Origin of the sequence: Fusicatenibacter saccharivorans (assembly GCF_015557635.1) — a bacterium.
GTDB classification, from domain to species: Bacteria; Bacillota; Clostridia; order Lachnospirales; family Lachnospiraceae; genus Fusicatenibacter; species Fusicatenibacter saccharivorans.
In genome coordinates this window covers 1-57,671 of record NZ_JADNOP010000019.1, presented here as the reverse complement: position 1 = coordinate 57,671, position 57,671 = coordinate 1, and the positions used below count along the sequence as shown (strand labels likewise).

The window sequence follows — 57,671 nt, the reverse complement described above, 5'->3', positions numbered from 1 at the left end:
AGGAGAATGCAATGAAGAGCAGGAATATCAAAACAAGACTTGCAGCCTTTGGGCTTGCACTGCTCATGGGTCTTAGTCCGCTTGGGAACTTAGCGGATGTCCATGCGGCAGAAAGTGAAATTTCACAGAATGCTGTGACAGAAAAAGAAAGTAAGACAGAATCGGAGCATCCGGTGTCGGAAATTTCTGAGCAGACAGTGACTGCAGAGGATATCACCAAAGATGTTTCCGACAAGGAATTTATGGCAGAGACCTGCATGGAAGGGATTCAGTATGATCCAGAAAAAGAGGATGTGACTTTGGAACATATTGAAGCAGAGGATGGCAGTGCGTATCATCCAGACCAGGCAGGGACTTATGTTGCAACCTACTGGGTTGTGCCCAAAGATGCGCGTGCCAGCTATTCAGTTACTCGTAAGATTATCCTGACGGATACGGAAGGACAGGCCCATGCAGAAGAAAACGGTGGGCAGAAACAGAAAGAGGATACGAAATCCGAAGAAGATTCGGAGACGCCTGTGCAGGAGATCCCGGATGTGGAAGTAACGGTATCCGGGGAAGATGCAGATGCACAGGCAGCAAGGGAACTGGAAGAAAAGATTGAGGATGGGGAAGTGATGATGTTTTCCGGTGCAGAAAATACCTTTACTGCAAGAGAAACGGTACATCTGGAAAAAGGAGAGACCATTTACTATCCAAGTTATATTGGAAATTATCTGACCTGCTGGTTTACGGTGAATGGAAAGATTGCCTATTGTCTGGAATCCCATCGTTCTTCACCGCCAAGTGGAGACTATGTGGCACAGGTGCTGGACAGCAATAAGAACCTGCAGAAAGTGCTGTATTATGGCTATGGCGGTGCGGGGGATATTACAGGCAGCTATCTTTCAGGGAAAAGCGCAGAAGAGAAATATGTGTATACCCACATCGCAGCCAGCTATGCTTACGCAGGTGAGGCAGGATTTACGGGATGCAAGTATGAGGATCTGGTAAAAGCAGGGGTGATTGCCTATATTGATCATCTGTTTGCTATGGAAGAACCGCCGAAAGGGGAGATTTCTCTTTCTAAAACATCCGTAAAAGCAGTCCGTGACGGAAATGTGCAGAAAACACCGGATATCACATTGTCCGGGGATCATCGAAATTATATTTCTGTCAATGTGCCAAAAGACATCACCATTTATAACAAGACAAAGGGAACTTCCGCAGAGAATGGTGCGTTAAAGATTTATGGCGGGGATACGTTTTATCTGACTGCACCGATGCTTTATACCGGAACCTATTCCTCCGGAGAACTGCATGGCTCTGTGGGAGAGACTTGGAGAACGCTGGTGTTATCCACAGGAAACAGCAATCAGGACATTGGAGTCTTTGAATCGGAGAAAGCCAATCCGGTAAGTTTTACCGTAGACTGGATGGAAATGACAAGGATTGAACTTCTCAAAAAAGATGCAGATACCAAGAACCCATTGGATGGTGCAGTCTATGGCATTTATACAGACAGCAAGTGTGAGCATCTGTTGATGGAAATGCCAGCCACCGGGGAAGAGGGAAAGGCAGTCAGTGATTACTTTGAAGCTGCCATTAAAACCGTATATGTGAAGGAAATTAAGGCTCCAGACAGCTATGCGCAGAGTGATGTGATTCATAAGGTGGATGTGGAAGCCGGAAAGACGGTTACGATCACTGCAACCGATGAGAGGGTAAAAGGCGCTGTCCATATCAAAAAGATTGATAAGGAGACACAGGACTTTCTTCCACAGGGAGACAGTTCCCTTGCAGGAGCCGTGTATGGTCTGTATGCCAGAGAGGATATTGTCCACCCGGATGGAAAGACGGGGATTCTGTTCAAAAAAGACAGCCTCATCGCGCAGGGGGTAATCAAGGAAGATGGCACCTTAGATTTTTCTGAACTGTATCTGGGAAAAATGTATGTGAAAGAGCTCACTCCGCCAGAAGGCTATACGGTGGATACGACAGAATATGACGTGAACCTTACCTACGAAGGTCAGGAAGTGGCAGAGGTAACCAGAGATCTGACTGTACAAGAGCAGGTGAAAAAGCAGGCGTTCCAGCTCATCAAGATCAGTGAAGATGGAGACCAGACAGAGACAGACCTTGTGGAAGGGGCAGGATTTAAAGTGTATTTAGTCAGCAACCTGTCTAAAGTAAAGAGCGGGGAATTACAGCCATCCAATGGGGAGCAGTTTACTGCGGAAGATTTCCGTGGCTATGATTTCAGTAAAGAAGAGGTGGCAGTGACCTACGTGGATGGCAAGGCAGTTCCGGTACCGGAACTGATTACCGATAAAAAGGGATATGCCCTCAGCCCGGAACTTCCGTATGGTCTTTATGTGGTAGAAGAAAGTACGGTGCCGGAGAATTTGAAAGCCATTGCTCCGTTTTTAGTAAAGGTAGATGAGGACAGCAGAGAGCCGATGGTGTGGCGTGTGTTCGATGACCGTCCATTTGAATTTTTATTAAAGATTGTAAAAAAAGATGCACAGACAGGCAATCCGGTTTTAAAAGCAGGCGCTTCCTATAAAATCTTTGATATGGAAAAAGAGGAATATGTAGAGCAGACCGTATTCTATCCGAAGAAAGAGACCATCAGTGTTTTCAAGACTAATGAGGAAGGCTATCTGGTAACACCGGAAGAACTGAAATGTTCTACCTATCGGATTGAAGAAGTGAAAGCACCAGAAGGATTTGTAAGACAGGGGTATGAAATGTCCTTATATGAAGGGGAAACTGTGATTTCTCCATTGGAAGTGACTGGAAAAGGAACTTACAAAGAGAATTCCAAAGAAGGAATTGTGATCACCGTTTCCTCGGATACTGCTCATCAAATCGATCCGGATACCGGAGCAGTCATCGTGGAAGTCGAGCAGCCAAATGATGAACAGGTGGGAAGCCTGACATTAACGAAAACTGGAGAACAGCCAGTAGAAGTGAAGGGAGATTCCCTGCTTGCAAAGGCAAAGAGACTGGCAGGAAAGATCAAAGATGCAGTGACCGGAGAGGATACCGATACCGGTGTGTTCCATGACTTTGTATATGAAGAATCCGGCGTGGAAGGGGCAACTTTTGAATTGTATGCCAAGGATACCATTTACTCTCCAGATGGTGCGAAAAATGAACAGGGCAATCCGGTCATCCGCTATGAAAAAGATGATTTAGTAGCAACCCTGGTCACAGATAAAGAAGGAAAAGCAGTAGTGAACAATCTTCCACTGGGTTCTTATTATCTGAAAGAAACGGTGGCAGGCGACCATTTCGTATTGAACCCGGAACAGAAGGAATTTACCCTGACTGCAAAGGATGATACGCAGGCTGTCGTTTATGAAGGCGTTGCCTATAAAAATGAAAGACAGAAGATTTCCATTTCTGTAGAGAAAAAAGATGCAGTCACAGAAGAAAAACTGGAAGGCGTGATTTTCGGATTGTACGCAAAAGAAGATATTCTGTCTCAGCAGGGTGAGGTTCTTGTAGAAAAAGATACGCTTTTGGAGAAGAAAGCAACGGATGAAAACGGTCAACTTACCTTTGATAGCGACCTATATCATGGAAAATATTATGTAAAAGAGGAAGTGAGAAAACCGGGATATCTTCCAAATGAAGAAATCTGGGAGGTGGATGCCTCTTACACAGATCAGAACCTTGCAGAAATCAAGCTGACAAAAGAAGTGGAAAACCAGCCGACTGAGAGCCAATTTACGAAAACCGATGCAACAACCGGGGAAGAACTGGAAGGTGCGAAGCTTCAGATCATCGATAAAGAGGGCAACATCGTAGAAGAGTGGATCAGTACAAAAGAACCGCACATAGTCTATGGACTGCCAGAAGGAACGTATATCCTTCACGAAGAACTGCCGCCTTATGCAGAGGGCTATGTATCTGCAGAAGATATCGAGTTTGAAGTAAAAGAAGATGGCAGTGTGACCAAGGTAGAGATGAAGGATGATTATTCCAAAGTAGAAATTTCCAAGACGGATATTACCACAGGCGAAGAACTGAAAGGTGCCAAGCTGCAGATCTTAAATAAAGAGGGTGAGATTCTGGAAGAGTGGGTAACGGATGGAAAGCCTCATCTGGTAGAGAAGCTCCCGGTAGGAGAAGAATTGATCCTGCGTGAAATCACAGCCCCGGAAGGGTATGAGATTGCAGAAGATGTGAAGTTTACATTGGAAGATACCATGGAGGTTCAGAAGGTGGAAATGAAGGATGCAAGGACACCGGAAACTCCGGGTGTGCCGCAGACTGGAGACAACCGCTGGAAACCAATCCTCCTGTTTGCTCCTCTGGGAGCATCAGCAATCGGACTTATAGCAACTCTGATTTATAAGAAGAAACATGGGAAAATAGAAAAAACAGATGAAGCGAAAAAAGAAGAGTAGTCTGTGGATGTTGCAGGTGATGTTGTGTGTCATCTGCATAATGAGTGTAGCGTTGCTTTGTTATGACTTTGTTATCATCCCCCGGCAGAACCGGGAACTGGTGGAGGACTTAAAATCCCACTTCCCGGAGGAATTTCCTCCGGGTGGGGGTTCTCCAACACAAAAAGAGGAACAGGCTGGAAGAAAACCGGAAGTGTCTGCCGTTGACCTCCGCTCCCTCCAGAGTCAGTATCCGGATGTTCGGGGTTGGCTTACGATCCCAGAGAGTGGCATCGATTATCCGGTACTGCAGAGCAGCCCGGAAGAACCGGAGTATTATCTGCGGAGGGATTACCAGGGAAACTACGACATCAATGGAAGTTTGTTCCTCCAGGCAGACTGTATTCTGGGAGAATCGGGGAATCTGACCATCTACGGTCACAACATGAACAGCGGGGCAATGTTCGGGAATCTGGATCAGTACTCCTCCTATGAGTATTGGAAAGCACATCCCAGGGTGTTCTTTCAGACACCGGAAGGAATGGAGGAGTACCGGATAGCGGCAGTTTTGAAAGCCGATGTGTCCATGTTCGACTTTCAGAGGACATCTTTTCAGAGTCCACAGGAATTGGAGGCTTATGTACAGCAGGCAAAAGAGGTAGCATTGTTTGAAACAGGGGTAGATGGCATAGGTTGTGAGGAAACTCTGACGCTGGTGACCTGCTCTTATGAGTGGAAGCAAGCCCGGAATATTCTTGTGGCAGTAAAAGCGGGGTCTTAAAGGGGAAAAATGTTCAAAGACGGGAACTTTCTTCCGGTCTCTGGGTATCTCCAGTACTCTTCGAAGTCAGTAGTGTCAGGAAGTGTTCAAAAGTACCCCAAAAGTGCAGAATGTGAGACAAGTTGCAGGTAAGAAGCGGCACTACGGAACAAAAAGTGTTCGAAGTTAAGGGATGTGCAACGGATCGTGGCGGCTTGTGTAGTCTTGTAGTGTTGGGAAAGTGTTCGAAGATGGGCGCTTTTCCAGCTCTTTGGTGGCTTTTTGGAACTGAAGTTGCCTGGAAGTGTTTGAAAGCACCCGAAAAGTGCAGAATGTGAGACAAGGTTGCATGAAAAAGACAGTACTATCATAGAAAAAAGTGTTCGAGGATGTAGGATGAACAACGAAATGTGGCGTGATGTAGTGTCAGAAAGTGTTTAAAGACTGGGACTTTTGCAGCTATCTGGATGTATCTGCCATCTATCTGGAATGTGTTTTTTAAGCGAAAATCTGAGAGTATAATGAAAATGTAAAATCGGATATAAAACTTAGAAAATGTGAGAAATAGTGCTTGAATTGTAACGACAAAAGCGTTACAATATAAGAAACAAGGAGGTGTGATCATGGAAAAAACAGCAACATTAAACTTAAGAGTAAACCCAACTGTCAAAGAGCGGGCAGAAAAAGTATTGTCTCAGTTAGGTGTTCCTATGTCAACAGCGATTGATATGTATTTGAATCAAATTTCTCTTACAGGTGGAATTCCATTTTCTGTTTCTTTACCAAAAGCACCAGTATCGATTCATGCAGATGCCATGACAACAGAAGAAATCCATCAGAAATTGGAAAAAGGTTACAATGATATAGCTGCAGGAAGAGTGCAAAATGCAGCAGAAGCGTTCGCAAAATTCAGGGAGAATCATTGATATGAAACACTATACGGTTGAGATTACAAATGAAGCATTGGCTGATATGGAGCAGTTATATAATCACATCGCTTATGTTCTTCAGGCACCAGAAAATGCGATGGATCAATACAACCGGATTGCAGACGCTATTTTAACATTGGATACTATGGCTGAGAGAATCCGTATTATGGAATCAGAGCCGGAACGAAGCAAAGAGATGAGAAGATTGTTGGTAGACAATTATTCGGTCTTTTTTGTAATCCAGGGAGATAAAGTGATTGTAACAGATGTATTATATAGTGCATCAGATATTGAAAGCCGATTAAAAGGTTAGATGATAAAATCAAAAGAAAATATGAAACGTCAGGCAGGATATGTTCCCGTAAAAAGGAAGGTATCCTGCCTTTTTTGCATGAAAGAGAGGAAATTCATATGAGAAAATTTTATACAGCAGAAGCAGTAACAGAAGGACACCCGGACAAATTGTGTGACCAGATTGCAGATGCTATCCTGGATGTATGTCTGAAACAGGATGAACAGTCCAGGGTAGCATGTGAGGTGCTTGCTACGAAAGGAACGATCATTGTGGCAGGGGAAATCACCAGCACCTATGAACCGGATGTGTTTGCAGTCGTGCGAAAGGTACTATCTGATGTGGGTTATTCCAGTGAAGGGATTGCAATGGACACTTTTGTCCATCGACAGAGTCCCGATATTGCAGGGGCAGTCGATACTTCAAAAGAACGAAGGGAAGGAGTGTCTGACAATCAGATAGACTGGTTCCAGGGAGCAGGGGATCAGGGTGTGATGATCGGCTATGCCTGTGATGAAACGAAGCAGCTCATGCCTATGCCTGTGGTGCTGGCCAATCGGATTGTCAGGGAATTATCTGCCTGTAGACAAAGCTCTTATATTCAGGGAATCTTACCAGATGGGAAAGCCCAGGTGACGGTAGAGTATGAAAACGGAAAGCCTGTTCGACTGGACAGTGTGGTAGTGTCCTGTCAGCATACGGAGGACAAGAATCTGAAGAAACTGGAAGCAGAGATCCGAAAAAAGGTGCTTCTTCCGGCACTTCGTCTCCTTCCGCCAGATGAAGATACAAAAATTTTTATCAATCCATCAGGTCGTTTTGTCTGCGGAGGCATGGATGCGGATACAGGACTGACCGGAAGGAAGCTAATGGTAGATAGTTATGGCAGCATGGTTCCCCATGGAGGTGGAGCATTTTCCGGGAAGGATTGTTCAAAAGTAGATCGTTCGGCAACTTATATGGCCAGATATATCGCTAAGAACATTGTGGCTGCCGGGCTTGCCAGCAAGTGTCAGGTGTCTTTGGCTTATGCAATCGGAGTAGCACAGCCGGTCATGGTGCAGGTGGATACGTTTGGTACGGGGAAGGTGTGTGCCGATGACTGTCTGGAGCTGGCAATCCCGCTGGTGTTTGGGATGACTCCGAAGCAGATTGTGGATAGCCTGCGCCTTACCCGTCCGATTTTCCGACAGACAGCAGCTTTCGGGCATTTCGGAAGAAAAGAGTTTCCGTGGGAGCGCACCGATAAGGTCGAGGCTCTTCGCAATGCGGTAATCTGATGGCTTGGGTTACCGAAGAAGAATATCAGGCAGCCAAGCAGGTGAGAGCTTATGAATATCTGCAGACATACCAGCCGGGGAGATTGAAGAAAACAAGGACAAGAAACGAATGGCAGCTTCAGGACCATGACAGTTTTAAGATCAACGAGATCACAAGTAAATGGCATTGGAAATCCAGGGATATCGGTGGAATGTCTGCCCTTCGGTTTTTGATGCAGGTAGATGGCATGGGATATACGGAAGCCGTAAAAATCCTGTGTGAGCAGACGCCTGTGTATGTTCCCAGAGCAGAACCAGCGCCCAGGAAGAAGCTCTTTTCCCTGCCCCTGCCCAATGACAGCTTTTACCGGGTGCGGAGATATTTGAACCAAAGGGGAATTCGGGATGATGTTCTGGATTACTGTGTGCAGCTGGGAATCCTGTATGAGAGTGCCCCGTACCATAACGCTGTTTTTGTTGGACTGGATGAGCAAGGGCAGGCAAAGTATGCGTTTCTGCGTGGGATTTATGACAGCCGGGGAAAGAATTTTAAAATGGAACAGGAAGGAAGCGACAAACAGTATAGCTTTTGTGTTCCGCCTTTGAGGAAAAGCAGTCGGGTGGCAGTATATGAAGCCTGTATTGACGCCCTTGCCCATATGACGCTGGAAGATGGACGAACCGATAAGTACCGTCTGTCTCTAGGGGGCATTGCAGCACCAAAAGAAGGAGCGGAACGAGCAACGAAGAAGATGAAACGTCCAGATGCATTGGAACATTTCCTAAAAGAGCATCCGGAGGTGACAGAAATTGAGATCTGCACCGATAACGATTTTGCCGGGCGATGGGCGTGTGCGCAGTTAAAAGAGCAGTATGGAGAAAAATATACCGTAGTTTGTAACTTACCACAGATGGAAGGTGCAGACTATGGAGACCTGGCAAAACAGGCAGGGGAAAAACAGAAGAAACAGCAAAAGGAACGAGGGAGGTGAGGCAAATGGAAGATACGATCAAAATAGAATTATTGACACCGCTGACAGGAACCTTTCTTCCAAATGAGATGGAACAAGATTGGGAAGAAGAGGATTACAATGACTTTGAAGAAGAGCAGGTATTTTTTGAAGGAGATGATTTAACGGAGTATGCTTCTGTGATTCAGGAAAAGATTGCAGAATACAACCGTGTCGGACATGACGATGATAGGACCGATAATCTGATGGATTATTTTGACGGAAGTGCTGCCATTAAAGAAAAAGTAGTGTCTGCAGTTCCATCGGTGAAAGAATCGGATGGTGTGTTATATGGCTGTACAACTTTAGAATTGAAAGAGTATCTGGAGGCGGAAGAATTATCGGAACTGTGTGAATATCTCACCGGACAATATAGTGATGGATGGGGAGAAGGCTTTGAACAGCAGGAGATTCCGGTAGAGGGTGGTGAACTGTGTATACACTTTTGGCGCCCCATAGATTTTGAATTTCAACAGGCAAAATCAGAAGTCTCAAAAGAAAAGTCGGAGAAACAAGAAAATCCGGTAAATGTTCCGAAACGCCTGAAAATGCAGCTTTTGGGAATGGATGGAAATGTGTTTGCGATTATGGCCAGGGCAAGTAAACTGCTTCAGGAAAATGGGCAGGGACAAGAGGCAAAAGAAATGATTGCACGTGTCCAGAAATCAGAGAACTATTATCAGGCACTTCATATCATCAGTGAATATGTGGAAACAGAACTGAGTGCATCTTCTCAGAATGATACCAAGCCCCCAAAGAAACGTGGGAAGGAAGAATGCCGATGAAGTTATCTTTTGTCACATCAAAGGAGATGTGGGAAGAAAAAATAGCAGAAACAGATTGAAAAGAGAATAAACAGCCAGAACACTGACAAGGGAGGTCTTATGGAAAAAAGATTGCAATTATGGAGTCCTGTGTGGGGATGGCTTGCCACAAAAGAAGGGGAATCTGTAGATTTGAAGGGACAGGATCTTGTTCTTTATGAAACTGCCATCCAAGAGGCACTGGAGCAGGAAAAATTGTATTACAGAAAAAAGTCGGCACCATTCAATCTGATGGATTACTATGATGCGGATGATTCTGTAAAGGAGAAAGTGCAGAACCTCGATATCCAGGTGAAAAAAGAACAAGATGGTTTGTATGTTTGTGCCAGCCTTGCATTAATAGAGCCTCTTACACAGCAGGAACTGGAAGCGATCCAGAACTTTCTCAGCAGGCAGTACGAAGGGGGAATTTTTGATACCTCACGTATTCGTACCTATTCCGTAGAGGAAGGAGAAGTCGTTTTTGATTTTTCAGTAGATACAAAAGAAAAGTTCTCTCAAAAAGAAGTCCAATGCGAAACGCAGAAGAAATATGAAATCACTTCCATAGCCCATCCACAATTTCCATGGCTGCATAGAATCCGAGCATTGGTAGACGTAAATGAAGCGGTTCCCAAAGGAACCTTGGGTGGCTTTGTAGAATATGAGCAAAATCTTTCCCAGGAAGGATCATGCTGGATTTATGACCAGGCTATCTGCTGTGAACGTGCGGTAGTGGAAAGGAGTGCAGGACTGTTCCAAGAAGCGATTGCCAAGGGTGATGCCCTTCTTACGGGAACTGCAGTGATGTATCAAACGAGTATTGCAGAGGAATCCTGCCGTATTCTAGCTGGAGAGGTTTGGAATATGGCACACATTCGAGGATTTGCCAAGATTACTGCGGCAAAGGAAACAGGAGATGCACCTTTGATTCTCGGAAATAGCTTGGTTTTTGGAAATGTATGCGGGAAAGTATTGGTGAGAGGAAATGTTCTGCCAAGCCGGAGTGTGGAGAATCAGACACAGGAGCTGTTAGTTTTCAGGGGAGGTGATTCAATTCATAAAGTGAATGAAAGCAAGAAAAAAACAAAAAGTAAAAAACAGCCGGAGCGCTGATAAGAAAGGATGATGCCTATGGAAAATACCCTGCAGTTAGGGAACTTATTGAAAGAAGGAACATACCCGGAGGAATATACCGGAGGGAAAAACTGGACAATTTTACATGGAGATACGCTGAAACTTGTGAAAGCATTTCAGCCGGGGATCTTTGATGCAGTGATTACCGATCCGCCTTATGCGTCTGGGGGAACAAAACAGAATGAGCGAAACCGCACGACTAATCAGAAATACAGCAGTATGAAGGCAGAGAATGCACTGCCGGATTTTGATGGGGATAACAAGGATCAGCGTTCCTGGACCCATTGGATGGCAGAGTGGCTCTACGATGCGCGGAAAGCCTGTAAAGTTGGTGCGCCAATCTGCCTGTTTATTGACTGGAGACAATATCCCTCTATTACCGATGCACTCCAGTGGGCAGGCTGGATCTGGAGAGGAACTGCGGTTTGGGATAAGGGAAACTCTCGTCCGCAGAAAGGACGTTTTCGCCAGCAGGCTGAGTATATTGTGTGGGGCAGTAATGGCCCGATGCCAATCAACCGCCCGGTTTCCTGTCTTCCCGGTGTGTTCCGTTATGGAAATCCCCAGAACCGTATTCATGTGACAGAGAAACCGTTGCAGCTGATGAAAGATGTCATTCAGATTTGTGAGCCGGGTGGTAGAATCTTAGATCCCTTTGCCGGAGCAGGAACAACCATCCTTGCGGCGGTGGAAGAAGGCTATGAGACAGTAGGCATTGAAGTGACCGATGCTTATTATAAGCTGGGCAGTGACCGTGTAAAGTTTGCATTGGAAGCAAAGGAAAAAGAAGAGAGCGAGAAATAGCAAGGGCATCCACATGGATGTCCAACTCTGTTTCAGAAGAAGAAAAGTGCATCCACCTGGATGCAGGAAAGGGGTGAGGCGATGGAACAGGCGATGGCCTATGTGTGTTGTCCGGCAGAAGAAAGCAGAGTGAAGGTGCAGCGATATTGCCGGAAGATTTATGAGTTGGGATATGTTCCCATTTGTCCGAGGTTTGGATTTCTTCCTTTTCTGGATGAAGGGGAAGCTGAGGATTTGCAGGCATACAACCGGATGTCCCACTTGATCTTAAAGCGGTGTCGGATGGTGGTGGTCTGTGGAAAAGAAGTCACCGGAACGATGAACACAGATATTAGTACCGCAGACCGATTGCATATCATTTGTACCACATTAGATGGATTGATCAAGATCAAAGAAAAGGAAGCATAATCGATTCTGCATGGGGGAGTCGATGGAAATCGGTGGAACTGGTTTTGCAAGCATAGCGTTTGGATATCCAAACGCACTTTGGGGAGAACCCCCAATCCCCCGGCAGTCGAGAAAGGAGAAAAGAAACATGTTTTTTGCAGGAATGGCTCTTGGAGCAATGGCAGGTGCAGCCTTTGGCATTGGAGTGATGTGCTGTGTGGTTGCCGGAAAGAGAGAAGATCAGCAGATGGAGCAGATGCGGATACGCAGAAAGAAACAGGGAGAACTGAAAACAATCCATTTCCGAGATATGGAAGGGTTGGAGCGGTTCTCCCTTTTGGATGGGGAAAGTCTTTGCATGATAGCAGAGGACGGAACGAAAGAGATTGGGATCTGCCGCTTTGTGGACGAAAGGCAGGTAGATGTGAATGGGCAGGTCTGGGAAATCGGGGAATTCCTTTGGCAGATGGAACGCAGAGGGATTCAGGTGTATCCCTTAGAGACAGCAGAAAAGAAGAAAAGGTAGGTGGTTGAATGAGAAAACGAAACCATGTAGTTCCTGTCCGTCTGAATGCGAAAGAACTTCGGCATCTGGACGGGCAGGTAGCAAAGAGTGGGTTAAACAGGGAGGAATTCTTACGTTCCCTGATTTTAGGCGCACAGCTGCAGACAAAGCCCTGTGAGCATCATGCAGAGCTTCTTCGAAAGATTGCGGGGCTTTGCAATAATGCCAACCAGCTTGCCCATGTCGCCAATGGCACAGGAATGGCAGGGGAAGCCAGCATACAGGAAATGCTCCGGATTTCCAAAGAGACCTGGCGTCTGGTGAAAGAGGAATGGTAGATGGCATATACCAGCGTCCTCCCCGTCCACCGCCTGGACCGTTCCATTGATTATGTGAAAGACCGGGCAAAGACCACCAAGAGTGCCGGCTCCTTGGAAGAAGCCATTGATTATGCGTTGAACCGGGAAAAGACGGAACAGACCATTTTTGAAGATGCCATGGGGTGTACCTGTGAAAATGCTTACGTGGACATGGTAAAGACCAAAGAGCGTTTCCATAAGAAAGACGGGGTGCAGGGATATCATCTGGTACAGAGTTTTGCAGAAGGGGAGGTATCCCCGGAACTGGCACATCTTATTGGACAGGAACTGGCAGAGCAGTTATTGAAAGGACAGTATGAGGTGGTGATCACGACCCATCTGAATACCAGTCATTACCATAACCATCTGGTATGGAATTCAGTGAGCATGGTGGACGGAAAGAAATACCACAGCAATGCCAGAAGTTATTTTACCGAGGTACGTCAGATTTCCGACCAATTATGCAGAAAATATGGTCTCTCGGTGATCCAGACGAATCAGGGAAAAGCCATGCATTATGCCCAGTGGAAAGCAGAAGCGGAAGGGAAGCCTACTTGGAGGACAGCCATCCGCCTGGATATCCGGGAGGCCATTGGTGTGAGTTTTTCCTGGAGTCAGTTTGTCAAAGAAATGGAGAAGCGGGGTTATACGTGGAAGCTGAACCGGAAGTATCCCTCCTTAAAGACACCGGGAATGGAGCGGTATATCCGCCTGCGTTCCTTGGGAAAAGGATATGGAGAAGCAGAAATCCGGGAGAAGATTCTGCGCCCAAAGATCCGGCAGGTGTATGGAAACACGCAGATGCAATCTCCGAGACGGAAACTCACCGGACTTCAGAGACTGTATTATTCTTATTTATATCAGATGGGGGTATTTCCAAAGAAGCCCAAGCGGATTCCCTATGCAGTACGTTCCGATATCCGGAGGCTGGACCAAAGGATCTGCCAAATGGAATTTCTACAAAAGGAAGGGATCACAACCAGGGAAGAACTGGCAGCATACCGGAAGCCCTTGGAAGAACAGGTACTTTCTTTGATGAAAGAGCGCAGGGAATTATACCGGAAAGCACCAGGCGGTATGCGCATTCAGGCAATCAATGGGGAATTAAAAGAACTTCGAAAGAAGATCCGCTTAAGTCAGAAGATTGAAAAACAGTCCTTGGAAATGGAAGAGCGGTTAAGGCAGGCAAAGGCACAGGAACAGGAAGTGTCAGGGAAACAGCGAAGAGAGGCAGAACGGAATCGGTAAGGAGGTGAGAGCGTATGAATTATGGCGGTGATGCGGCGGATCAGATTGTCCGGTATTCCATGGAAGGCATGGAACATACCTTACGAATCAGTGGGAGCATTGCAAAAAATCTGGCGGTGCTGATCGTAGCGGTGATGAAGGACCAGAAAAAGACCCGGGGAAAGACCAACCTGCTTCGGATGTTAAAGGAACAGCGGGCAATGAAGTTTTTCACCATTCCTCATGACAGGCTGCGGGAGTTTGCCGGGGAAGCCAAATCCAGGGGGCTGTTGTATGTGGTCATCCGGGATAAAAAGAATCCCAAGTCTGCAGAGATCATGGTGTTTGCCGATGATGCAGCGAAGGTGAACCGGGTGCTGGATAAGATGAATCTGGACTTTGTCAAATCCGAAGCCGGAGAAGCGGTGGTGGAGCAAGCACCGGTGCGGGAAGCAGAGCGTGTGATCGATGCAGAGTTTACCGAGAAAACCGAAGGAAAGGAGGAGCTTCCGGTAAAGACCGAAAAGGTGGTACTGCCGGAAGGAACCATTGAATTTGAATTAGACGAAGAAGAGCATCTGTTTGATGTGGGGGAAGTTACTCCTACAGGGGAAAATTTTACTCAGGCGGAGAAGGCAGGGAATCTGTCCGGACCTTCCTCGCACAACAGCGCTTCTTTTTCCGGGCAGGAAACTAGCTGGAAAGGGCGCAAGCCTTCTGTCCGGCAGGAACTAAAGAAGATTGAAACCGAGCAGAGACAGCGCAGGCAGGCACAGAAGAGCCGGAGAAAACCGAGAAACCAGCAGCGAAAAAAGACAAAAGTGAAAGGCAGGTAAGGCGATATGGATTTAAAGAATATGATCCCAGGTGGAGCGGGGGAAGAACAGGCTCCAGAACAGCGGCTGTCAAAAGAAGAGTATGCAGCCATGAAAAAACAGCAGAGGGAAGAAGTGTGGGCAGAGGTTGATGTCCAGGCGCAGGCAGTGTTCCAAAATGGGGAGTCCTTAAAAGGATTTCTGGATTTTATGGCACAGTGCAACACCCAGAAAACACCCAACCTTTTGTTGATCTACGGACAGAATCCGCAGGCAACGGTGGTAAAATCCTATGATTACTGGAAAAAAGAACACCGTTCTCCAAAAGCCGGGGTGCATGGTTACACCTATATGGTCAGCACCGAATATGAAAAAGACGGCGAGCGGAGGACAGGCTATACCATCAGTAAGGGCTTTGACATCAGCCAGATGAGTGGGAAACCGCTGGAGGAACGTCCACAGCGTTCCATGGAAGAGTTGATCCATGCAGTGTTAAAAGATCAGCCAGTGCAGATGCAGATCGCAGACAATCTGCCGGAGGGCATCCAGGCACAGTATATCCCAAAACAGCGCACGGTTTATGTGCAAAACGGAATGGAGGAGAATACAACATTCCATGCAGTGAACCGGGAACTGGCGTGTGCAGCATTAGACCAGCATGATGGAAATTATGTGAGAAAGAAAGTGAATGCACAGGCATACTGCGCCGCCTATGTGATCGGCAAGCGGTATGGAGCAGACGTGTCCGGTTTTCAATTTGGGAAAATCGCAGAGATGCAGGCAAACGGGCAGAAAGATCCCCAGGAACTGCGTGGCTTTTTAAATGATGTGCGTCAGGCAGCCTATACCATCCGCAACCATATGGAACGGAACTTCGGGGAACAGGAGCAGACCTTTTCAAAGGATGATTTTTCCTTTGAGGAACCGCCAAAGCAGACACCGAAGAAGGAGAAAAAAGAGAAACAGCCGGAGCGGTAAGTTCTTGAAAAAGTTCCGCTGTTGGGATAGCTATTGTAAGGTTCTTGTGGTATGTTGGGTGTAACAAAGGAGGTGCCCAAGATGGCAGATTACTATTTGAAAACAGACAATATCATGAAAAATATGTTTACGGTGGCATTAAAAGACGAACTGGCAGCCCAAAGTCAGATGGGAAAGGTTCGTCCGGCTACAGAAGCCATGCTGCAGAAAGTCCGGGACTATGAACTTTCTGAGAAAAGGCTTCCCATCACCACAGAGGAACAGCGGGAACTTCGCAATGCCCTCAACCGGCTGCGGGACAAGTATCTGGCCATGGGCAGGTACAGTGATGGCATTGACAGCGTGATCTTAAAGGTCATGAAACCAAACACCAGCAGGCACTTCTTCTGGTAGCAGAAGGGAGGGATGTCTATGAGGATATATGATCAAAAACAAGTGAAACAATTACGAATGCGGTATCCCAAAGGAACAAGGCTCTGCCTGGATTTTATGGATGAGCCGGGGATGTCGCCGGGATTACAAGGAACAGTGGAGTTTATTGACGATGCCGGACAGATACACATGCACTGGGAGAACGGGAGAAGCCTTGCCTTGATCCCCGGAGAGGATTCTTTTCATAGGATAGACGGACCAGCAAACGAAGTGCCGAAGCGTGAAAAAGCGAAGAAGGAGCGAAGCCCGCAGAGGTAGCATGGAAACGTGCGGATCTTTGGGTATGGCTGCTGTTTCTGCCAGTTGTCTGGTGGGCGGGAGCTATCACTGCCTGTGCCATAAAACCAGATACCAATCTGTTACAGATCTTACAAGTGCTGACCGAAAAACTGGATCAGCCCTTTTCTATTTCTTATACACCGTACACACTGCGGTGTGTGTTCACATTCACAATCGCCTATGCGTTAGGCATCGGTATTTATTACTCCCAAAAGAGAAATTATCGAAGAGGGGTGGAGCATGGCTCTGCCAAATGGGGCGATGCAGCTTCCATCTGCAAGCGTTACCGGGACAAGCGGTACACCCAGAATCTCATTTTAACCCAAAACTTCCGCATGGGATTGGACTGCTATAAGCATAAACGAAATTTGAATGTCCTTGTGGTGGGCGGTTCCGGTGCAGGAAAAAGCCGGGCATATGCTGTAGTCAATATCATGCAGTGTAACTGTTCCATGGTGATCACCGATCCCAAAGGAGAGCTTCTGCGGAAAACCGGAGGCCTACTGGAGCGGGAAGGATATGAAGTGCGGGTGTTTGATCTCATCAATCCGGAAACGTCCTTTTGTTATAATCCCTTTGCTTATGTGCGGGATGACAAGGATGTGCTAAAACTCATCAACAACCTGATCCGCAATACCACCCCGAAGGGAGCGCAGAGTTCGGATCCGTTTTGGGAGAAAAGTGAGACTGCCTTGCTGCAGGCGCTTATGCTGTATCTGTTACATGAAGCGCCGCCGGAAGAACAGAACTTCTCCATGATTATGGAAATGTTAGGCTCTGCCCAGGTGAAAGAGGACGATGAGGAATACCAGTCACCCTTGGATATTTTGTTTGAACGACTGGAGATGCGCAATCCGGAAAGTATTGCAGTCAAGCAGTATGCCATTTACAAACAGGCGGCTGGAAAAACTGCTAAGTCCATCCTGATTTCCGTAGGTGTCCGTCTGGCAGCGTTCAACTTAAAACAGATCGCCAATTTAACCTGCACCGATGAACTGGATCTTTACAGCATCGGGGAGAAAAAGGTGGCGCTGTTTTGCTGTATCCCGGATGCAGATACCAGTCTCAACTATCTGGTGGGTATGATCTACAGTAACCTGTTCCAGACCCTTTACTATGTGGCAGACCGGAAATACCATGGGAAACTGCCCATTCCGGTACACTGCATCATGGATGAGTGGCCCAACGTGGCATTGCCCGATGACTTTGATAAGTTGCTGGCAACCATGCGGTCGCGCGCAATTTCCTGCAGTATCATCATCCAGAACATTGCCCAGATGAAAGCCTTGTTTAAGGACAGCTGGGAAAGTCTGATAGGAAATTGCGATGAATTTTTATACTTGGGCGGCAATGAAAAAGAGGGGCATAAATATGTCTCAGAACTACTGGGAAAAGAAACACTGGATACCAATACCTATGGGCAGACCAAAGGAAGAAGCGGAAGTTATTCTGTGAATTTCCAACAGTCTGGAAGGGAACTTCTCACCCCGGATGAAGTGCGGCTTTTGGATAACCGGAAAGCGGTGCTGCTGGTGCGTGGGGAGCGTCCTATTTTGGATGAGAAATACGATCTGCACAAGCATGTGAATGTGAAATATACGGAGGATGGCGGTGCGCCTCCCTATGATTATGCGAAAGCACCGCTGTCTCATGAAGATGTAACCATTGATACCAGGAGACTGGATGATTATGAACTGCTCTCAGCTGAGGAAATCCTCGGAGGGGAGCAGTCTTTTTGATTGGAGGAATGCCATTGAAGAAAACAAATGAAATGCCAAAGAATCAAACAGGAAACCATACCACAGTACCGAAAGTTATGGGAAAAGGACCTAAATATCCCTTTGCCTTTTATGTGGCTCTGGTGTTGTCCATGACCGTAGGGGCAGCTCCGGTGCTTGCCGCCGGAGATCCGTTGGCGGTCATCAATAACCTGTCCACCTTTATCTTTTCCCTGATCCGGGCCATTGGTCTGATCTTATTGGGATTTGGTGTGGTGCAGGTGGGATTGAGCTTAAAAAGTCACGATCCCAGCCAGAGAGCCAATGGATTTTTGACTCTGGCAGGAGGCGTCATCATCACCTTTGCAAAAGAGATCCTGGACCTGATCGTTGGGTAGCAGGAAGAAATGGAAAGGGGTAGGGAGAGACTCTTCCTGCCCCGGCAAAGGAGGTGAAGCTGTTTGAGTGATAACTGGATCGTGCAGAACCTAAACTCTGCACTGAACACCTGGAATGAGAAACTGTCAGAAATCTGGACACTGCTTACCCAAAGCCCGGAATCTTTTAAGGGCGGGGATATTTGGAGCGTCATCACCGGGATTAACGGAGCGCTGACAGCCATTGGATATGGGTTGTTGGTCTTGTTTTTTGCTGCCGGGATTGTCAAGACCTGTGGCAGTTTTACGGACATGAAGAAGCCGGAGCATGCCCTGAAAGCCTTTATCCGCTTTGCCCTGGCGCAAGGCGCCATCATGTATGGCATGGAACTGATGACAGCGCTGTTTTCCATTGTTCAGGGGATTGTGTCTACCATCATGGCACAGTCAGGCATGACCAATGGTGGCGTGACAGAACTTCCAGCAGAGATCGTGGAGAAGATTGAAGCGGTGGGCATGCTGGAATCCATTCCTCTGTGGATTGTGACCTTGCTGGGAAGCCTTTTGATTACAGTGCTGTCCTTCATTATGATCCTTACGGTATATGGAAGGATGTTTAAGCTGTATATGTACACTGCCATTGCACCCATTCCCATTTCCACCTTTGCGGGTGAACCCTCCCAGTCGGTGGGAAAAAACTTTATCAAGTCTTATGCGGGAGTGTGTCTGGAAGGGGCGATCATTGCACTAGCTTGTATCATCTTTTCTGTCTATGCAGCCAGTCCGCCAGCAGTAGGGGATACCTCTTTGAGTGCGGTGACCATTGTGTGGAATTATGTAGGGGAACTGGTGTTTAATCTGCTGGTACTGGTGGGTGCGGTAAAAGCATCTGACCGGATTGTGAAAGAAATGATGGGATTATAGGAATAGAAAAATAAAAGAAAGAGAGCGAGAAAAATGGAAGTAAAAATGAATAAAGAAATCCGCAACTATCAGGAGTCTATGTTTATGGGACTGAACCTGCGACAGTGCATCTTTTCCCTGTTTGCCATTCTTGTGGCGGTAGGGATTTATTTTGGTCTGGGAGACTATGTAGGGCAGGAAATGACCGGGTGGCTGTGTATCTTAGGCGCTGCTCCGTTCGCAGCCTGTGGGTTCTTCCAGTACCATGGCATGAATGCGGAGCAGTTTGCCTGGGCGTATATCAAGTCCGAATTTTTATACCCCAAGCGATTGCTGTTTCAAAGCGAGGATCTGTACCATGCCTGTATGGAAGAGACGCTGGCCTTGGGAGAAAAGTCCAAAGGGGATGGCACAGCCCTTATGAAAAAAAGAGAACAGCGGGCAAGGAAAAAACAGATGAAGCAGAAAAAGAAGTCAGGAAGGAGTGGTGCGTTTGATTAAAACCTTACAGCAGGCATTAAAAATGGACCGGGAGAAGTTCAAAGTCCCAAGGTCTGTCCAGCAGGCGATTCCCATCCAGCGGATCTGGCCGGATGGAGTGTTCCAGTCCGGGACGAAATTTTCCAAATCCTTTCGGTTTTCGGATATCAACTATGCCATTGCAAGTAAAGAAGATAAAACGGAAATGTTCTTAGATTACAGTGAACTATTAAATGCGTTGGATTCCGGTGCATCTGCCAAGATTACCCTAAATAATAGAAGAATCAATAAGGAAGAGTTTGAAGCCTCCCTGCTGTTGCCGATGAAAGAGGACGGGTTGGATACATACCGGAAGGAATACAACGAAATGCTGTTATCCAAGGTCAGCGGCACCAACAACAGTATTTATCAGGAGCGGTATCTGACGGTCAGTGTCCATAAGAAGAACATTGATGAGGCAAGGACCTATTTTGCCCGTGTGGGAACGGATATCATCACCCATCTGAGCAAGCTGTCCTCCATTGGAGAAGAGCTGGATGCGGAACAGCGCCTGCAGATCTTCCGGGATTTTTTCAGGGCAGACCAGCCTCAGTGCTTCCCATTTGATATGAAGGCGTTTGCCAAACGGGGGAGCAGTTTTAAGGACTGGATCTGTCCCCAGTCCATGGAATTTTCCAAAGACTGTTTCAAGATCAACGAGCGATATGGACGGGTGCTGTATATGCAGGATTATGCCAGTTATGTCAAGGATGACATGATTTCGGAGTTATGTGATTTGAGCCGGGATCTGATGCTGTCCATTGACATTCTCCCGGTGCCAACAGACGAAGCAGTGCGTGAGATCCAGAACCGTCTGCTCGGTGTGGAGACGAACGTGACCAACTGGCAGAGACGCCAGAATGCCAACAATAACTTTTCCGCCATTGTACCCTATGATATGGAACTACAGAGGAAAGAGACCAAAGAAATGCTGGATGATTTGACGACCAGGGATCAGCGGATGATGTTCGGCATCCTTACCATGGTGCATATGGCAGACAGCAAGAAACAGTTGGATTCGGATACGGAGAGCATTTTATCCGTGGCAAGAAAACATTTGTGCCAGATGGCAACTTTGAAGTGGCAGCAAGTGGATGGACTCAATACGGTACTGCCTTATGGCATCCGAAAGATCAATGCCCTGCGTACCCTGACCACAGAGTCCACCGCAGTGCTGATTCCATTCCATACCCAGGAGATCATGCAGCCGGGTGGTATTTATTATGGGCAGAATGCGGTGAGCAAAAATATGCTGGTGGCAGACCGAAGGAAACTATTGAATGGAAACTCTTTCCGTCTTGGTGTCAGCGGTTCGGGAAAGAGTTTCTCGGCAAAAGAAGAGATTGTGGATCTGGCCTTGTCTACGGAAGATGACATTCTTATCTTAGATCCGGAGTCAGAATTCGGTTCGCTGGTGGAAGCGCTGAATGGAGAAGTGATCTCCATTTCTGCAACGTCCCATACTCATCTGAATGCACTGGATATGGATTCTGCCTATGGAAACGACAAGAATCCGCTCATTGAGAAGTCAGAGTTTATTTTGTCCCTGTTTGAACAGTTAGTGGGGGCTGGCAATCTGTCGGCAAAGGAAAAATCCATCCTGGACCGCTGTACCGCAGATGTGTACCGGGACTATATCCGAAGCGGTTATAAAAGCGAAGTGCCGACCTTGAAAGACTTGTACCGCCAGCTCATGCTCCAGCCGGAAGAAGAGGCCAGAGGGCTTGCCTTGTCTTCGGAACTGTTTATCAATGGAAGTCTCAATACCTTTGCACAGAAAACCAATGTGGATACGAAGAACCGTATCATTGCCTATGATATCCGGGAACTGGGAGAGCAGCTCATGCCTCTTGGTATGCTGGTTACCTTGGACAGTATTTTCAACCGGGTAATCCAGAACTGGAAGAAAGGAAAAACTACCTGGATCTTTGCCGATGAGTTTTATCTCTTGTTCCGGTATCAGTACAGTGCTGACTTTTTCTACCGCCTCTACAAGAGGATTCGTAAATACCAGGGATTTGTGACAGGTTTAACGCAGAACGTGGAGGAACTTTTGAAATCGGATACTGCAAGACTGATGCTGGCAAACAGTGAATTTTTGATCCTTTTAAACCAGGCGACCACAGACCGGGATGAACTGGCTTCCCTTTTGAATATTTCCGAGAACCAGTTATCCTATATCACAAATGTAGGCGCAGGAAAGGGACTGATCCGGTGTTCCGGAAATCTGGTGCCATTTGAGAACAGCTTTCCGAAGAATACGAAGCTGTACCGCTTGATGACAACGAAACCGGGAGAGTGTTAGTCGAAAAGATATTTTTTAGGGTGCTGTTGGAATTTCTTTGGCAGCATCCTTTTGGGAAGGAGGGAATGTAAATGGAAGAAGGACAAACAGTGGAAATCCAGGAAACGAGAGAACCGCTTCGGGAGCAGGGCAGTATCCGGGTATTGCTGGAGCTGTTGGAACAACAGGGCATGAATCAGGAAAAAGGGGATGTGCTCCGTATGGCAGACTATATTGATTCCATGGAAATGCAACTGGGAGCCGTCTTAAAAGAATTGGGAGAGGTGAAGAAGCAACTGGGTGTGATGCAGGAAAGTAAGGTCAAACTCTTTGCGGTGAATACAATCCAGAAAGCAGAACATCAGGTGAAAACACTTCGTTTTCAGGTGGGAGAATGGAAACGAAAGTTTGTGGAACGGGCAGAACAGGCAGTAGTTGATTTTAAAGAAAAGGGGAAAGATGCCCTTGCCTGTGCGGTAAAGGGAATGCACCTTACCCAAGGCTTGCAAAAAATCCAATCGTCTCTGCATACGGTGATGCTGTCGATGGATCAGAAGATTGACCGTCTGGGGAGCATGGCGGAAGAACTGCAAGTTGCCAAAGGGCATCTGAAAAACGCATTTTTGGAAATGAACGGAAAAGATACCGCAAAAATCACAGAGCGAAATCCGGAACAGGGAATGATCTTTCAAACTCAGAAGGTGTTATTCCAATCCATGCGGAGCATCCATCGGCTGGAACAGAAAACAGAACGATTGCAACAGCAGATTGGAAAACTGGAAGAAAGACAAAGGAAACCGACATCTTTGAAAGATACCCTGCAGGAACTGAGACAGGAATCACATCCTCTGAAGCCTGGCAAAGAAGAAAAAAAGAAGGCGGCAGTTCGATAAAGAGAAAATTTTCAGAGAGAGGTGAGAACTATGAAAGAAGAAACAACGATTACCTTTTTTGCATCTGAATGCGGGGAGTTTCATGGAATGGGAGAGTGTATTGAATGTACATCTTTAAAAGAAGCATTCCGGCATTACCAGAGATTTTGCAAACGTTTCCCTCACATGGTTCCGTCTTTGGAGTTTTCCCTCCACCATGCAGACGATCCGCTGTATAACGAGGGAGAATATCCATTGGCGACCGGGGAGAAGGGAAAAGAGTTATTGTCCTATGTTCCCTATTATGCCAATCATCCGCTGGTGCAGGAAGCGGTAAAGGAACTGGAACAGCTGGAGAGCCAGCAGAAGAAATCAAAAAAGCGAGGAAGGGAACGTTAGAAAGTACAAAAGATGGGAGGTGTGTGATTGAAAGAGATCAAAGAAAAAGTGCGGGGGCAAAGTCCGAAGATCCGTAATCCTGCCTCCCGGCTTCCGAAGGAACTGGTGCGTTCTGCGATGCTGGAAGCAAAAGAAAAGTCCAGCATTATGGCAGATAAGATCGGAAGAGAAACGGGGGAGGAATCCCCGGTAGAATATGCCGGAAACCGCATCCAGCGTGTGGAACAGCGCATGGGAAGAGAAAGTGCTTCGGCAGCCTATCGTGGCGGTAAGAAGCTGGCGGTGAAAACCTATGAGAAGATAAAGGCGCAGAAACAAAAGCAGAGAGAAGCCGCGACACCCTCGTTGGGAGAGGAAAATACAAGAGGTAACACATTTACCCAGGCAGGACAGACAATGGCAAAGAAAGGGCGAACAGAAGCCACAAGAAGCATTAAGGTCAAGCCGGAAGCCGAGAAAACAATTAAGGAAGCTGGAAATCGGACGGTAAAAATAGCGCCCCGTGTGGTGAAAGCCTCTCCGGTTTCTTCCCAGAAAGTGAAAACCCAGGCAGTCTTACAGAAAAAGCAAGCACTGAAATCCATGAAAGCAGCCAGGGAAGCAAAACGGGCTGCCATGCACTCGGTTCAGACTGCCAAGCAAAGTGCAAAGGCAACTGGAAGAGGATTGAAAGCCATGGCAGAAGCTGCCGCTCATGCAGTGAAAGCTGCATTTGCGGCTCTGATGGCAGGCGGTGGTGCGGTTCTGGTTGTTCTGATTTTGATTGTAGGGATTATTGGCGGTGCAGCCTTTTTGGGAAATTCCCAGAGCAGTGAGGCGTTAAGTGCGGAAGTGTTGGCGCATACGCCCGCCATTCAAAAGTATGCCAGTGAATTTGGAATCCCGGAATATGTTCCGGCAATCCAAGCCATTATGATGCAGGAAAGCGGAGGCAGGGGAACCGATCCCATGCAGGCTAGTGAGTGTCCTTATAATACCCAGTATCCCAATACTCCCGGTGCGATTCAGGATGCAGACTATTCCATCAAGGTGGGGATACAGTATTATGCAGATTGCGTCCGGGAAGCCGGATGTGAAAGTCCCCAGGATATGGACAAGCTGAAACTCAGTTGGCAGGGATACAATTATGGCAATGGCTATATCTCATGGGCGTTGGAAAAATTTGGCGGTTACAGTGAAGCCAATGCGTTGCAGTTTTCCCAGGAACAGGCAGCCGCCCATGGCTGGTCTGGTTATGGCGATCCAGAGTATGTGCCTCATGTGATGCGGTATTATTCCGGTGGAGGTTGGTTTGCCGGCCTATTTGGAAACGGACAGCTTGTTACCATTGCGAAAAGCCAGCTTGGAAATGAAGGCGGAGAGAAGTTCTGGTCATGGTGGGGATTTACAGAGAGACAAGAATGGTGTGCCTGCTTTGTCAGCTGGTGTGCGGATCAGGCAGGGCTCATTCAAAAGGAAGCAGTACCGAAGTTTTCTGTTTGTACGGATGGTGTAGCTTGGTTTCAGGCAAAGGGGAAATGGCAGAGTGGAGGAAGTGTTCCGACACCAGGGACTATCATCTTTTTTGATTGGGATCATGACGGAGCCAGTGACCATGTAGGAATCGTGGAAAGCTGCGATGGAACTACGGTACATACGATTGAGGGAAACAGCGGAGATGCAGTAAAGCAGAACAACTATACGGTGAATTCTCAGTCCATTTTGGGATATGGACTGGTTGCTTACTAAAAAATGAGAAAAAATCAAAGAACAGATTGCATTGTAGGAGCAAAGGAACAATGCTATAATAGGGAAGCAGGCAGGGCGCACGTCCTGCCTGGTGATAAATACGAAAAGTACAATCATGAGATTGATAAAATAGAGTCATTGGGGAGTGGAATATTTGAAACGGGAAGAAATTTTTGAATATGTAAAAAAACAATATGGAACAATTCCGGAATATCTTTGGAAGAGTTCTCCTAAGAGTGCAATACTCCGGCATAAAAATGGAAAGTGGTATGCAGCTATTCTGCGAGTTGAAAAATCAAAACTGGGTTTGAAGGAGGAAGGAACCGTAGATATCATCAATGTGAAGTGTGAACCGGATATGGTTGGACTTCTGACACAGACCTACGGTTTTCTGCCAGGGTATCACATGAATAAGAAGTATTGGATCACCATGTTGTTAGATGGAAGTGTAAGTGAGGCAAAAATCTTAGATTTTCTGGATATGAGTTATGATTTGATAGATGGGAAAAAGGATTGAGTTTAGAGGTTCTGTAACGAATTTTATATAGGAGGGATTCTATTATGGACAAGAGAGAACAGATGATCCGGTTATGGTTTTCTATGTGGCTGGAAAAGAAAGATTTGGGAATGGATGATATTTTTGCAGAGAACGTGAGTTATACAGAAAGCTGGGGACCATGTTATAGCAATCGTGAAACCGTAAAGCATTGGTTTCAGGAATGGAATATGAGGGGGAGTGTAATCGCTTGGGATATCAAACAGTTTTTTCATAAAGAAAATCAGACCATTGTTGAATGGTATTTTAAAAATGTGATGGATAATGGGGATATTGAAGAATTTGATGGAATTTCATTGATTGAATGGTCAGCAGAGGATCAAATTCAATCCTTGAAGGAATTCGGCTGTAATCTTCATAACTACGATCCGTATCAAAAGAGTGATACGCCCCAATTCAGAGAAGAAAAAATTCATTGGTTTTAAAGTCAGGCAAGAGGTATAAAGTGATTTTAGCAAGTGACGAGAAGGTGTGTGGTGACATGCATCTTCTTTTTGTGTTTCAAAAGATTTTTAAGATTTCAAAAAGAAAATCATAAATTTTTCAATCTGTAACATTTCTAGGACATTTCTGTTGTAAAATAAGAATGAAAATGCTAGCAAAATTGTTGCAAAGGATGAAAAGGAATGAAACAGATTTTAATCGTAGAAGATGATGAACTTTTGAATAAAATGTTAGTTTACAACCTACAGTCAGAATCCTATGGGATTGTTTCGGTGGAAACGGTAAAAGAAGCCATGGAAGTGCTGAAGAGCCAACCGTTTGATCTGGTACTATTGGATATCAATCTTCCAGATGGAGATGGATATGCGATTGCAAAAACAATCCGGAAAAAATATAGCGATACCATTGTAATCTTTTTGACTGCAAATGACAGGGAAAGTGATGAGATCCGGGGGTATGAACTTGGAGCAGTAGATTATATCACAAAACCTTTTTCCATTTATTCCCTGCAGAGAAAAGTGGAAAATGTACTGCGTATGATGGGGCATCATGTGTCCATGCAGGATGTCTTTGATGATGGCAGGTTGTTTTTAAATTTTGCAGAGCAGACAGCTATGCTGGGTGGGAAGCCATTGACCTTATCTACTTTGGAGTTTCGGATGCTGAACCTGTTCTGTCAGAACCGCAATCGTGTATTAACGAGAAAACAGTTGTTGGAAAAAATATGGGACTGTACAGAAAATTATGTGGACGAGCATACGTTAACGACAACGTTAAGCCGCATCCGGGGAAAGATTGAGACAGATGGAACGGTATATATCAAAACCGTATATGGCATGGGATATAAATGGACCGGAGGTGAAACAGCATGATAGGAAAGAAAACCTCTGTAAAAAAGATGTTTTTTTGGCTGACTGCCGGCATGGTACTCTCAATGACAGCAATCATATTGGTCTCCTTTTTTCTGACCAAAAATATCGCAGTGTTATGGGTTGGGCTGGCATTAACAGTCTGCGCTGCACTATGGATGCTTTTTATGGTACAACTGTTGGGAATGAGACTGTCAAATTTTACTTCTGAACTGTGCCAGATCCTGGATGACATGATGAACCGCAGTCAGGAACCTGAAAATGTATCCGACAGAGAGACGATTTTTGCCCGTATCCATCACCGCCTGGTGCGTCTGTATAATATTCTGCAGGAAAGCAACCGGAAGGTAGAAGCAGAGAGACAGGAATTACAGTCCCTGGTGTCAGATATTTCCCATCAGGTCAGGACTCCGGTGAGCAACATGAAAATGATTGTAGATACACTTTTGACAAAATCCCTGGAAGAACAGGAGCAAAATGAGTTTCTGAAAAGTGTAAGAGGACAGATCAATAAGCTGGATTTTTTAATACAGGCATTGGTGAAAACCTCCCGTTTGGAAACCGGGGTGATTCAATTAGAAAAAGAAGATCACTTTATATATGATACGTTAGCGCAGGCTATGAGCGGAATCGTATATTCCGCAGAGCAAAAAAAGATCCATGTATCTGTGGAATGTCCGGAGGATGTGCGTGTGTCCCATGACAGTAAGTGGACAGAAGAAGCGATTTTTAATCTGTTGGACAATGCGGTAAAATATACCCCGACAGGGGGAAGTGTCCATGTGTCTGTAGCGCAATGGGAAATGTATGTGGAGATAAAAGTATCTGATACCGGAAAAGGAATTTCAGAGAGCAATCAGGCATCTATTTTCAAGAGGTTTTACCGGGAAGAAGAGATTCATAATCAGCCGGGTGTTGGAATCGGTCTTTATCTGACCAGGGAAATTGTGACACAGCAGGGCGGCTACGTTACGGTGGAATCACAGGTGGGAAAGGGATCTGCATTTTCTATTTTTTTGCCGAGATAAAGAAATATATGGAGGATACTATGGCAGCTGTAAAATTAGTTTCACTTACAAAAGAATATCAAAATGGAGAAAATTATATAAGAGCCGTTGATGATGTATCCTTTTCTATAAAAGAAGGGGAGTTTATTGCAGTCATTGGTGCTTCCGGAAGCGGAAAGTCAACCCTGATAAATTTAATCAGCGGATTGGAAAAGCCAACCCATGGATGTGTTTATGTGCATGATGTAAATTTGACGCAATTATCTTTAGAAGAACAGATTTCTTTTCGCAGATGGCACATTGGTGTTGTTTTTCAAAAATATAATCTGATTCCTGCCATGAATGTGTTTGAGAATATCGTGCTTCCGGCAAAATTACTGGAGAGGACAGTAAATGAAAAAGAGGTTTTCCATTTGGCAAAAACTTTGGGGATCGAAGAGAAACTCTTTCAGATGCCGGATGAGTTATCGGGAGGACAGCAACAGAGAGCTGCCATTGCCAGAGCTGTCTACACCCATCCTACCATTCTGTTAGGGGATGAGTTGACGGGGAATCTGGATTCCAGAACCAGCGCCTCTGTTATGGAACTGTTAAAAAAGATCAGCAGGCAATATCAGCAGACCATGCTTGTGGTTACCCATGATGAAAAAATCGCTGCCATGGCAGATCGGATCATCCGCATGAAAGACGGAAGGGTGGTGGAAGATGAAAGACTATGATTATCACCGTCCGGCAGAAAAAGTGCTTTTGGATTCTTATCGAAAGCAGAACCGGAACAAAAACCGCCTTTTGTTTCTGGCAGTTGCACTTACCGTTGGAGTGATTTTCTGTATGATAAGTTTTGCCTATGGGAAGATCCAGGTGGACATCCAGAAACATATCCGGACAGATGGAATGACGGTGTCAACGTATCTTGAAAATGGTACAGAAGAAATGGCAGGACAGCTGCATACGCTTTCCTACATAGCAGAAACGGGAAAAGAAAAATTTGCCGGAAAACTATGCGATCAAACGATAAAATATTGCGACTGTGTTGTGGCAGATGAAACAGCATTTGAAACTATGCTCTGTCCGGCCTATACACAGATCATAGGAACGTATCCCAAACAGGAAAACGAAATCATGCTTTCCACCAAAACCTTAACGTATCTGGGAATTTCGGATCCAAAGGTGGGAATGGAATTAAAGCTGGATTTTTATTGGAATGATCTTTTCCAAACAAAAGGAACCGGACAACAGACGTTTCAGCTTTCCGGATATTTTACAGAATATCAGAATCAGGGGGCAAGTTTTTCCATTGCATTTTTATCCGAGAAGAAACTGAAAGAAAGCGGAGCTGGATGGAATCCCTGCAGGATACTGCTGAAACCGGAAAAGGATTCTGTCAGTGGCATACAGATGGAACAACAGTTGCAGGAAGATATCCGGTTGAAAGAAGGGCAGCGGATCGTCAGCATGGATTCGGCTGCATACCGGGCAGTGGAAGGAATGCTGGGAAGCTATGGATTTGCAGCCTTGTTCTCTTTCCTGATTCTGCTGTGTATGTTTTTGTTCATCTATAATATTTTGAATTTATCATTAGGAAAAGATTTACAGCAATATGGTCTGATGGAAGTAGTCGGGGTACAGCAGCATCAGATTATACAAGTGATATTTCGGCAGATGATGGAAGTTGTCTTGAAGGGAAGCCTTGCAGGCGTTGCCATAGGCAGTCTGGTGGTACTTGGAATCCTGCCCTCTGTCATTGGAAAACTGTATCTTGGACAGGCAGAAGAACTGGAGGGGATTTCTTTCTATCAGCCTGTGTTCTTTCTGATAGCCATTCTGCCAGTGGCAATGACTTTGGGTGTTGTGATACTTCTGGTAAAGCAAAAAATCAAAATCCTGAGTCCTCTGGAATGTATGAACTATGGAACTGGGAATGTTGCAGAGAAGAAACAAACAAAGAAAAAGAAAGCAGTTTTCCAAAGTTTTGGAAACAAGCCGGAAGTTTATCTGGCCAGAAGATATCTGTTTTACAATAAAAAGGCTTTTTTCATCACCATGATTTCTCTGACCATAGGTTGCGGCTTAGCGCTTGGATCTTCGGTGATTGTAAAGGGAGTAGATCTGCAAAACCAGTTTATGAAAGAACCTGATTTTCAAATCCGTATCACACAGGAAGCCTGCAGCACACTGATGGAAACTTCCCCGGATACAGAAAATATGGTCTTTTTCCCGAAAGAATTCTTGGAGAACATCAAGCAGACTGCCGGAAACAGCCTGCAGGATGAAACAAAGATCCAGGGATTTTACCCTATTATCGGGAAACAAGGTCGGGATAGCATCAAGTTATTAAATGACGGGGAAACCGTTCCGACTGTAATCCAAAAAATTTCTTCTTCTGAAAAAGAAAAACTGCAGGAATTTTTGAAAGAGCAGGAGATAACAGCAGACTGGGAAACATTTACACACGAAAACGGAACGATTCTTCTCCATGATCACAGAGTATCAGAATATGCAGAAGAGCAGGCATTGGAGCAGCTTGGAAATACAATAGAAGTGTATGATCTGGTTCCGGTGGGAACCGATATGTCCGATCTGCTTCCAGAGACACTGGTAAATTGCGGGTATCTGGATATTACAAAGGAAGGATTTCCGGAATTAGAGTTGTGCTGGGATGGCAGAAATACCAATCTTCTTCTTGTAACAGAGGAAACCTTTGAAAACCTGTCAGAGAATCTGACCCCACAGACCTTTGAAATGAGCTTTTCTGTAGAAAAGGAACAGGAATCCGGCTGCAAAAACAGGTTAAAGGGAATGATCCAAACAGAAAATATGGAATTTCAGTCTGAAAACGGATATGCGGAGCAATTAAATTTATTCCAGATGGAGAGTCGGTCAGACCTTTTATTAAAAGAACAGGAGTATATTCAGACCAGCAGGCTGTTGCTTCTGGTAATCAGTGGATGCCTGATCTTTATCGGGATTATGAATTTTTTAAATGTAAGGGTAACGGATATGTTACTTCGAAAAAAAGAATGTGCCATTATGAATCGTGTGGGAATGACCAGAAAGCAGTTGCAGCGGATGTTCCTTGCGGAAGGAATGTTTACCTGGCTGTTGCTGAGTGCTCTTCTGGTAACAACGGGAACGCTGTTGACAGGCGGGATTGGATGGTATATGAAAACAAAGATTTCTTATTTTGTATTCTATTATCCGCTGAAAGAAATGGTTGCTCTACTGATGATTTTACTTGCAGGCAGTATTCTGGTACCAGGAATTTTCTTAAAAAAGTTTTATGGAAAAGCGGATACTAAATAATTGGAGGGAATTGAATGATGTATCAAACCGTTTTAATAGAAAATATTACTACTGAAAATGTAACTGAAAAAATAAATGCTAAACTTATAGAAATGGAAAAACAAAGCTACAAACTTGTAACTATGTCATTTTGGGGAGCTGAAAAAGCTGTCTTGGTTTTCAAAAAAGGATTAAAAGGCAGTTTGCTGTGATATTTTAAATAGAATTATAGTCACAGATAAAATCAAGAACAGCAGAATATCATATTTGGCATCTTTTGTAATTTTTTGAAATGTCCGAGATTTGTAACAATTCAGGCTGAAATTCCTTGAATTTTGTTCTTTTCTCGGACATTTCTGTGACATTTGTATTTTATAATAGAGTCATCACAAAGAAAGGCAGAAAGGAGCTTATAGAATATGAGTATTTTACAGACAATCGATTTAAAAAAATATTATGGCACAGAACCCAATATTACAAAGGCTTTAGACGGTGTGAATTTTTCGGTGGAAGAAGGTGAATTTGTAGCGGTAGTAGGCACTTCAGGTTCCGGAAAATCCACGATGCTTCATATGATGGGAGGTTTGGACACTCCTACCAGCGGAAGAGTTATTGTACGGGGAGAAGAACTGGCAAAGAAAAACGATGAAGAGCTGACGATTTTCAGGAGAAGAAATATTGGTTTCATTTTCCAAAATTATAATCTGGTTCCGATTTTGAATGTTTATGAGAATATTGTCCTTCCGGTAGAACTGGATGGAGATACGGTAGATCAGGGATTTATGGACGAGGTGGTTCATATGCTGGCGCTGGAAGATAAACTAAAGAATATGCCGAATAACCTCTCAGGAGGACAGCAGCAGAGAGTTGCGATTGCAAGGGCTTTAGTTGCAAAGCCTGCGATTGTGCTTGCCGATGAACCTACAGGGAACCTCGACTCGAAAACCAGTGCAGATGTTATGGGATTGATCAAACGGACCAGTTATGAGTTTCACCAGACGGTGGTAATGATTACACATAACAATGAGATCGCCCGGCTTGCAGATCGGATTGTCCGGATTGAGGATGGCAGGATCGTGGAATAAGGAGGTGGCAGGCTATGACTTGGCCTTTTGAAAATAATACAAACGGAATTGTCAAGAATCTGGCGAAGAGAAATCTAAAAAGCGAAAAACGAAGAAATGTTATGGTAATAGTATCGGTAGTTTTATCTGCTTTTTTAATCAGTCTTTCCGGTTTGACTGGAGTTTCATTGATGCAAACAGAAAAGAAGAAAGTGATCGATACTTACGAAGCAACTTATGTACAGGTTGATGAAACGCATATAGAAGAGTTAAGAGAAGTGCCGGAATTTGCACGTGTGGGAGAATACTATAGGTACGGGGAGGAAGTTTCCGCACAGGGATTTAAAGGATTCTTTGCTTATACGGATAAGGAAACCCTGTATATGGCACGTTCCCAAATGAATTTGGCAGATGGAGACTTACCGGAAGAGAAAAATGAGATTGCGGTAAGTAAAGAATGGCTTTCAAAATTCTTCCCTGACTGTCATATCGGTGATCCGGTTACCTTGGATACGGAAAGTTTTTCAGGTGAATATACTATTTCAGGCATCTTAGATACAACAGGGCAAGAGAAGCAAAATATGTACTCTTTTCTGATCTCCAAAGAAATGCTAAAGCAGTGTACGAAGTATGAACCTGACGGATACTTTGCCTATGTACATCTGAAGCATGTAGATCAGTTAGACGGAGAACTTATCAAAGCTGACGTTCAGAAGATTAAAGAGGAGTTGCAGATACCCGGAGTCGGATTTCATGATGCGTACTTCCGTTATATTGACGGAGACATTTCCATGGAGAACGTTTTGCTGCTTATGGCTTTTGCCGGTATTGTTTTGGTAGGTGGCTGTGTTGTAATTCAAAGTATTTTCCGTATTTCCATTATTGATAAAATAAAAAGCTATGGTCAGCTCCGGACTGTTGGTGCTACCAAAAAGCAGATTATGCGTATTGTAAAAAAAGAGGGACACTCTTTGGGATGGAAAGGTATGTCTATCGGGATTTTACTTGGTTTAGGAGTGACACTTTTGTTATTTCCCAAAGGTTTTTCTTTTTCAGGATATCTTATCGTGATGGGATGTACAGTATTGATCTGCTGGATCATGATTTGTCTGTCTATCCGAAAACCTGTGAAATTAGCCGCAAATATCTCACCAGTTGAAGCAGTTCGTTTTACTTCCCTTCAAAAGAAGATAAAAAATCGGGCGAAGAGAAAAAAGATTAGCCCTTGTTCTCTCGGAATGCTGAACTTTCGCAGGGATTGGAAGAAAACAGTCAGTATTGTGTTTTCGCTAAGTTTGGGCGGGATTCTGCTTTTGGCTGTTAGTTCTTTGCTGATTCTGCAATCGCCGGAAAAACTGGCAAGACAGTACTTTAAAAATGGGGATTATAAGATTTATATAGATTCGGATAAGGAACATATTGATATTCTCAAACAGGGAAATCCATTGAATGAAGAATTGAAACAGGAAATCCTGGATATTGATGGAGTGGAAGAGATTCTGGTCACAAGGAAATCAGCAAGTTTTGAAGCCACTTCCCATGAAATTACTGAGCATGGTACTTGTGATATGATCACCAAAGAAAATAGGGAACTTCTGGCACAAGCTGTTTTAGAGGGAAGTATGCCTGAGGACAATGGCATTTTATTGCCATACGATTATAGTGGTTTTGATGGGAAGGAAAAATTGGGGGAAACCATAGAACTTTCATTGGGAGAGAAAACAATTCCTGTAACCATATCAGGTTTTTTTAATCCGGAAAAAACTATTTTTGCCAGTGGACATGGTCCAATCGGAGTGGACGGACCAATGATGTTTTTGCCGGAAGAACTGTTTCAGGAATTAATACCGGATGTAACTAATTTTGATTACTCCTGGGACATTGTCTGCGATCCGGATAAATCGGAAAAAGTGGGAAAGGCTTTGGAGAATCTTGCTATTTCGCATACCGATATTGGTTTAGATACCTTTGAGGATCGAGTAGATAGTTTTGGGTATATGAATGTAGCATATGGCATAATGCAGGTGATTTCATGGTTCATCTTTTTGTTTGGTGTGATCAACCTTGTCAATACCACACTTTCCAATCAATATTCGCGCAGACAAGAAAATAGCGTGTTGCGTTCGATCGGGTTAGCGCCGAAACAATTAGCGCAAATGACGGTATGGGAAGGAATGGGGTATGTGGTTAGCAGTATTTTGCTTATGCTTGCCATTGGACTGCCAATTACGCTTCTGGTATGGAGAAAATTCAGTATCAGTGCTTACGCTGGACGAATCCTTCCTTACGAATTTCCTTGGTTGCAGATGGGAGTATATGTAGTAGTACTTGTGACAGTAGAGCTTATTTTATCCGTTTGGACAATCCGCAGACAGAAAAAACAATCCCTGATTGAACAAATGCGGGCAATGGAATAAGACAACAGTGCTTTTGCTGAAAAGTGTGGAATATTTCGGCAAAAGCATTTTTTATGGAAAACATTTTTTTCTGAAAGAAAATAGGATATAATCAATCTATGTTTTGGAAGGATGAACATCAGAAAAACGGTATTTAGGACATTTCTGTAACATTTGAGGTTTAAAATAGCGATAAGTTTAGAAGATGGGAAAGGAAGAATCTGGATTGAGGAAGATTTTAATTGTAGAAGATGACAAAGTATTAAATAAAACGCTGGCTTATAATCTTACTGCAGATGGTTATGAAGTAACCTCTGTATACAGTTTTCAGGATGCAGTAGAACGATTGAAAAAGAGTGAATTTGATATTGCTCTGTTGGATATTAATCTGCCGGATGGGAACGGTCTGCATTTATGTGATGAGATCAGAGGAAGAGGGCAGTATATTTCGATTATTCATTCCCTTGGCTGGTTATCTTGCTATATTTGGCAATCCTGTTGATTGTGCAGTTTATCTTGATTTCTTATACAACGGGGAGTCTGAGAAAACAATCTCTTGTAGAGCAGATCAGAGTGACGGAATAATTATTACATGAGATTGGCGGGCAAATATATTTCAAAAGAACTTTTGTAAATACTGCCCGCCATTTTTTTAATCCCTTTATCTTCAATGCTTGTTCTGAATATCGTATAATGTATGGTAGCGGCTGTGGTTTCATAGAAAGTTGAGGAATTTTTGAGATTTACCATATATCATATAAAGAACGGAGGTGCATGATTTTGAATCCTAAATTACTGATCGTTGATGATGAACGCGGTATTGTTGATATGATACAGAGTTATTTTCAAACACAATATGATATTCTGACTGCTTATAGCGGACAAGAAGCACTCAAAAAAGTAGCCTGCAAACCAGATTTAATCTTATTGGACATCAATATGCCGGGAATGGATGGTCTGACTGTATGCCAGCAGATACGGGAACACATTGCCTGTCCCATTCTTTTTTTGACTGCTCGTATTGAATCCAGCGATAAGATCATTGGATTTCAGGCCGGAGCGGATGATTATATCGTCAAGCCCTTTGATTTGGATGAATTGGGGGCGCGTATTGCCGCACATCTGCGCCGGGAACAGCGACGCCAAAATAATTCAGCAGCGCGCTTCTTTGGTGAATTGATACTGGATTATTCTGCCCGAACAGTTACAATCAATAATCAGAACATCCCGCTATCTAAGAGGGAGTTTGAGATTGTAGAACTTTTATCCCTCAATGCAGGACAGGTTTTTGACCGTGAGCGAATTTATGAGCTTGTGTGGGGCTTGGATGGGGACGGAAACAGCGATACAATTATGGAGCATATTCGGAAAATACGCGCTAAATTTGCAGTACATACATTGCATAATTACATTGAAACGGTTTGGGGGTGTGGTTATCGGTGGAACGCCTAAAAAATATGGGACTAAAGAAATCTTTCCTGCTATTATCCCTCTCCTGTTTGGCAGTGGCATTTCTCCTGCTTGGGGTAGTTATCTTCCTATGTCGAGGCATTGAAAACCATTATCCTTTAGGCGGTGTAGAAATCTTGTCGGATGGCTCTGTTGTACCTTTGCCATCTCCTACGGTGTCACAACAGCGTATTTTGGCTATCCTAAACATTGTGCAGACGGTTTCCTGTATTCTTTTTCCAGTCGGCGGATTGATTGTTTCAGTCTTTCTTTTTTATTATCTCAAATTGAAACAGCCTATTTTCTGCCTGCAAAATGGCATTATGCGGATTCAGAATAATGATCTGGATTTTTCGCTGCCGATTTTGTCTAACGATGAAATGGGACAACTATGTGCTGCCTTTGAAGAAATGCGGAGTGAACTTCTGAAATCGAATCGGCTGTTGTGGCAACAGGCCGAGGAACGCAAACGGCTCAATGCCGCATTTTCCCATGATCTGCGTAACCCGATTACGGTATTAAAAGGAAGTGTAAAACTTTTGCGGCAAGGTATTCAGGACGAACAGACCATAGACCGGCTGGAAAGTTACACTTTACGGATTGAGCAGTATGTAGAAGCTATGAGCAGTGTTCAAAAGTTGGAACAACTCTCTGTTAAGCCAAAAGAAATCAGACTATCCGTTTTGCAGAGTGAATTGCAGGAAACAGCACGACTGTTGGCGCTATCCCAAAAAGTTTCTGTTTTAGTCCCATCAGGCGGAACTGTTTGTATAGATCACGGGCTATTTCTTACCGTAGCGGAAAATCTGATTGGAAATGCGGTGCGATTTGCAGAAAAAGCAATCTCTATTCAAATAACGCTGCAAAATGATTCTATGACCTTGAATGTAGAAGATGATGGTGCTGGTTATCCGCTGTCTCTCGTACAGAATGGGCCAACCCCCTTTGAAACGACAAGTAGTAATTCCTCACATTTTGGAATGGGGCTTTACAGCAGCAGAATTTTATGTGAAAAACATGGTGGCCGATTGATTTTGGAAAATCGGGCCGGGGGCGGTGCATCCGCAACGGCTATTTTTCATTTTGTGTAATCCTTGAGCGATTTTTGAGATTTATCATTTACACTCTCCTTATACCACAAATAAGGAGAGTGTTTTTTATGAATATTGAGGCAAAGAATTTATCAAAGATTTATGGTGACGGTGAAAACCGAGTGGTGGCTTTGGATCGTGCAAATCTCGAAATTGTATCTAGCGATTTTATTTCCATTATGGGGCCATCGGGAAGCGGAAAAAGTACCCTGCTGCATTTGCTTTCCGGCTTGGATAAGCCATCTTCCGGATCGCTGACCTACAATGGTAAAGATATTTACAGTTACAGCGATAAGGAATTGTCGGCATTCCGCCGTAAACGGATTGGATTTATTTTTCAGCAATTTAATCTGCTTCCAGTTCTGACGGCGAAAGAAAATATTATCATGCCTCTTTTGCTGGATAAACAAAAACCGGATGAAGCATACCTGAAACAGCTTACAGAACTGCTTGGCATTCAGGGCCGCTTGGAACATCTGCCCCATGAGTTATCCGGCGGCCAGCAGCAGCGTGTAGCCATTGCCCGCGCTTTGATTGCAAAGCCGGATGTAATTTTTGCTGATGAGCCTACGGGAAATCTGGACAGCAAAAGCGGCGGCGAAGTCATGGAACTGCTTCAAAATGTATGGAAAAAGATGGGGAAAGCTCTCGTTGTCATTACCCATGACAGCCGTATTGCACGAATGGCAGACCGGCAGTTTCAGATTGTAGATGGTGTGCTTACGGAGGTGACAGCGAAATGAAATCTTATCGTACATTAGCATTGAAAGAACTACTGTCCCAAAAAGTCACTTCTATTCTTATTTTGATTGCCGTTGTGCTGTCTACTATGATGACAACCATTGTAGGACAATCCATTGGCGTACTTAGTGCAATGCGGGAACAGCAGGCCATCGCTATCGGAGGAAACCGATATGCCACTTTTTTGCAGATGAATGCAGATCAGCTTCACGCACTGGAACAGGATGAGCGTCTTTCCTATGTAGGGAAATCTATTTATATGGGAAGTTTAGAACTCTCCCCATCTCTTACCCTTGGTTTGATGGAATATTTGGATGACAATGCCGCTATCTATCCGTCCAGTACCAGTGTAGAAGAAGGTCGTCTGCCAGAAGCCCCGATGGAAATAGCTCTTTCGGAAGATATTCTGAAATACCTTGGCTTTGAGGGTGGTATTGGAGATAAGATTACACTTTTACTGCAAAAAAATCTTCGCCACAACATCGCGGACAGCTATTCCTATACAGCAGAATTTGTTCTTACAGGGATATTGAAAAATAACTACTTAGGATATACAAGCGGCACTGTTACGGGAGTTGTAGGGGAAGGAACTGCTGAACAACTTCTACCGGAATCTTATATTTATTACAATGTGGATATTCAGACTGCCGATAAAAAGAATTTTCAAGCAGTTGTCGATGACATCAATAAGGAATTGAACATCCATGAGCTTGATACCAGCTACAATATTGTATATTTGAACGCTTTGGGAATTTCCTATACTGCAAATTCCGAGGGCGCTAATGATAAGGGATTCTCTTTTATGACAGTCGCAGGGATATTAGTGGGTGCTTTGATTTTGCTGGCTGCTGGTCTTGTGATTTACAACATTCTGAAAATATCTGTATCAAAACGGATAAAGGGATATGGAACACTTCGGGCTATTGGAGGCGAAAAAGGACAGCTTTATCAGATCATTGTAATTGAAGTAATCCTATTGTGCCTGATGGGGATTCCTATTGGTATGCTCCTTGGCTTCCTAAGTGCCAGAGGAATTTTAGAGGCAGCTACCGGCTTGGTTTCCCCTGAATTGTTCTTGGTTCAGGATGCTACTGAATTGAAAACTCTAATAGCAGAGAACAGTTCTTTGAATGGAACCTTACTGGTTTTAAGCGGAGCAATCACTTTGGCGTTTGCGTTGTTTGCAGCATTGCCAGCAGCCAGATCAGCCGCAAGGGTATCTCCCATTATGGCTATGTCTGGAACAAATCTAAAAATTCGCCGCAGAAAGCGTAAAACAAAGAAAATCCATAATTTTGAAGCATACTACGCCCGCCTGAACTTAAAGAGAAATAAAGGTCGTACTGTAATTACAATTTTGTCCCTTGTTATGAGTATCACGGTTTTTATTGCCCTGCAAGGGTTTTCCTCTCTCCTGAACGCTGCAAGCGCACTGCAAGATAACCATTTAGGAGATTATCAGATCACAAATGAAGGTGTTGGATTTACCACAGATGATCTGAACACTTTGCGGAAAAATGAAGCTGTGCAAAGTGTAGCCGCCATACAATTTTCGCTTTACGAACAAAATGAAAATGGGCTGCTCGATGAAATCAGTCTTGAATTTCAACTGAAACCCGGCGAAACTTTTCAGGTTGTCGGATTGAACGATGAGTATTGGGATTATTTTATGGGGGATCAATTACCAGAAGAACAGCTTGGACAACTGAAATCAGGGAACGCCTGTATAGTAAGGAATCCTATTCCCATGAGCTATAGCGAAGATGTTCTTGAATTTACAAATATAGAGGCCGGAGAAAACATCTGTGTTGCGGGAATGGAGCTGAATGTTTTGAAAACCTTGGATGGCTATGACGGTTATCTTGGTATTGGAAATGGCGGTTTCACAAATGGTGTTCAGGTGATCGTTGATGATGCTATCTATGAACGCCTGACGGGAAAAGATACCTATTCAGAGTTTTTGCCTACGCTGAACGAGGGCGCAGACAGGGAAATTTTTGATACATTCATCGAGGCATTTTGTGATAGGACGCCGGGTACAACATTCTTGTCGTATGAAGAAAGCGACCAGCAACTGAAAGAGAGCTTTGCACAGATTCAAATGTTGGCATGGGGGCTGATCCTTTTCGTTGGCCTGATCGGTATTCTTAATATCATCAATACCGTTTACACAAATATTCACACCAGAGTAACAGAAATCGGTATGCAGCGGGCTATTGGAATGAGCGCCGGTAGCCTTTATAAAACTTTTCTTTGGGAAGGTGCATATTACGGGATTATTGCCTCTGTGATTGGAAGCGTGCTGGGATATGTTTGTACGATCTTCATTGAGGCGGCCACGACCGACACCATCCAACTTGTTGCAATCCCTGTCATGCCCATTCTTGAAGCAACCCTCTTGGCAGTAGGAGCTTGCTTGCTGGCAACAGCAATTCCGTTGCGGAAAATTTCAAAAATGAATATTGTGGATTCGATTGAAACGGTTGAATAAGTATTTTTAAGATATAGAAGAAAAGAAGAAAGTCTTATAAATAAAAAATGGGAAGGAATCAATTAGTTCTTGTGTGCCATTATAGAAATTTATTTGATATGAAATTTCAATAAATGTGATAATTATTATGTTTTAGGACATTTCTGTGACATTTGTGTTTTACAATTAAGCTATAGAAAAGAGGTGTTCTTATAATGAAAAGAAAGTATGAAGTTATTGGTATTGTGATCGATACAGAAAAAGAAGCAGAAAAATGTTCATTTTTATCCGCTGTATTGGATTGTAAAATTGAAAACTTTGCAAAAATTACTGATTTTTTTTGGGGGGGGGGAGGTAGAAAGGTAAGGGAATATTTTTCTAATCTTCCCACATTAAAAAATGATCCACTTGCAATTCAAGCGATGCTGGAACTTGCTGATTTGGAAATGAAAGAGAATTGTGGAATAGAAGAATTAACATTGGGAGAGAAAAAATTACTGCTTTTAATAAAACTTGTTGCCGATACTTCAGAGAAATATATACTTCAAAGTTTATTTCAAGATATGAAAGAAAACGAAGTTCAAAGCGCCGCAAGAGTAATAGCAGAAATGTCAACTTATACGAATGTAATTCTGCTCAGTTCATCCTCAGAAGGGTATGAAATCTGTGATAGGGTGGTTCAGTGGTCAGGGAATGATGGAAGAGGACACATTGCGCGCAATAAAATCAAAGATATGTGCATCATGCCACCTTTTGTTATGCGCGATATATTGAAAGTAATAAGGGCAAGTGAAACTGCTGAAGTTGTAATTCCATTATGGGAAGTGATTCCCGGAGAGTATGAGGAATATGCACATCAGGTCTTAAATTCGAATGCAGGAAAGAAAGGATTTGTTTACCGTTATATTTCTCATAGACCTTTTAGAAGTGGAGATATTTATTGGATTATGGAGCATCAATTGCAGGAGTTGGAAGTTGATGGCAGACCATGTTTTGAAAAAGTGAGCCTCATGACGGATGAGGCAACCATTCATGTAACGTGTAGTGAATATTTCTTCCGGTGTTGTAAAGAACTGGAAACTATTTTTTATCATTATTCGGAAAATCATGTGGAGGAATTGTAATATGAGGAACAGAGAGATGGGGGTGTGAAGAAAAACAGAATTATAGTAATTGCGGATGAAGGAGAAGTGCTATGGGAAAGTTTGATTTTGCCGGAACAACAGACAGAGATTTATCTAGCAAAAAATATTCAGGACGCTCTTTCCCACTTGACAGTATTTTCTTATCATTTGATTTTAATTGCGGTAAAGCAAGAACCGGAAATTATATGCCAACTTGTAGAAACTATCCGAAAGATGGTGATAACACCTGTGATTGTTTTATTGCCGGATCATTCTGAAATGCGAAATAAGATCATTCAGTCCGGAGCGGATGTAGTATTGACGCAACTGTGTATAGAAGAAATCAGTCTGCAGGCATATGCATTGATCCGTCGCTATACAGAGTGGAAATCGGAAAGAAAAGAAGAAATTCCTGTTATGGTCGGGAAACTGGAAATCTTTCCACTTCAAAGAACAGTAGAATGGGAGCATAAAAGAATCCCCGTTGTAAAAAGGGAGTTTGATTTCCTATATCTGTTAGCGTCTACACCGGGAAGAGTATATACATACAGTCAGATCTATCAGCTGGTATGGCAGGAGTACCCACATGGGGATATTACAAATATTATTTATTGCATGGTACATCGATTGAAACGGAAATTGAAAAATGTAGATGTAAATGCAGAACATATAATCATCAGTGTAAAAGAGGTTGGATATTGTTTAAAAATATAGAAAGAATCATAGAAGGCAGGTTTCCGAAATGGAGCCTGCTTTTTGTATGGGAAGATTTTGGGGGCGTATTGTAAAAGAAATAACCGAAAACTGACAGTTACTTGACAGACAACTGACAGTCTGATGACAGCTTGGTTTTGTATACTACTTCTTTATGTAAAGAATGGGATTCGTTCCATGACATAAAGGAGTAGTGTATGTGCCGGAAAGAGCTACAAAAGAGAAAAATTTAACTTTATATACAGCGTTTGGTGGTGTCGCAATTCAAAACAGGATTGCGGCATCTTTCTTTTTGTGGAGAAGATTCTGGCTAACACAGTCTTTTTCTTGTAAAAAGGCAAGGTCACCGCCACTCCGATTTGATTTCAAAAAATTCAGATCGGAGGAAAAGAAAGGTGACATTTCATAAAGCAAAAGAAGAATATAAATGGAAACAGTGGAAGGAACAGGAAGAAAAGATTTTAAGAGAATCCGGAGTCAGTGAAGAGGTAATCCAAAGAATCCGGGAATTGGATTGGCAGGATTTTAATGCGGATCGAAGGTTTTGGGAACATTTTTCTTCCAACCAGGAAGAATTATATACGCAAAAGACGGAAGAAGAAGCTTCAGTTGCACTGAATATCCAACAGCTGCTTGACAGTATTGAGAACGAACAGCTTTTACAGATTCTGATGGAAACAGATAAGAAAACATTGCAAATTTTACTGTTGAAGATGTGGGGATTTTCTGTTCGTGAGATTGCGGGTCAGATGGGACTGCCGGAAAAGACCATTTATACACGGATGGAGCGATTGAAGAAAAAAATTAAAAAAGTTTTGAGGAAGTGAAGAAAAATGGAGGTTCTCATCGGCTCTATATATGAAAGGGGTAATAGCCCTTTGTTCCTTGATAACCGCATACCAGCATTACAGGTACGTTCCCAAAGATAGAAGCGTGACAGCATAAGCGCCAGGACGGATGGGAACAAGCACTGCAGGATTGTTATGGAAAGGTCTGTCCAAAGACTATGGCGGATCAGTTCGTGAGAAAACTGTCAGTGCCTGTTCTCATTCTGAGCGACTCCTTATAGCTGTGAATGGACTTTTGCAGGTCTTTCGCCAGGATCATCGGAGGGGGATAATGATACGAAATTCTTCTCAAAAAAGAAGAGGATGGACTCTAAGTTGTAATCAGCAAGACTTTCAGGAAATCTGCGAGCGGTGCGAAGCGAAGCATCCGCCTGTAATGTTCCCTACCATAAAGGTGGTGTGGCAGCCGGGGAGTCGAGGACAAATACGGTGCCAAAGAAGAAAAGAAACGATAAGAAATCAAAAAAGAGTGTGTCGTTGATATCAGATACATGCGGCTGTGAGAAAATGTCACAGCCGTATTCTTGTGGTATTAACGCCATGCGGAAAGAAGTACTATGTTTTATAAAGTTGAATATCAAAAAAGAGCGCATCAGGAAGTAGAGAAGATCTTCCGGGTGCTATTTCCGGAACAGGGACTGGCAGTCCGGGAAGAGCAGATCCGTCTCTGCCATGAAATGTTGGATGCTCTGCTGGGAGAACAGATTGCCTTGTGTGATGCAGGGGTAGGGATTGGAAAAACCTATGCCTATCTGGTAGCCTGCGTATTATTGCGGAAGTATTCCATGCTGACTGGGAGAGGAAATCCGTTGGAGCAGCGTCCGGTAGTGGTGTCCACCTCCAGCATTGCATTGCAGAAAGCAATATTGACGGAATATATTCCATTTTTATCCAGAGTGCTGTTGGAGCAGGGGATCATTCAGTCACCTCTTCGGGCAGTGGTGCGGAAAGGGAAGGAACACTTTGTCTGCGACAACAGGCTGGAACAACGAATCGAAGCGATTCGCCATAAACAGAAGAATGCTGCCCAAAAAGAAGCGTTGCTGTCTCTACGAAAACAGTATGACATGGATAGCGTAAAAAATCTGAGCGGGTTTGACAGAAGGCTGGTCTGTGTGCCGAAGTTCTGCCCAAGAGAATGTCCGGGCAGGCAGATGTGCCGCTATCAGAGGTATCTGGAAGAATCCAGGAAGCAGGATATATTTATTCAAATCTGCAATCACAACTACTTACTGGCAGATGCGTATCACAGAGCAGAAGGATACAAGCCTTTACTGGCGGATTACCGGACCGTGATTGTAGACGAAGCCCATAAGTTACCGGAAGCGGCAAAGCAGATGTTTGGGAAAAATCTATGCATGGATGATATCCGGGAGGTAGCGTATTATCTGGAACGGGAACATCAGACGGAAGAGGTAAGAATCCTGCGGACCGTCCTGTATGATGCATTGCATGTTGTTGGTGCAGAACAGAAGAGTGGAAAAGGAATCCGGGAAACATTCCGTCATACAACAAATAGTGTGATTTCTCTGTGGGAAGGAATAGAAATGTTGGAATTTCTTTTAGAAAAGCTGGAGCGAAGTGTTCCAAAGTGGATACGGAATCGGCTGGAGGATGCAAAAGAAGTGCTGGAGTGTTTTTGCAGCAGCGATGAGAAATATGTCCGCTATCTGCGATTCGATACAGAGCAGCTTCCTGTTTTGTGTGCAGCCAGCCGGGAAATCCCAGAATTACTTCGGAAGATGTTATGGGATCGGGAAGAATGGATATCCGCCATCTTAACCAGCGGAACGCTAAAGGCAGGCGCAGGTTTTTTGCGCACCCGGCAGATCACCGGGCTGGAAGGAAGAGCAGGCGTGCAGGAATATGTGGCAGAGTCCCCCTTTTCCTATGAGAGGAACTGTCTGTTATACCTGCCAAAGACGCTGGAACATTGCAGGAGAGGGAGCAGGGAAGAGGCAGTAATGGTGGCAGACCAGATCCATTCCTTGATCTGTTCCACTTACGGACATACGCTGGTACTGTTTACCTCTTATACATTGATGGGAAGTGTGTACCAGATTTTAAGAGACAGCCTGCCATTTCCCATGGTGGAAGTATGGAGATATTCCCAGGAAGAAATCTTGCGGTTCAAGACCATGGAGAATGGGGTGCTGTTTGCAGCCGGCTCCTGCTGGGAAGGGGTAGACTTTCCGGGAGATATGGTATCTTCGCTGATTATTGTGAAGCTACCCTTTGCAGTACCAGATCCGATCAGCGAAGCAGAGAAGGAGACGTATGACTCTTTGGAATCCTATATCCAGTCTATTATTGTGCCGGATATGCAGAAGAAACTGCGACAAGGATTTGGGAGAGCCATCCGGACAGAAACCGATACCTGCGTGGTGTCTATTTTAGATATACGGGCGGTAAAAGGCGGCAAGTATCACGAAGATGTGATGTGTGCGCTTCCACCCTGCCGGATAGCAGAAGAGTTGAAAGAGGTACAGGATTTCATCCGCAGCCGGAAAGGTGTAGAGTATTATTTATAATAGGAAAAATCTGCTTTCCAGCCTTGTTGCTTGTGCTTATTTTCCAGGCGCTTTTAAGGGAAAAATTTAGTACAGTTTTGGGGCGGTTTTGGAGAGATTGTTGGTATTGATGAATAGCTATTTGAACATGAAGTGGGTATAATGTGTATAGCGTTAGAGGAAAGGACGGTGAGCAAAATGGCACGATATGCAGTAGAACATATCTGGGAAGGAAAACAGGAATATTTCTTGATCCGGGATCATCAGAGCTGGCAGATGGTGCTGCTCCCGTCCAAGTATCTGACGCATTTGATTCGAGCAAACCGTTCCCCGAATACCGTTGGCCGCAGGGCAAAATCCATCCGGTTCTATCTGGAATATTTGGATGAAAAAGAGATGGAACTGTCCCAGGTAGCGGAACTGGAATTCCAGGAACAGTATGAACATTATGTGGGATTTCTCCACTGGCTGAAAGCCGGAAACCATTTGCATGAAAAGAAAGAGAAACTGCCAAGCAATAAAACCTGCAATGCGTACTTAAAAGACGTGTTCAGGTTTTTCTGTTTTTTAGAGCTGGAAGCAGATATGGAAAGGCTAAAGGTATTATATTATGACAGCTTTACTACCCATGATTCCATCGGTGTAAAACGGAAGCTGCGGTTCCGGTCATTCAACGGCTATCTGAAAGAGGAAGAACGAAACGTCCGTCCGGCAGAGCATCAGGAGATTTTGGAACTTCTGAAGCAGTGTACCAACTGCAGGGACCAGCTTCTGATCATGCTTCTGGCAGAGACCGGATACCGGATCGGTGAGATCTTAGGGGTAGATTATACCAGAGATATTGATTATGAAAGACACACCATCCGGGTATTCTTCCGGGATGACAATGAAAACAAGGCAAGGGCGAAGAATGCGGCATACCGAAGATCCAAAGTCAGTGATGCCACCTTCCAGTTTTTACTGTTCTATTTGTCCAAGTACCGGGAATTTTTACAGCACCAGCAGATGCTGTTTGTAAACATCGAAGGAGAGACAAAAGGAAAGGCACTGCAGGTGGACGCAGTTTACCGGATGCTGGAGCGGATGGAGAAAAAGACAGGCATCCATACGACGCCCCATATGCTGCGGAGATACTTCGGAAATATGAGGCGGGATGCTGGATGGCCGCTGGAAATGATCAGTGAGGCGTATGGACATAAGCACATCGACACGACCATCAAATATCTGAACCTTGTAGATGACCAGCTTATGGAAGCCAGTGACCAATATTATGCAAAACATTCTGCTCTTTATGATGTGGAGAAACTCCTGTAGGAGGTGAAGAACATGCCCGCTTATCAATTATATGTATATGAAGCTCAGGAAAAGCGGGAAGCACTGGAACAAAAAATCTGTGAACAGGTGGATGCCTGCACAGAGGTAAATGGAACTATACGAAACAGGGTAAAGAAATTCCTGATAGAAGAGGGGATTACTGATATTTCAGAGTTGGACGCAGTCCTAAGGGTCCTCTACGAAGAATATCTGGAAAGGAACGAAACCGTTCTTGCACCGATTACTTGCCTGCGGGGATTTGATGGAATCGTGATTCATCGGATGAAAGAAGAACTGCAGACACTGGCAGGGAGAAGAAACTATACTACAGAGTATCGAGAACAGTGGATGTGCCTTAGCCATTATCCGGAGATTGAGATTGCGGAATCCTTTCTAGCAAGTAAAGATGGAAAAGAACTGTTGTGGAATTTTACCATGGAGTGCCCAAGAAATTTGAAGATGCAGATTTTTACAGTACTGAAAGAAGTAATCCATACCTACCAAGGCTGTTACAGAAAAGAGAAACTGCTGGCACTGCAAAGGTTCTACCAATTCTGTGCGAAGCATCAAGTGGCTGATATTGAGATAATGACACTGACCAAAGAACAGCAATTTGAGCAGGAACTCTCGGAAGAGTTTCGAGGGAAAAAGAGAAGTACTATGTTTGGCATCCTGCGGATGAGCAGAAAAATCCTATTTTTACAGGCACCGGAAATTCATTGGAATGCGAATGTGTGGTTTTTGGAACGTTTCCATTTTTCCAGAGAACGAATGAATCCAAGCAAGCCCGTGGAATGGGTATCCTTTAAAGAGGTGACCAACCTGGAAAATCAAAAGATTTTGCAAAAATATCTGCGGTATCTGTTTGGAATCACAGATTTATCTATCAGTACCATCCGAATCAAGCTGCTGGAACTTCGTACATTCCTGGTACACTTCAATGGAGAGGAAAAGCCGATCTATGAAGTGGAGGCAGAGAAGATTCAGAGATATCTGGAATCCGTTCAGAGACAGGATACCCGTGAAAAAACAGCAAATGGAAGAATCTTTATGATTTTGCAGTTTTACAATTTCCTTGTAGTCAAAGGATATCTGAAGAAGATTCCATTCCGTCATGTGTATTATATGCAGAAAGAAGTGCATGTCTATAATGACCGCAGTGTACCGGAAAGAATCTATACGGAAATTTTATCGAAGCTGGCAGAATTTCCGGAACATCTGCGGTTGATGTTCCTACATTTATGGTGTACCGGAATCCGGGGAAGTGAAGTATGCACCCTGACAGGTGGCGATTATGAAGAAAAGAATGGAGATTACTGGCTGAAAGTGTATCAGGTGAAAATGAAAACGTATAAGCGGATTCCCATTCCGGAAGCATTGTACGATCTGGTGCAGGTGTACAAAAAGAAATATCAGATCGGACCAGAAGAATACCTGTTTAAAAGCAAAAAAGGTGGAGCATTCCAGTATGCTACATTACGGTATCAAATGTTGAAATACTGTGAGAAAAATCAGATTGCAGACGGGGAATATATTTTCAGATCCCATGATTACCGACATAACCTGGCTACGCTTTATTATGATAATGGTATTTCCATCCAAGCGGTACGGGATTACTTGGGGCATGAATATGAAGAAATGACCAGGCAGTATGTGGACTATATGCCGAAGAAACTAGAAAAAGCCAGTGAAGTGTATTTCCAGGAAGAAACCCACAGCTTTGCGGCGGAACTGATGAAAGGAGGGTTCCATGGATGAAAAATTATATCTAATCGATTTGGACTGCTATGCAAGAGCAGAGGAAAAAGAGAAAAAGAAGGTAAAAGAACCCCATTGCTTTGATTTCGGACTTCTTCCAACAAAAGGGCTTCAAAATGAATTCCGTTCCTTTATTGAGAATCGAAGCCGACAATGTGCATTGGCAACGATGATACAGGAACGAGTGATCTATCAGAGATTTTGCAGAATGGTAAAGGATAAGCACATCCGGGCAGAGAGCCTGCAGGAACTGGAGTGGGAACAATGGCTGCTAAAAATCCGAAGCTGGCTTCTGGAACATGGGCAGAAACTGACCATGCAGGGAATCAGCGTATATGGGAAAGAAAAGACAGTGCCATCGAACCTCATCACTTATGTGCGGAAGGCATATCGATTTACAGAAGCCAAAGAGGAACGGGATGAGATTGAGAAAGATATCTGGATATTAGAGAATCTGGACATTGCCTATAAAAAGAATCCGATTAAAAATGTGCAGACTTTGAATTTTACAGCGATTATCCAGGATGACTTACGGGAAGAAACAAAAAAGGCAGTTTATGAACATTTACATCATGAAGCGATTGCAACAATTATCAAAGAACTGACAGCCATCCGGAGACTATCCAAATATCTGAAAGAAACATATCCCGATATCCATTCGGCAGAAGAACTGAATCGGGAGTTGCTGGAAGAATATCTGACGTACCTTGCAACGGAAGCGGAGGGCGTAAATAATTACCGGGCAGATCTGACGAACCTCCGGGGACTGCTGGAAACCATCGGAAAATTATATGGGTATCCACATTTAGAAATTTTATTTCTGGCCAGTGACTTGCCCAGACAGGTGCAGCCGAAATTGAAATCCTATTCAGATAGTGAGCTGATTCGTTTTAATGCAGCGCTTGCGGAGCTGGATGAGCAGATGGAGCGGCTTATGGTCATCCACCAGATGTTAGGAACAAGGATATCTGATACCCTTACTCTGCAGACAGACTGCCTGTATCGGCAGGACGGACATCCTATGATCCAGATCCGGCAGATGAAAACAACTACATTTGTGAAGCCTATCAGTGCAGAACTGGAACTGCTGATTGAAAAAGCAATCCAATATACTAGAAAAATGTATGGAGATACGGTTTACATTTTTGTGGATGAGAAAAATAGCAAGAGACCTATGCAGTACAATACCGTTCAAAACAAGGTGATGGATCTGATTCAGAAAAAAGATTTGCGGGACGATCATGGAGAATTGTTTGGATTTGGAACGCATATGTTCCGCCATGTATATGGTATCCGCTTAACAGAACTGCATCTGGATGACTGGACCATCGCAAAACTACTGGGGCATACATCTGTAAAGAATGTGAAATTTTACCGGAAGATGAGCCTCCAGATCATCGCAGATGAAACAAGAGAAATCAGGGCAGAGATGAGCCGGATGATCCGGGCGAATCTGGCCGGATGGGGGAAAGAGTATGAGCAAATATGACAAGATGCTGGAAGTAAACCATAAGCAGAGCGTGGAGAAAATCCAGAGGGCAAAACTGAAAATCCAGGAAATGATCGAAGAAGAGGATAAAGTGACCGTTCCAAAACTGATGCAAAAGACCGGACTGTCCAGAGGATTTTTCTATAAGAACCCGGAAGTGCGAAAGGCAGTAGATCGTGCCTTGCAGCTACAGGCTGGCATGGTAGATAAGAGAAGAAAGATTTTAGATATGGCAATGGACAACCGTATCCTGCAGCTGGAGCAACAGGTAGCGAAACTGAAAAGAGAGAATGAAACATTACGCAAAGAAAGTGAAGCAATGCGGAAGGCATTGAATAAAAGAGACTTGAATCTGATTAAGAATTTTTAGTGAAGAAGAAAACAATCAGCGACTGGCAGGGGCGTGAAGAACGTGCCTGCTGGTGGTTGTGGGGATAAAAGGGTATTGTTGATGTTTAGATTGTGTGAGACAATAAAGCTGTTAATTATATTCAGCCATAATAGGTACTCACGATAAAGGAGAATGCAATATATGAAAAAATATGTTCAGGAAGCAACGGATGAAAATATTTGGACATCTATAAAAAACAATACTTTTGGAAGAAATAAAGATATAAAAGATTTTATAGATGGTTTAGAACTCATAGATGAGAGTGCTTGCATCAGTTTGGATGCGAAATGGGGAGATGGAAAGACATTTTTTGTCCGACAGATTGAAGAAGTGTTAAAATATGTGTTGGCAAATCAACGGGCAGATGAAGAAAATCCGATTGAGAAACTTCCATCTTATGAATATTTGAAGGACAATGAAATGATGGCTAAAATAGATTTGAAGCATTCTTATTTGCCAATCTATTATAATGCATGGATGTATGATAATCATAGCGATCCACTTATGTCCCTGTTGTTAGTCATGACAAAGACTTGCAGGGGAGTTTATGATACGAAAATAGATTCCGAAAAGATAAGTAAAAAGCTAGTAGAGGCATTGGCAACATTGCCCATATCACTAGGGGAGTTTAAAGCAAATCCATTCACCGCAATTGAAAAGTTGCAAGGGAAAAGTATGGACATTTTATCGCTTGTACAAACAGAAGAAGAGATTCGGGAGAGAGTAAAAGGAATCTTCAATGACATTATCGTAGAAAGAGCGCAGAAACTGGTTATATTTATTGATGAATTGGATCGCTGCAGACCATCTTTTGCCATAGAAATGTTGGAGAGAATCAAACACTATTTTGATGATGAGCGTGTGATTTTCGTGGTGTCCCTTAATAAGGAGCAGTTAATACATACCATAACAAATTATTATGGAAGTGGGTTTGATGCAACCAGATATTTGAATAAGTTTTTTGATGTGAATATAAATCTTCCAGCAATGGATAAATATCAAAAACAGACCTTAGAATTTTCTGAACAACAAACAGAAGGAAAATTTTGGTTGTATAAATTAGCTGAAGAGCTAAGTGATTATTATCATTTATCTTTAAGAGATAAACTAATTTACAAAAGTCGTATTGAAGCAGTACCAGCTACTACAGGAACATACACGAGTTTAGAATCATATTTTGTATTGCTGTTCGTAGCAAGTATTATATTACTGGACATTATTGATATTCAAGAAAAGAAAAAATTTTTAGAAGGTAAAAGTGAGTTTGTTACAAATGTGTTGCCAGAACTGAAAATTTACAAGAGATTTATTAATAGATTGATTGGAGATGGAAGCAGAACAGTTGAAGAGGAACAATTTAAAAGTAACTGCGAAGAAGTTGTGAAAGTATATAAATATGCATTTGAAACAGAATCAGATGAATATTATGAACGGTTCGAAATAGGACGCGAATTGAAACAAAAATGTATTGTTGCATGCAACGGAAATAGGTATCATTAAGAGTATAAAAGCAAGTGGGAAATTCTAGAAAAAAAGACCTGCTTGCTTTTATCGTAGAAGGAAAGTGTACACAGTACACAAGTGTGCATACAGTTAAAGCCCCTATTTTCAAGGCATAAAGGGATAGGGGTACAGTTTACAGATGAACCGACAGGCAATTTGGATAGCCGGACAAGTAGTGATGTTCTTGGTTTGCTGAAAGTTACAAGTCAGAAGTTCCATCAAACGCTTGTAATGATTACCCATAACAATGAAATTGCCCAGCTTGCCGACCGAATTATCCGTATTGAGGACGGAAAAATCGCACAGTGACAGGGGGTGACATTGATGGATGATATTTTATTTGGGAACAATAATCAGGCAACAATCAATCGTCTTGCCAAAAGAAGCTACCGCGCTAATAAGCAGAGAAATGTTTTCGTTACCATCGCATTATTCTTGACCGCCTTTATGATTACATCTGTATTTAGTTTGGGGTGCAGTTATTTTGAAACCTATCAAATGCAGCAAATTCGTGCGATGGGCACGACTGCGGATGTGGCAATTACAAGTCTCTCAGAAGAACAATATGAAGAATTGAGCCGATCCAGCTTGGTATCCGTAGTTGGTGTCAGTCAGAGATTGGGCAGCATTGATACATCTGGAATGGACGATGCCCTGCTGAGTATTACTTGGATAGACGAAACAGAATGGCAAGAACACCGTGTACCAACAATTTCGGATATACACGGAGATTATCCGCAAGCAAAAAATGAAATTATGCTCCCTACATGGGCTTTGCGTGCAATGGGGATTGATGATCCACAGATAGGGATGAATATTTCCCTTTCCTATCAACTCGGAACAGATTATCAATATATCTCCGATGAATTTGTTTTGTCGGGCTATTATACAGATTATTCGGCTTCACGTGCAGGCAACCGTGGTGCCGCTTATGTTTCGGAGCTTTTTGCAACACAAACAGGGCTTCCCTTTGATAGTGTGTCTACCGCAATGATTTCTTTTTCTGATGACAGTAATGCCCTGCGATCCTGTGAAAAACTAAAACGGAAGATTTCGTTTACAGAAAGTCAGTCCTTTGAAATTGTACCTATTGCTCAGAGCAATTCCACCACCATTGTTCTTCCACTGGCTGCTATTATCGTCTTTATCATTATCAGCGGCTATTTGCTGATTTATAACATTCTGTATATCTCAATTTCAAGAGATACACAATTCTATGGACAGCTTAAAACGATAGGCACGACAAAAAGACAAATCAAGCGGATCGTGCGTTCTCAAATATTCAGAACGGCGGTGATCGGTATTCCCAGCGGCCTGATTGTCGGTGGTATTGTTTCGCTTGGACTTGTTCCGTTTGCCATGAATATGATGTACTCAAGCGATACAGACCTTGGGGAGATAGTGTCCTTTTCCCCCATTATTTTTGCGGGTGCCGCAATCTTCACATTTTTTACTGCAATCATCGGCAGCATGAAACCAGCGAAAATAGCTGCAAGTATTTCTCCTGTTGCGGCTTCACGCTATACGGAGGCAAATACAAGGAGTTACCGAGATCATAAGAGCCATAGAACAAAATTATCTCGGATGGCACGAGATAATATTTTTAGAAACCCTAAAAGCGCTTTCCTTACTTTTGCGTCCTTATTTTTAGGCTTAATATTGTTTTTGGTTTCTGCTGGTCTACTATCAAGCCTAAGTCCCGACAATTTTGTAAATCAATGGGGAGAAAGTGATTTCGCATTGACTTACAGCATTTCCGAAGAAGGAAACCTGCTCTCTGATGAAATGTTGCAGCAAATTGAAACAATGCAGGGAATTGAAAATCTGCGCGTCACTTATTCTGCTTCACCGTGGCCCACTATGGATGTCATTTACGACGAAAATGTATTCGGGAAATATATTGATTCCTTGGATGGCGTATCAGGTCTTGATTTTTCAAATGCGGAAACACGAAAAAACTATACAGATAATTTTTGGAGCGGCGTTTACGGAATAGATTCCAGATATATCGAAGAACTTAATAAAACGCTTGATAAGCCTATTGACTTAACCGCCTTTGAAAAGGGAGAGTTGGTGGTTTTGTCCGCTATGACGGATGATGAGGGAAACCTATTGATTCAGCCAGGGCAAGCAATCACCGTTGTCGGTGAGTCCGGGGAACAGGTCTTTACAGTGGCAACTGGCTTTCTGGACGCTGATTTTCAGAGTGGTCGAGGAAATGAGAGAGGTACTGCCCCTGATTTGTATATCAGTAAGCAGGCAATAGAGAAGTTGTCTGGAGAAACCAAAATCTTTCGGATTGCTTTTGATACGATTGATAGCAGTTATGACAAAGGGATTATGGAGCAGCTTCAATCCATTACTGCTTCGTCACCGGGCATTACGATTCTGTCACGATATGAAAAGCAGCAAGAAATGGCCGGATATTTGCTGACCTCAAGGATTATAGCCGCAGGGTTGTCCGCTGTATTTTTGCTGATAGGAATTATGAATTTCATTAACACAATGGTTGTTAGTGTAAATACTCGGAAACATGAATTTGCAACACTTGAAAGTATAGGAATGACGAAAAAGCAAATTAGAAATGTATTGCTTTGGGAAGGCGTGTATTATTGGAGTATTTCTTTCCTACTGCTTGCCACACTGGGAACAGCGATATATATTCCAATATACTCAGCCTTTAGAAGAATGGTTCCTTATGCAGCTTTTCACTATCCTGTAATTTCTCTGTTGGTTGTCGCAGCTATTGTTTTGCTGGTCTGCTTGGCAACCCCCGTCATAACTTTCATGCAAAATGTTAAGCAAAGCGTTGTAGAGAGACTGCGGCAGAATTAAATATTTGCGATGAAAACCGGGAGATTATTCTCCCGGTTTTTCAAATCTCACAGGTTCGTGAGATTTCAGCCCATTATTCTGTCGAAACAGCGTGTGTCAGTGACATTTCTGTGAGGATTGCTTGTTAAGATAAGCGCAAAAGGAACAAGCTGCCGCACGACGGCAAAAGAAAAAAAGCCGTCGTACAGCAGCCTATCAACACGCCCATTTGAAACGGCGGCTTTGATTTTCAGAGCCGCCGTTTCTTTGCGATTGCACAAACCAATGACGACTTGCAGGGACACGGTAGCCGATTGGAGGTTAATTTACCGTGTCCCGTTTGCTTTTTCAAAGCTCACATGATCTACATCAGTTAAAAAAAGCATTGCTCCTCCTCCGGGCAAGTATAATATTGTATCGGCATTATCGTTCTATGTAATTCGGTATAATAATGGCTGTTCTTGGCGCGCCAGTTTTCCCCCACGGAAATCTGGCGTTTTTTGTTGCCATTTTTTCGGAGATGACCCGGTTGTCTGCCGGTGTCGGTCTCCACCTCCATTCGATTCACCCGTCAATCACCCGTGAATCGAAATGGAGGTACATAATGAAGAAAATTAACCTTCGGGAACTTTATCCTGATGTTTATACAACAGACTTTTTTGTAGATGTGACAGAGGAAGTAATGGAGACTATTCGAGCAGCTGAACGTGCGGAGGCTGCGTATGAGCGAAAGATGTATCGTTATAAAGCACAGTATTCTCTGGATTGCGAGAATGGCATTGAAAATGCGGTGTTGTTGAAGCCGCAGACACCGGAGATGGTTCTGGAGGAAAAACAGTTTCAGGAGCAGGTCTATGCCGCTGTGATGAAGCTGCCGGAGAAACAGGCAGAGAGGATTTATGCCAGATACTATCTGGGAATGACGGTAAATAAAATTGCCGAAGTAGAAGGTGTAGACCCTAGCCGTGTCCGAGACAGTATCCGCCGTGGATTAAAGCAGCTTGTAAAATATTTTTGATAAAATTTCATTTGATACGCCTGTTTTTTGCCTTTTTTGTCAGTGTTAATAAGAAGGACAAGTTTTCCTCCTTCATCAGTACATTGACAATCGAATAGACAGCACAACAGGTACATAACCCATGTACGAGCGAATATGAAACGCCGCGAAGATGGAGCAGTCAGGGAGGTGATGAAAGAACTGCTTCGGAGCGATCTACGATTTCATAAAACGGATTGTGGCAGATTCGGCGCGATGACTGCATGGGGGCTTAAAGATACTTCCTCACGGCCCGCCAAAGACTTGGGGGGAACCCTGCGGCGCACGAGTAAAACGACGCCGCGGAGTTATGACAACCGCGCCAGCGGAGACCTGTTATGTTCCCATCGTCAGGGTTGCGTGGCAAATGTGACGAGAATTGAGTCATATTAAAATAGGAAGCGACTGCTCTTTTGGGTGGCCGCTTTCTATTCAAAATCAGATACCATGCGCTGGCAGTTTCGGCTGCCAGCGTATTCATGTGATTTTGAAAGCACGATGATAACCTTGACAGATTGGAGGGAATATAGTCTATGGAAAAGCTCATTACACGAAAAGAAGCTGCTGAAATCTTAGGAATCAGCATAGCAACGCTGGATGCCGCCCGTAACAACGGCTTGATCTCTTATGTGCAGTATGTTCAGAATGGCTGTGTGTATTTTACTGCGGCAGGTCTCCAGGAGTATATCGCAAAATGCACGCACAGAGCAAAACCAGTTGAGAGAAGCGCAACTTACCGTAAACCTCGAAGCGGAAGATCGTGAGCCGGTCCGTATCCTTGATGGAATCAGAGAGGTCTGATAAAACAAAGATACAGCGCTGGAGATTATTCTTAGGAGGTGGAGGAATTGGCAAATAGAAAAATAATACTTCCTCAATATGGCACAGTCATGAAAAGAGGTGTCCTATATTATAGGACCAGAATCAAAGACGCGAATGGTAAGCTCGTAGCTATCTACGCAAAAACGCCTGAAGAACTATATAACAAAGAAACGCTTGCGTTGGAACAGATTGAGAATGCTACTTTTCATCGGAAAACGCCCACAGTTGCAGAGTATTGTGAAAAGTGGCTGCTGATGCAGTCGGTTCATGTACGAGCCACTACCTTGACGGATTACACCTCAAAGGTCAGGCGGCATATTATAGCGGAATTGGGAGATAAACGGATGGGAGAGGTTAGTCTGGATGATATTCAACTTGCCCTTGTTCCGGTTTCCAAGAAATCTGCATCGGTTTATAAATCTGTGGTGATCCTTTACAAGTCTATCTTTCGCGCAGCGATGGAAAGCAGGATCATTGACCATAACCCAACGATTTATCTGACAACAAAAGGTGGCGGTGTTCCTCAAGAGGAGCGTCAGGCTTTGACAGATGAACAGGTGGAGCGACTTTTGGATGCTATCCGAGATTTGCCGCCTTATGTCTTTGTCATGATCGGTTTGTATGCGGGTCTGCGCCGGGAAGAAATTCTTGCTCTGCAATGGGATTCAGTATATCTGGATACGGATACTCCATATCTGACGGTAAGGCGGGCATGGCATACAGAACACAACAGACCGGTGATTTCGGATGAATGAAAAGTCTAATCCCCCAGCTATGCTGGGGAGAATAGAGTAGTCGGAAGTGGTGAGGATAACAAAATAAAGCCT

Annotated in this window: 50 protein-coding genes and 3 pseudogenes; all 53 read left to right on the top strand. The window is 43.9% G+C overall.

Annotated features, from left to right (window positions below; genetic code table 11):
* Positions 1-11: 11 nt before the first annotated feature.
* Positions 12-4,397 (top strand): SpaA isopeptide-forming pilin-related protein, encoded by a 4,386-nt coding sequence (locus I2G42_RS14180; RefSeq protein ID WP_173733901.1) that lies wholly within the window; start codon positions 12-14, stop codon positions 4,395-4,397.
* A complete protein-coding gene (locus I2G42_RS14175) occupies positions 4,375-5,157 on the top strand; it encodes a class B sortase (RefSeq protein ID WP_173733902.1) in 783 nt (260 codons plus the stop codon). The genes I2G42_RS14180 and I2G42_RS14175 overlap by 23 nt, the downstream gene beginning before the upstream one ends.
* A 602-nt stretch (positions 5,158-5,759) precedes the next feature.
* Entirely contained in the window at positions 5,760-6,062 is a 303-nt protein-coding gene (locus I2G42_RS14170; protein ID WP_009248024.1) for a type II toxin-antitoxin system RelB/DinJ family antitoxin, read from the top strand.
* 1 nt (position 6,063) lies between these two features.
* Complete coding sequence (locus I2G42_RS14165) at positions 6,064-6,378, top strand: type II toxin-antitoxin system RelE/ParE family toxin (protein ID WP_009248023.1); 315 nt, start codon at positions 6,064-6,066, stop codon at positions 6,376-6,378.
* A gap of 98 nt (positions 6,379-6,476) precedes the next feature.
* On the top strand, positions 6,477-7,637 hold the full coding sequence (metK, locus tag I2G42_RS14160) for a methionine adenosyltransferase (RefSeq protein WP_173733903.1): 1,161 nt from the start codon (positions 6,477-6,479) through the stop codon (positions 7,635-7,637).
* Entirely contained in the window at positions 7,637-8,608 is a 972-nt protein-coding gene (locus I2G42_RS14155) for a DUF3991 and TOPRIM domain-containing protein (protein ID WP_173733904.1), read from the top strand. Before metK ends, I2G42_RS14155 begins: the two co-directional genes overlap by 1 nt.
* Positions 8,609-8,613: 5 nt before the next feature.
* Positions 8,614-9,411, top strand: coding sequence for a hypothetical protein (locus tag I2G42_RS14150; RefSeq protein WP_055214694.1), 798 nt, complete (start codon positions 8,614-8,616; stop codon positions 9,409-9,411).
* 99 nt (positions 9,412-9,510) lie between these two features.
* Entirely contained in the window at positions 9,511-10,545 is a 1,035-nt protein-coding gene (locus I2G42_RS16505; RefSeq protein WP_021651994.1) for a hypothetical protein, read from the top strand.
* 18 nt (positions 10,546-10,563) lie between these two features.
* On the top strand, positions 10,564-11,370 hold the full coding sequence (locus tag I2G42_RS14140) for a DNA-methyltransferase (protein ID WP_009248018.1): 807 nt from the start codon (positions 10,564-10,566) through the stop codon (positions 11,368-11,370).
* 81 nt (positions 11,371-11,451) lie between these two features.
* Positions 11,452-11,778, top strand: coding sequence for a DUF7768 domain-containing protein (locus tag I2G42_RS14135; RefSeq protein WP_009248017.1), 327 nt, complete (start codon positions 11,452-11,454; stop codon positions 11,776-11,778).
* A 127-nt stretch (positions 11,779-11,905) separates the two neighbouring features.
* Positions 11,906-12,283, top strand: a complete 378-nt coding sequence (locus I2G42_RS14130; protein WP_029730582.1) for a hypothetical protein — start codon at positions 11,906-11,908, stop codon at positions 12,281-12,283.
* Positions 12,284-12,291: 8 nt separating this feature from the next.
* Positions 12,292-12,600, top strand: coding sequence for a plasmid mobilization protein (locus I2G42_RS14125; protein ID WP_029730581.1), 309 nt, complete (start codon positions 12,292-12,294; stop codon positions 12,598-12,600).
* Entirely contained in the window at positions 12,601-13,869 is a 1,269-nt protein-coding gene (locus I2G42_RS14120) for a relaxase/mobilization nuclease domain-containing protein (RefSeq protein ID WP_173733905.1), read from the top strand. It begins immediately after the preceding gene.
* 14 nt (positions 13,870-13,883) lie between these two features.
* Positions 13,884-14,684 carry a PcfB family protein gene (locus I2G42_RS14115; protein ID WP_055214700.1) on the top strand — a complete coding sequence of 267 codons (801 nt, stop codon included), beginning with the start codon at positions 13,884-13,886 and terminating at the stop codon, positions 14,682-14,684.
* Positions 14,685-14,690: 6 nt separating this feature from the next.
* On the top strand, positions 14,691-15,641 hold the full coding sequence (locus I2G42_RS14110) for an ArdC-like ssDNA-binding domain-containing protein (RefSeq protein ID WP_173733906.1): 951 nt from the start codon (positions 14,691-14,693) through the stop codon (positions 15,639-15,641).
* Between the two features lie 81 nt (positions 15,642-15,722).
* Positions 15,723-16,034, top strand: a complete 312-nt coding sequence (locus I2G42_RS14105; protein WP_055214703.1) for a hypothetical protein — start codon at positions 15,723-15,725, stop codon at positions 16,032-16,034.
* Between the two features lie 18 nt (positions 16,035-16,052).
* A complete protein-coding gene (locus tag I2G42_RS14100; RefSeq protein ID WP_055214705.1) occupies positions 16,053-16,331 on the top strand; it encodes a DUF4314 domain-containing protein in 279 nt (92 codons plus the stop codon).
* 29 nt (positions 16,332-16,360) lie between these two features.
* Positions 16,361-18,091 (top strand): VirD4-like conjugal transfer protein, CD1115 family, encoded by a 1,731-nt coding sequence (locus I2G42_RS14095; RefSeq protein ID WP_416387794.1) that lies wholly within the window; start codon positions 16,361-16,363, stop codon positions 18,089-18,091.
* An 8-nt stretch (positions 18,092-18,099) separates the two neighbouring features.
* Positions 18,100-18,468, top strand: coding sequence for a hypothetical protein (locus I2G42_RS14090; protein ID WP_055215345.1), 369 nt, complete (start codon positions 18,100-18,102; stop codon positions 18,466-18,468).
* A 63-nt stretch (positions 18,469-18,531) separates the two neighbouring features.
* Complete coding sequence (locus I2G42_RS14085) at positions 18,532-19,371, top strand: VirB6/TrbL-like conjugal transfer protein, CD1112 family (RefSeq protein ID WP_055214751.1); 840 nt, start codon at positions 18,532-18,534, stop codon at positions 19,369-19,371.
* Between the two features lie 33 nt (positions 19,372-19,404).
* A complete protein-coding gene (locus I2G42_RS14080; protein WP_055215347.1) occupies positions 19,405-19,851 on the top strand; it encodes a PrgI family protein in 447 nt (148 codons plus the stop codon).
* A complete protein-coding gene (locus I2G42_RS14075; protein WP_201861176.1) occupies positions 19,844-22,174 on the top strand; it encodes a VirB4-like conjugal transfer ATPase, CD1110 family in 2,331 nt (776 codons plus the stop codon). The genes I2G42_RS14080 and I2G42_RS14075 overlap by 8 nt, the downstream gene beginning before the upstream one ends.
* Before the next feature lie 71 nt (positions 22,175-22,245).
* Positions 22,246-23,046, top strand: coding sequence for a DUF6674 family protein (locus I2G42_RS14070; protein ID WP_173733908.1), 801 nt, complete (start codon positions 22,246-22,248; stop codon positions 23,044-23,046).
* Positions 23,047-23,076: 30 nt separating this feature from the next.
* Complete coding sequence (locus tag I2G42_RS14065; RefSeq protein ID WP_055214755.1) at positions 23,077-23,424, top strand: hypothetical protein; 348 nt, start codon at positions 23,077-23,079, stop codon at positions 23,422-23,424.
* A gap of 27 nt (positions 23,425-23,451) precedes the next feature.
* The gene (locus tag I2G42_RS14060) at positions 23,452-25,152 is read left to right on the top strand and encodes a CHAP domain-containing protein (RefSeq protein WP_055214757.1); all 1,701 of its coding nucleotides are present in this window, start codon (positions 23,452-23,454) and stop codon (positions 25,150-25,152) included.
* Positions 25,153-25,306: 154 nt separating this feature from the next.
* On the top strand, positions 25,307-25,669 hold the full coding sequence (locus I2G42_RS14055) for an MmcQ/YjbR family DNA-binding protein (protein ID WP_172675983.1): 363 nt from the start codon (positions 25,307-25,309) through the stop codon (positions 25,667-25,669).
* Between the two features lie 44 nt (positions 25,670-25,713).
* Positions 25,714-26,133 (top strand): nuclear transport factor 2 family protein, encoded by a 420-nt coding sequence (locus I2G42_RS14050; RefSeq protein WP_055214759.1) that lies wholly within the window; start codon positions 25,714-25,716, stop codon positions 26,131-26,133.
* Between the two features lie 201 nt (positions 26,134-26,334).
* Entirely contained in the window at positions 26,335-27,024 is a 690-nt protein-coding gene (locus tag I2G42_RS14045; protein ID WP_055056432.1) for a response regulator transcription factor, read from the top strand.
* A complete protein-coding gene (locus tag I2G42_RS14040; protein WP_055056433.1) occupies positions 27,021-28,049 on the top strand; it encodes a sensor histidine kinase in 1,029 nt (342 codons plus the stop codon). The genes I2G42_RS14045 and I2G42_RS14040 overlap by 4 nt, the downstream gene beginning before the upstream one ends.
* Positions 28,050-28,069: 20 nt before the next feature.
* Entirely contained in the window at positions 28,070-28,747 is a 678-nt protein-coding gene (locus I2G42_RS14035) for an ABC transporter ATP-binding protein (protein WP_055056434.1), read from the top strand.
* Positions 28,734-31,331 carry an FtsX-like permease family protein gene (locus I2G42_RS14030; protein WP_055214761.1) on the top strand — a complete coding sequence of 866 codons (2,598 nt, stop codon included), beginning with the start codon at positions 28,734-28,736 and terminating at the stop codon, positions 31,329-31,331. Before I2G42_RS14035 ends, I2G42_RS14030 begins: the two co-directional genes overlap by 14 nt.
* Before the next feature lie 14 nt (positions 31,332-31,345).
* Entirely contained in the window at positions 31,346-31,522 is a 177-nt protein-coding gene (locus I2G42_RS14025) for a hypothetical protein (protein WP_021652018.1), read from the top strand.
* A gap of 207 nt (positions 31,523-31,729) precedes the next feature.
* The gene (locus I2G42_RS14020) at positions 31,730-32,395 is read left to right on the top strand and encodes an ABC transporter ATP-binding protein (protein ID WP_055214763.1); all 666 of its coding nucleotides are present in this window, start codon (positions 31,730-31,732) and stop codon (positions 32,393-32,395) included.
* A 14-nt stretch (positions 32,396-32,409) separates the two neighbouring features.
* Positions 32,410-34,791: an ABC transporter permease gene (locus I2G42_RS14015; protein WP_195531193.1), complete on the top strand. Its 2,382-nt coding sequence runs from the start codon at positions 32,410-32,412 to the stop codon at positions 34,789-34,791.
* Between the two features lie 205 nt (positions 34,792-34,996).
* A pseudogene (locus I2G42_RS14010) lies at positions 34,997-35,200 on the top strand (response regulator transcription factor); the annotation flags it as partial.
* Between the two features lie 350 nt (positions 35,201-35,550).
* Entirely contained in the window at positions 35,551-36,222 is a 672-nt protein-coding gene (locus I2G42_RS14005; RefSeq protein WP_431190773.1) for a response regulator transcription factor, read from the top strand.
* Positions 36,210-37,310 (top strand): HAMP domain-containing sensor histidine kinase, encoded by a 1,101-nt coding sequence (locus I2G42_RS14000; RefSeq protein ID WP_319017362.1) that lies wholly within the window; start codon positions 36,210-36,212, stop codon positions 37,308-37,310. The genes I2G42_RS14005 and I2G42_RS14000 overlap by 13 nt, the downstream gene beginning before the upstream one ends.
* Before the next feature lie 68 nt (positions 37,311-37,378).
* On the top strand, positions 37,379-38,053 hold the full coding sequence (locus tag I2G42_RS13995) for an ABC transporter ATP-binding protein (protein WP_055214771.1): 675 nt from the start codon (positions 37,379-37,381) through the stop codon (positions 38,051-38,053).
* A complete protein-coding gene (locus tag I2G42_RS13990) occupies positions 38,050-40,542 on the top strand; it encodes an ABC transporter permease (RefSeq protein ID WP_055214773.1) in 2,493 nt (830 codons plus the stop codon). Before I2G42_RS13995 ends, I2G42_RS13990 begins: the two co-directional genes overlap by 4 nt.
* Before the next feature lie 194 nt (positions 40,543-40,736).
* Complete coding sequence (locus I2G42_RS13985) at positions 40,737-41,645, top strand: hypothetical protein (RefSeq protein WP_195531192.1); 909 nt, start codon at positions 40,737-40,739, stop codon at positions 41,643-41,645.
* 24 nt (positions 41,646-41,669) lie between these two features.
* Positions 41,670-42,359, top strand: coding sequence for a winged helix-turn-helix transcriptional regulator (locus I2G42_RS16270; protein WP_172675984.1), 690 nt, complete (start codon positions 41,670-41,672; stop codon positions 42,357-42,359).
* Between the two features lie 395 nt (positions 42,360-42,754).
* Positions 42,755-43,186 (top strand): sigma factor-like helix-turn-helix DNA-binding protein, encoded by a 432-nt coding sequence (locus I2G42_RS13975; protein WP_055214777.1) that lies wholly within the window; start codon positions 42,755-42,757, stop codon positions 43,184-43,186.
* A 578-nt stretch (positions 43,187-43,764) separates the two neighbouring features.
* Entirely contained in the window at positions 43,765-45,738 is a 1,974-nt protein-coding gene (locus I2G42_RS13970; RefSeq protein WP_195531191.1) for an ATP-dependent DNA helicase, read from the top strand.
* Positions 45,739-45,915: 177 nt separating this feature from the next.
* Positions 45,916-47,031 (top strand): tyrosine-type recombinase/integrase, encoded by a 1,116-nt coding sequence (locus I2G42_RS13965; protein WP_055215351.1) that lies wholly within the window; start codon positions 45,916-45,918, stop codon positions 47,029-47,031.
* A 12-nt stretch (positions 47,032-47,043) separates the two neighbouring features.
* Positions 47,044-48,789: a tyrosine-type recombinase/integrase gene (locus I2G42_RS13960; RefSeq protein ID WP_195531190.1), complete on the top strand. Its 1,746-nt coding sequence runs from the start codon at positions 47,044-47,046 to the stop codon at positions 48,787-48,789.
* Complete coding sequence (locus I2G42_RS13955; RefSeq protein ID WP_195531189.1) at positions 48,782-50,278, top strand: tyrosine-type recombinase/integrase; 1,497 nt, start codon at positions 48,782-48,784, stop codon at positions 50,276-50,278. Before I2G42_RS13960 ends, I2G42_RS13955 begins: the two co-directional genes overlap by 8 nt.
* A complete protein-coding gene (locus I2G42_RS13950; protein WP_055214787.1) occupies positions 50,265-50,648 on the top strand; it encodes a DUF6262 family protein in 384 nt (127 codons plus the stop codon). Before I2G42_RS13955 ends, I2G42_RS13950 begins: the two co-directional genes overlap by 14 nt.
* 162 nt (positions 50,649-50,810) lie before the next feature.
* Complete coding sequence (locus I2G42_RS13945; protein WP_055214789.1) at positions 50,811-52,169, top strand: KAP family P-loop NTPase fold protein; 1,359 nt, start codon at positions 50,811-50,813, stop codon at positions 52,167-52,169.
* Between the two features lie 129 nt (positions 52,170-52,298).
* Positions 52,299-52,481, top strand: a pseudogene (locus I2G42_RS16735) (ABC transporter ATP-binding protein); the annotation flags it as partial.
* Between the two features lie 15 nt (positions 52,482-52,496).
* Positions 52,497-55,007, top strand: a complete 2,511-nt coding sequence (locus I2G42_RS13935) for an ABC transporter permease (RefSeq protein WP_005335788.1) — start codon at positions 52,497-52,499, stop codon at positions 55,005-55,007.
* 583 nt (positions 55,008-55,590) lie between these two features.
* On the top strand, positions 55,591-56,004 hold the full coding sequence (locus tag I2G42_RS13930) for a sigma-70 family RNA polymerase sigma factor (RefSeq protein WP_055228448.1): 414 nt from the start codon (positions 55,591-55,593) through the stop codon (positions 56,002-56,004).
* Positions 56,005-56,555: 551 nt separating this feature from the next.
* Positions 56,556-56,786, top strand: a complete 231-nt coding sequence (locus I2G42_RS13925; protein WP_009321998.1) for a helix-turn-helix domain-containing protein — start codon at positions 56,556-56,558, stop codon at positions 56,784-56,786.
* Positions 56,787-56,870: 84 nt separating this feature from the next.
* A pseudogene (locus I2G42_RS13920) lies at positions 56,871-57,596 on the top strand (tyrosine-type recombinase/integrase); the annotation flags it as partial.
* Between the last annotated feature and the right edge of the window lie 75 nt (positions 57,597-57,671).

What these genes read in the sequence shown, in the direction of transcription:
- I2G42_RS14025 (WP_021652018.1), top strand. Translation starts at nt 31,346, where the DNA reads ATGATGTATCAAACCGTTTTAATAGAAAATATTACTACTGAAAATGTA.
- I2G42_RS16505 (WP_021651994.1), top strand. Translation starts at nt 9,511, where the DNA reads ATGGAAAAAAGATTGCAATTATGGAGTCCTGTGTGGGGATGGCTTGCC.
- I2G42_RS13950 (WP_055214787.1), top strand. Translation starts at nt 50,265, where the DNA reads ATGAGCAAATATGACAAGATGCTGGAAGTAAACCATAAGCAGAGCGTG.
- I2G42_RS13970 (WP_195531191.1), top strand. Translation starts at nt 43,765, where the DNA reads ATGTTTTATAAAGTTGAATATCAAAAAAGAGCGCATCAGGAAGTAGAG.
- I2G42_RS13925 (WP_009321998.1), top strand. Translation starts at nt 56,556, where the DNA reads ATGGAAAAGCTCATTACACGAAAAGAAGCTGCTGAAATCTTAGGAATC.
- I2G42_RS14040 (WP_055056433.1), top strand. Translation starts at nt 27,021, where the DNA reads ATGATAGGAAAGAAAACCTCTGTAAAAAAGATGTTTTTTTGGCTGACT.
- I2G42_RS14180 (WP_173733901.1), top strand. Translation starts at nt 12, where the DNA reads ATGAAGAGCAGGAATATCAAAACAAGACTTGCAGCCTTTGGGCTTGCA.
- I2G42_RS14105 (WP_055214703.1), top strand. Translation starts at nt 15,723, where the DNA reads ATGGCAGATTACTATTTGAAAACAGACAATATCATGAAAAATATGTTT.
- I2G42_RS13930 (WP_055228448.1), top strand. Translation starts at nt 55,591, where the DNA reads ATGAAGAAAATTAACCTTCGGGAACTTTATCCTGATGTTTATACAACA.
- I2G42_RS14100 (WP_055214705.1), top strand. Translation starts at nt 16,053, where the DNA reads ATGAGGATATATGATCAAAAACAAGTGAAACAATTACGAATGCGGTAT.
- I2G42_RS14130 (WP_029730582.1), top strand. Translation starts at nt 11,906, where the DNA reads ATGTTTTTTGCAGGAATGGCTCTTGGAGCAATGGCAGGTGCAGCCTTT.
- I2G42_RS13985 (WP_195531192.1), top strand. Translation starts at nt 40,737, where the DNA reads ATGAAAAGAAAGTATGAAGTTATTGGTATTGTGATCGATACAGAAAAA.
- I2G42_RS14120 (WP_173733905.1), top strand. Translation starts at nt 12,601, where the DNA reads ATGGCATATACCAGCGTCCTCCCCGTCCACCGCCTGGACCGTTCCATT.
- I2G42_RS13990 (WP_055214773.1), top strand. Translation starts at nt 38,050, where the DNA reads ATGAAATCTTATCGTACATTAGCATTGAAAGAACTACTGTCCCAAAAA.
- I2G42_RS14015 (WP_195531193.1), top strand. Translation starts at nt 32,410, where the DNA reads ATGACTTGGCCTTTTGAAAATAATACAAACGGAATTGTCAAGAATCTG.
- I2G42_RS13995 (WP_055214771.1), top strand. Translation starts at nt 37,379, where the DNA reads ATGAATATTGAGGCAAAGAATTTATCAAAGATTTATGGTGACGGTGAA.
- I2G42_RS14050 (WP_055214759.1), top strand. Translation starts at nt 25,714, where the DNA reads ATGGACAAGAGAGAACAGATGATCCGGTTATGGTTTTCTATGTGGCTG.
- I2G42_RS14175 (WP_173733902.1), top strand. Translation starts at nt 4,375, where the DNA reads ATGAAGCGAAAAAAGAAGAGTAGTCTGTGGATGTTGCAGGTGATGTTG.
- I2G42_RS14150 (WP_055214694.1), top strand. Translation starts at nt 8,614, where the DNA reads ATGGAAGATACGATCAAAATAGAATTATTGACACCGCTGACAGGAACC.
- I2G42_RS14115 (WP_055214700.1), top strand. Translation starts at nt 13,884, where the DNA reads ATGAATTATGGCGGTGATGCGGCGGATCAGATTGTCCGGTATTCCATG.
- I2G42_RS14020 (WP_055214763.1), top strand. Translation starts at nt 31,730, where the DNA reads ATGAGTATTTTACAGACAATCGATTTAAAAAAATATTATGGCACAGAA.
- I2G42_RS14170 (WP_009248024.1), top strand. Translation starts at nt 5,760, where the DNA reads ATGGAAAAAACAGCAACATTAAACTTAAGAGTAAACCCAACTGTCAAA.
- I2G42_RS14065 (WP_055214755.1), top strand. Translation starts at nt 23,077, where the DNA reads ATGAAAGAAGAAACAACGATTACCTTTTTTGCATCTGAATGCGGGGAG.
- I2G42_RS14135 (WP_009248017.1), top strand. Translation starts at nt 11,452, where the DNA reads ATGGAACAGGCGATGGCCTATGTGTGTTGTCCGGCAGAAGAAAGCAGA.
- metK (WP_173733903.1), top strand. Translation starts at nt 6,477, where the DNA reads ATGAGAAAATTTTATACAGCAGAAGCAGTAACAGAAGGACACCCGGAC.
- I2G42_RS13955 (WP_195531189.1), top strand. Translation starts at nt 48,782, where the DNA reads ATGGATGAAAAATTATATCTAATCGATTTGGACTGCTATGCAAGAGCA.
- I2G42_RS14165 (WP_009248023.1), top strand. Translation starts at nt 6,064, where the DNA reads ATGAAACACTATACGGTTGAGATTACAAATGAAGCATTGGCTGATATG.
- I2G42_RS13945 (WP_055214789.1), top strand. Translation starts at nt 50,811, where the DNA reads ATGAAAAAATATGTTCAGGAAGCAACGGATGAAAATATTTGGACATCT.
- I2G42_RS14140 (WP_009248018.1), top strand. Translation starts at nt 10,564, where the DNA reads ATGGAAAATACCCTGCAGTTAGGGAACTTATTGAAAGAAGGAACATAC.
- I2G42_RS14090 (WP_055215345.1), top strand. Translation starts at nt 18,100, where the DNA reads ATGCCATTGAAGAAAACAAATGAAATGCCAAAGAATCAAACAGGAAAC.
- I2G42_RS13960 (WP_195531190.1), top strand. Translation starts at nt 47,044, where the DNA reads ATGCCCGCTTATCAATTATATGTATATGAAGCTCAGGAAAAGCGGGAA.
- I2G42_RS14030 (WP_055214761.1), top strand. Translation starts at nt 28,734, where the DNA reads ATGAAAGACTATGATTATCACCGTCCGGCAGAAAAAGTGCTTTTGGAT.
- I2G42_RS14080 (WP_055215347.1), top strand. Translation starts at nt 19,405, where the DNA reads ATGGAAGTAAAAATGAATAAAGAAATCCGCAACTATCAGGAGTCTATG.
- I2G42_RS14035 (WP_055056434.1), top strand. Translation starts at nt 28,070, where the DNA reads ATGGCAGCTGTAAAATTAGTTTCACTTACAAAAGAATATCAAAATGGA.
- I2G42_RS13935 (WP_005335788.1), top strand. Translation starts at nt 52,497, where the DNA reads ATGGATGATATTTTATTTGGGAACAATAATCAGGCAACAATCAATCGT.
- I2G42_RS13965 (WP_055215351.1), top strand. Translation starts at nt 45,916, where the DNA reads ATGGCACGATATGCAGTAGAACATATCTGGGAAGGAAAACAGGAATAT.
- I2G42_RS14110 (WP_173733906.1), top strand. Translation starts at nt 14,691, where the DNA reads ATGGATTTAAAGAATATGATCCCAGGTGGAGCGGGGGAAGAACAGGCT.
- I2G42_RS14045 (WP_055056432.1), top strand. Translation starts at nt 26,335, where the DNA reads ATGAAACAGATTTTAATCGTAGAAGATGATGAACTTTTGAATAAAATG.
- I2G42_RS14070 (WP_173733908.1), top strand. Translation starts at nt 22,246, where the DNA reads ATGGAAGAAGGACAAACAGTGGAAATCCAGGAAACGAGAGAACCGCTT.
- I2G42_RS14125 (WP_029730581.1), top strand. Translation starts at nt 12,292, where the DNA reads ATGAGAAAACGAAACCATGTAGTTCCTGTCCGTCTGAATGCGAAAGAA.
- I2G42_RS14155 (WP_173733904.1), top strand. Translation starts at nt 7,637, where the DNA reads ATGGCTTGGGTTACCGAAGAAGAATATCAGGCAGCCAAGCAGGTGAGA.